The organism is Streptococcus sp. XMC (assembly GCF_021341835.1).
Classification (GTDB): domain Bacteria; phylum Bacillota; class Bacilli; order Lactobacillales; family Streptococcaceae; genus Streptococcus.
Genome location: NZ_JAJTNQ010000005.1, coordinates 1 through 56,097, shown reverse-complemented (window position 1 = coordinate 56,097; position 56,097 = coordinate 1). Strand labels below are relative to the sequence as shown.

At 43.3% G+C, this 56,097-nt stretch carries 61 protein-coding genes, 1 tRNA gene and 2 other annotated features (1 of these 64 only partly in view); of the genes, 12 read left to right on the top strand and 50 right to left on the bottom strand.

The annotated features are described in order from the left end of the window. From recN to LXO72_RS08665, 9 genes are all read right to left on the bottom strand, one after another. Nucleotides 1–1,134, bottom strand: the 5' portion of a protein-coding gene (recN, locus tag LXO72_RS08705) for a DNA repair protein RecN (RefSeq protein WP_233332163.1). Its footprint begins 531 nt before the window's first position; only the first 1,134 of its 1,665 coding nucleotides appear in the window; the start codon lies at nt 1,132–1,134; its stop codon lies beyond the left edge, outside the window. Nucleotides 1,135–1,141: 7 nt separating this feature from the next. Next, nucleotides 1,142–1,573 (bottom strand): arginine repressor, encoded by a 432-nt coding sequence (locus tag LXO72_RS08700; protein ID WP_233332161.1) that lies wholly within the window; start codon nt 1,571–1,573, stop codon nt 1,142–1,144. Then, on the bottom strand, nt 1,566–2,381 hold the full coding sequence (locus LXO72_RS08695) for a TlyA family RNA methyltransferase (RefSeq protein WP_233332160.1): 816 nt from the start codon (nt 2,379–2,381) through the stop codon (nt 1,566–1,568). The genes LXO72_RS08700 and LXO72_RS08695 overlap by 8 nt, the downstream gene beginning before the upstream one ends. After that, nucleotides 2,362–3,249 carry a polyprenyl synthetase family protein gene (locus LXO72_RS08690; protein WP_233332159.1) on the bottom strand — a complete coding sequence of 296 codons (888 nt, stop codon included), beginning with the start codon at nt 3,247–3,249 and terminating at the stop codon, nt 2,362–2,364. The genes LXO72_RS08695 and LXO72_RS08690 overlap by 20 nt, the downstream gene beginning before the upstream one ends. After that, on the bottom strand, nt 3,246–3,458 hold the full coding sequence (locus LXO72_RS08685) for an exodeoxyribonuclease VII small subunit (RefSeq protein ID WP_006596769.1): 213 nt from the start codon (nt 3,456–3,458) through the stop codon (nt 3,246–3,248). The genes LXO72_RS08690 and LXO72_RS08685 overlap by 4 nt, the downstream gene beginning before the upstream one ends. Further along, nucleotides 3,436–4,776 (bottom strand): exodeoxyribonuclease VII large subunit, encoded by a 1,341-nt coding sequence (gene xseA / locus LXO72_RS08680; protein WP_233332158.1) that lies wholly within the window; start codon nt 4,774–4,776, stop codon nt 3,436–3,438. The genes LXO72_RS08685 and xseA overlap by 23 nt, the downstream gene beginning before the upstream one ends. Nucleotides 4,777–4,887: 111 nt before the next feature. Then, nucleotides 4,888–5,742, bottom strand: coding sequence for an NAD(P)H-hydrate dehydratase (locus LXO72_RS08675; protein ID WP_233332152.1), 855 nt, complete (start codon nt 5,740–5,742; stop codon nt 4,888–4,890). 132 nt (nt 5,743–5,874) lie between these two features. Further along, nucleotides 5,875–6,729 (bottom strand): bifunctional methylenetetrahydrofolate dehydrogenase/methenyltetrahydrofolate cyclohydrolase, encoded by an 855-nt coding sequence (locus tag LXO72_RS08670; RefSeq protein WP_233332150.1) that lies wholly within the window; start codon nt 6,727–6,729, stop codon nt 5,875–5,877. 156 nt (nt 6,730–6,885) lie between these two features. Continuing rightward, nucleotides 6,886–7,116: a DUF1797 family protein gene (locus tag LXO72_RS08665; RefSeq protein WP_006596773.1), complete on the bottom strand. Its 231-nt coding sequence runs from the start codon at nt 7,114–7,116 to the stop codon at nt 6,886–6,888. A 229-nt stretch (nt 7,117–7,345) separates the two neighbouring features. Here LXO72_RS08665 and LXO72_RS08660 point away from each other — a divergent pair, with 229 nt between their 5' ends. The 3 genes from LXO72_RS08660 (at nt 7,346) to LXO72_RS08650 (ending at nt 10,692) form a co-directional block, all read left to right on the top strand. Further along, entirely contained in the window at nt 7,346–9,613 is a 2,268-nt protein-coding gene (locus tag LXO72_RS08660) for an ATP-dependent Clp protease ATP-binding subunit (protein ID WP_233332148.1), read from the top strand. A 259-nt stretch (nt 9,614–9,872) separates the two neighbouring features. Next, nucleotides 9,873–10,322, top strand: a complete 450-nt coding sequence (locus LXO72_RS08655) for an NUDIX hydrolase (protein WP_233332146.1) — start codon at nt 9,873–9,875, stop codon at nt 10,320–10,322. Between the two features lie 67 nt (nt 10,323–10,389). Beyond that, nucleotides 10,390–10,692, top strand: a complete 303-nt coding sequence (locus tag LXO72_RS08650; protein WP_006596776.1) for a DUF1827 family protein — start codon at nt 10,390–10,392, stop codon at nt 10,690–10,692. 80 nt (nt 10,693–10,772) lie between these two features. Here LXO72_RS08650 and LXO72_RS08645 read toward each other — a convergent pair whose 3' ends face one another. The 14 genes from LXO72_RS08645 to typA all read right to left on the bottom strand — a co-directional run bounded on the left by LXO72_RS08645 (nt 10,773) and on the right by typA (nt 26,300). After that, complete coding sequence (locus LXO72_RS08645) at nt 10,773–11,207, bottom strand: GNAT family N-acetyltransferase (RefSeq protein ID WP_233332145.1); 435 nt, start codon at nt 11,205–11,207, stop codon at nt 10,773–10,775. Between the two features lie 60 nt (nt 11,208–11,267). Next, on the bottom strand, nt 11,268–14,060 hold the full coding sequence (ileS, locus tag LXO72_RS08640; protein WP_233332139.1) for an isoleucine--tRNA ligase: 2,793 nt from the start codon (nt 14,058–14,060) through the stop codon (nt 11,268–11,270). A 52-nt stretch (nt 14,061–14,112) separates the two neighbouring features. Continuing rightward, nucleotides 14,113–14,329, bottom strand: a binding site (T-box leader). Next, entirely contained in the window at nt 14,320–15,189 is an 870-nt protein-coding gene (locus LXO72_RS08635) for a DivIVA domain-containing protein (protein WP_233332134.1), read from the bottom strand. (Overlaps the previous feature by 10 nt.) A gap of 9 nt (nt 15,190–15,198) precedes the next feature. Beyond that, nucleotides 15,199–15,987, bottom strand: a complete 789-nt coding sequence (locus LXO72_RS08630) for a YlmH family RNA-binding protein (RefSeq protein ID WP_233332132.1) — start codon at nt 15,985–15,987, stop codon at nt 15,199–15,201. Next, complete coding sequence (locus LXO72_RS08625) at nt 15,984–16,244, bottom strand: YggT family protein (protein WP_233332127.1); 261 nt, start codon at nt 16,242–16,244, stop codon at nt 15,984–15,986. The genes LXO72_RS08630 and LXO72_RS08625 overlap by 4 nt, the downstream gene beginning before the upstream one ends. 1 nt (nt 16,245) lies before the next feature. Further along, entirely contained in the window at nt 16,246–16,875 is a 630-nt protein-coding gene (gene sepF / locus LXO72_RS08620) for a cell division protein SepF (protein ID WP_048715778.1), read from the bottom strand. A gap of 9 nt (nt 16,876–16,884) precedes the next feature. Continuing rightward, a complete protein-coding gene (locus tag LXO72_RS08615; RefSeq protein WP_154858733.1) occupies nt 16,885–17,553 on the bottom strand; it encodes a YggS family pyridoxal phosphate-dependent enzyme in 669 nt (222 codons plus the stop codon). A 2-nt stretch (nt 17,554–17,555) separates the two neighbouring features. Further along, complete coding sequence (gene ftsZ / locus LXO72_RS08610; protein ID WP_233332125.1) at nt 17,556–18,833, bottom strand: cell division protein FtsZ; 1,278 nt, start codon at nt 18,831–18,833, stop codon at nt 17,556–17,558. A gap of 15 nt (nt 18,834–18,848) precedes the next feature. Beyond that, nucleotides 18,849–20,201 (bottom strand): cell division protein FtsA, encoded by a 1,353-nt coding sequence (ftsA, locus tag LXO72_RS08605; RefSeq protein WP_156676171.1) that lies wholly within the window; start codon nt 20,199–20,201, stop codon nt 18,849–18,851. 141 nt (nt 20,202–20,342) lie between these two features. Further along, the gene (locus tag LXO72_RS08600) at nt 20,343–21,560 is read right to left on the bottom strand and encodes a cell division protein FtsQ/DivIB (protein ID WP_233332122.1); all 1,218 of its coding nucleotides are present in this window, start codon (nt 21,558–21,560) and stop codon (nt 20,343–20,345) included. Continuing rightward, on the bottom strand, nt 21,557–22,627 hold the full coding sequence (locus tag LXO72_RS08595) for a UDP-N-acetylglucosamine--N-acetylmuramyl-(pentapeptide) pyrophosphoryl-undecaprenol N-acetylglucosamine transferase (RefSeq protein ID WP_233332117.1): 1,071 nt from the start codon (nt 22,625–22,627) through the stop codon (nt 21,557–21,559). The genes LXO72_RS08600 and LXO72_RS08595 overlap by 4 nt, the downstream gene beginning before the upstream one ends. A gap of 1 nt (nt 22,628) precedes the next feature. Continuing rightward, nucleotides 22,629–23,981, bottom strand: coding sequence for a UDP-N-acetylmuramoyl-L-alanine--D-glutamate ligase (murD, locus tag LXO72_RS08590; RefSeq protein ID WP_233332116.1), 1,353 nt, complete (start codon nt 23,979–23,981; stop codon nt 22,629–22,631). Between the two features lie 182 nt (nt 23,982–24,163). Beyond that, on the bottom strand, nt 24,164–24,430 hold the full coding sequence (locus tag LXO72_RS08585; protein WP_023026447.1) for a DUF3165 family protein: 267 nt from the start codon (nt 24,428–24,430) through the stop codon (nt 24,164–24,166). A 22-nt stretch (nt 24,431–24,452) separates the two neighbouring features. Then, the gene (gene typA, locus LXO72_RS08580; RefSeq protein WP_233332111.1) at nt 24,453–26,300 is read right to left on the bottom strand and encodes a translational GTPase TypA; all 1,848 of its coding nucleotides are present in this window, start codon (nt 26,298–26,300) and stop codon (nt 24,453–24,455) included. Nucleotides 26,301–26,537: 237 nt separating this feature from the next. On the opposite strand from typA, the gene LXO72_RS08575 reads away from it, so the two are divergent. Then, nucleotides 26,538–27,263, top strand: coding sequence for a pseudouridine synthase (locus LXO72_RS08575; RefSeq protein ID WP_233332109.1), 726 nt, complete (start codon nt 26,538–26,540; stop codon nt 27,261–27,263). 36 nt (nt 27,264–27,299) lie between these two features. Here the strand turns inward: LXO72_RS08575 and LXO72_RS08570 are convergent, their stop codons facing one another. The 3 genes from LXO72_RS08570 to LXO72_RS08560 all read right to left on the bottom strand — a co-directional run bounded on the left by LXO72_RS08570 (nt 27,300) and on the right by LXO72_RS08560 (nt 28,552). Beyond that, nucleotides 27,300–27,644 (bottom strand): rhodanese-like domain-containing protein, encoded by a 345-nt coding sequence (locus LXO72_RS08570; protein WP_125335604.1) that lies wholly within the window; start codon nt 27,642–27,644, stop codon nt 27,300–27,302. A 38-nt stretch (nt 27,645–27,682) separates the two neighbouring features. Beyond that, nucleotides 27,683–27,901, bottom strand: coding sequence for a YqgQ family protein (locus tag LXO72_RS08565; protein WP_006596794.1), 219 nt, complete (start codon nt 27,899–27,901; stop codon nt 27,683–27,685). 123 nt (nt 27,902–28,024) lie between these two features. Beyond that, complete coding sequence (locus LXO72_RS08560; RefSeq protein ID WP_006596795.1) at nt 28,025–28,552, bottom strand: Dps family protein; 528 nt, start codon at nt 28,550–28,552, stop codon at nt 28,025–28,027. A 153-nt stretch (nt 28,553–28,705) separates the two neighbouring features. On the opposite strand from LXO72_RS08560, the gene LXO72_RS08555 reads away from it, so the two are divergent. Next, nucleotides 28,706–29,365: a prepilin peptidase gene (locus tag LXO72_RS08555; RefSeq protein WP_233332108.1), complete on the top strand. Its 660-nt coding sequence runs from the start codon at nt 28,706–28,708 to the stop codon at nt 29,363–29,365. Between the two features lie 7 nt (nt 29,366–29,372). Here the strand turns inward: LXO72_RS08555 and trpB are convergent, their stop codons facing one another. From trpB to rsmD, 13 genes are all read right to left on the bottom strand, one after another. Continuing rightward, nucleotides 29,373–30,560 carry a tryptophan synthase subunit beta gene (trpB, locus tag LXO72_RS08550; RefSeq protein WP_233332107.1) on the bottom strand — a complete coding sequence of 396 codons (1,188 nt, stop codon included), beginning with the start codon at nt 30,558–30,560 and terminating at the stop codon, nt 29,373–29,375. A 120-nt stretch (nt 30,561–30,680) separates the two neighbouring features. Further along, nucleotides 30,681–30,916 (bottom strand) — a binding site (T-box leader). A gap of 77 nt (nt 30,917–30,993) precedes the next feature. Beyond that, entirely contained in the window at nt 30,994–31,527 is a 534-nt protein-coding gene (locus tag LXO72_RS08545) for a VanZ family protein (RefSeq protein WP_233332106.1), read from the bottom strand. After that, entirely contained in the window at nt 31,505–32,593 is a 1,089-nt protein-coding gene (rlmN, locus tag LXO72_RS08540) for a 23S rRNA (adenine(2503)-C(2))-methyltransferase RlmN (RefSeq protein WP_006596799.1), read from the bottom strand. Before rlmN ends, LXO72_RS08545 begins: the two co-directional genes overlap by 23 nt. Nucleotides 32,594–32,611: 18 nt before the next feature. Beyond that, the gene (locus tag LXO72_RS08535) at nt 32,612–33,190 is read right to left on the bottom strand and encodes a YutD family protein (RefSeq protein WP_125335204.1); all 579 of its coding nucleotides are present in this window, start codon (nt 33,188–33,190) and stop codon (nt 32,612–32,614) included. 221 nt (nt 33,191–33,411) lie between these two features. Further along, complete coding sequence (locus LXO72_RS08530; protein ID WP_233332104.1) at nt 33,412–35,124, bottom strand: cache domain-containing sensor histidine kinase; 1,713 nt, start codon at nt 35,122–35,124, stop codon at nt 33,412–33,414. After that, a complete protein-coding gene (locus LXO72_RS08525; protein ID WP_233332103.1) occupies nt 35,121–35,855 on the bottom strand; it encodes a response regulator transcription factor in 735 nt (244 codons plus the stop codon). Before LXO72_RS08525 ends, LXO72_RS08530 begins: the two co-directional genes overlap by 4 nt. 58 nt (nt 35,856–35,913) lie before the next feature. Next, complete coding sequence (gene msrB, locus LXO72_RS08520) at nt 35,914–37,035, bottom strand: peptide-methionine (R)-S-oxide reductase MsrB (RefSeq protein WP_233332101.1); 1,122 nt, start codon at nt 37,033–37,035, stop codon at nt 35,914–35,916. A 12-nt stretch (nt 37,036–37,047) separates the two neighbouring features. Next, nucleotides 37,048–37,608 (bottom strand): redoxin family protein, encoded by a 561-nt coding sequence (locus LXO72_RS08515; RefSeq protein ID WP_233332266.1) that lies wholly within the window; start codon nt 37,606–37,608, stop codon nt 37,048–37,050. A gap of 59 nt (nt 37,609–37,667) precedes the next feature. Next, a complete protein-coding gene (locus tag LXO72_RS08510; RefSeq protein WP_233332097.1) occupies nt 37,668–37,973 on the bottom strand; it encodes a hypothetical protein in 306 nt (101 codons plus the stop codon). Between the two features lie 26 nt (nt 37,974–37,999). Beyond that, entirely contained in the window at nt 38,000–38,710 is a 711-nt protein-coding gene (gene ccdA2, locus LXO72_RS08505) for a thiol-disulfide oxidoreductase-associated membrane protein CcdA2 (RefSeq protein WP_233332095.1), read from the bottom strand. 161 nt (nt 38,711–38,871) lie between these two features. After that, entirely contained in the window at nt 38,872–39,978 is a 1,107-nt protein-coding gene (locus tag LXO72_RS08500) for a SepM family pheromone-processing serine protease (RefSeq protein ID WP_267913799.1), read from the bottom strand. Between the two features lie 5 nt (nt 39,979–39,983). After that, nucleotides 39,984–40,457: a pantetheine-phosphate adenylyltransferase gene (gene coaD, locus LXO72_RS08495; RefSeq protein ID WP_233332089.1), complete on the bottom strand. Its 474-nt coding sequence runs from the start codon at nt 40,455–40,457 to the stop codon at nt 39,984–39,986. Continuing rightward, complete coding sequence (gene rsmD / locus LXO72_RS08490; RefSeq protein ID WP_233332086.1) at nt 40,447–40,986, bottom strand: 16S rRNA (guanine(966)-N(2))-methyltransferase RsmD; 540 nt, start codon at nt 40,984–40,986, stop codon at nt 40,447–40,449. The genes coaD and rsmD overlap by 11 nt, the downstream gene beginning before the upstream one ends. 182 nt (nt 40,987–41,168) lie before the next feature. On the opposite strand from rsmD, the gene LXO72_RS08485 reads away from it, so the two are divergent. The 4 genes from LXO72_RS08485 to LXO72_RS08470 are packed head-to-tail and all read left to right on the top strand — an operon-like array spanning nt 41,169 to nt 43,915. Continuing rightward, complete coding sequence (locus LXO72_RS08485) at nt 41,169–41,846, top strand: helix-turn-helix domain-containing protein (protein ID WP_233332081.1); 678 nt, start codon at nt 41,169–41,171, stop codon at nt 41,844–41,846. Nucleotides 41,847–41,848: 2 nt separating this feature from the next. Continuing rightward, a complete protein-coding gene (locus tag LXO72_RS08480) occupies nt 41,849–43,261 on the top strand; it encodes a Y-family DNA polymerase (protein WP_233332080.1) in 1,413 nt (470 codons plus the stop codon). Next, the gene (locus tag LXO72_RS08475) at nt 43,258–43,629 is read left to right on the top strand and encodes a hypothetical protein (protein WP_125374975.1); all 372 of its coding nucleotides are present in this window, start codon (nt 43,258–43,260) and stop codon (nt 43,627–43,629) included. The genes LXO72_RS08480 and LXO72_RS08475 overlap by 4 nt, the downstream gene beginning before the upstream one ends. Continuing rightward, complete coding sequence (locus tag LXO72_RS08470; RefSeq protein WP_123160002.1) at nt 43,610–43,915, top strand: DUF5960 family protein; 306 nt, start codon at nt 43,610–43,612, stop codon at nt 43,913–43,915. The genes LXO72_RS08475 and LXO72_RS08470 overlap by 20 nt, the downstream gene beginning before the upstream one ends. A 144-nt stretch (nt 43,916–44,059) precedes the next feature. Here LXO72_RS08470 and LXO72_RS08465 read toward each other — a convergent pair whose 3' ends face one another. The 10 genes from LXO72_RS08465 to rlmD all read right to left on the bottom strand — a co-directional run bounded on the left by LXO72_RS08465 (nt 44,060) and on the right by rlmD (nt 53,950). Continuing rightward, nucleotides 44,060–44,815: a DUF3883 domain-containing protein gene (locus LXO72_RS08465; protein WP_233332079.1), complete on the bottom strand. Its 756-nt coding sequence runs from the start codon at nt 44,813–44,815 to the stop codon at nt 44,060–44,062. A gap of 71 nt (nt 44,816–44,886) precedes the next feature. Next, complete coding sequence (locus tag LXO72_RS08460) at nt 44,887–47,538, bottom strand: valine--tRNA ligase (RefSeq protein WP_233332078.1); 2,652 nt, start codon at nt 47,536–47,538, stop codon at nt 44,887–44,889. Beyond that, entirely contained in the window at nt 47,531–48,604 is a 1,074-nt protein-coding gene (locus tag LXO72_RS08455) for a hypothetical protein (RefSeq protein ID WP_233332077.1), read from the bottom strand. The genes LXO72_RS08460 and LXO72_RS08455 overlap by 8 nt, the downstream gene beginning before the upstream one ends. Nucleotides 48,605–48,669: 65 nt before the next feature. Next, nucleotides 48,670–49,236, bottom strand: coding sequence for a GNAT family N-acetyltransferase (locus tag LXO72_RS08450; RefSeq protein WP_233332076.1), 567 nt, complete (start codon nt 49,234–49,236; stop codon nt 48,670–48,672). Further along, a complete protein-coding gene (locus LXO72_RS08445; protein ID WP_233332075.1) occupies nt 49,223–49,801 on the bottom strand; it encodes a flavin reductase family protein in 579 nt (192 codons plus the stop codon). Before LXO72_RS08445 ends, LXO72_RS08450 begins: the two co-directional genes overlap by 14 nt. Nucleotides 49,802–50,097: 296 nt before the next feature. Then, entirely contained in the window at nt 50,098–50,445 is a 348-nt protein-coding gene (locus LXO72_RS08440; protein ID WP_048715836.1) for a helix-hairpin-helix domain-containing protein, read from the bottom strand. Between the two features lie 181 nt (nt 50,446–50,626). Next, on the bottom strand, nt 50,627–50,881 hold the full coding sequence (locus tag LXO72_RS08435) for a DUF1912 family protein (RefSeq protein ID WP_006596820.1): 255 nt from the start codon (nt 50,879–50,881) through the stop codon (nt 50,627–50,629). A gap of 2 nt (nt 50,882–50,883) precedes the next feature. Next, the gene (locus LXO72_RS08430) at nt 50,884–52,230 is read right to left on the bottom strand and encodes a DUF438 domain-containing protein (RefSeq protein WP_233332074.1); all 1,347 of its coding nucleotides are present in this window, start codon (nt 52,228–52,230) and stop codon (nt 50,884–50,886) included. Continuing rightward, the gene (locus LXO72_RS08425; protein ID WP_006596822.1) at nt 52,230–52,463 is read right to left on the bottom strand and encodes a DUF1858 domain-containing protein; all 234 of its coding nucleotides are present in this window, start codon (nt 52,461–52,463) and stop codon (nt 52,230–52,232) included. The genes LXO72_RS08430 and LXO72_RS08425 overlap by 1 nt, the downstream gene beginning before the upstream one ends. Nucleotides 52,464–52,594: 131 nt before the next feature. Then, nucleotides 52,595–53,950: a 23S rRNA (uracil(1939)-C(5))-methyltransferase RlmD gene (gene rlmD, locus LXO72_RS08420; RefSeq protein WP_233332073.1), complete on the bottom strand. Its 1,356-nt coding sequence runs from the start codon at nt 53,948–53,950 to the stop codon at nt 52,595–52,597. A gap of 168 nt (nt 53,951–54,118) precedes the next feature. Here rlmD and recX point away from each other — a divergent pair, with 168 nt between their 5' ends. The 3 genes from recX to LXO72_RS08405 all read left to right on the top strand — a co-directional run bounded on the left by recX (nt 54,119) and on the right by LXO72_RS08405 (nt 55,933). Next, a complete protein-coding gene (recX, locus tag LXO72_RS08415) occupies nt 54,119–54,895 on the top strand; it encodes a recombination regulator RecX (RefSeq protein ID WP_233332072.1) in 777 nt (258 codons plus the stop codon). Nucleotides 54,896–54,982: 87 nt separating this feature from the next. Continuing rightward, nucleotides 54,983–55,516 (top strand): nucleoside tri-diphosphate phosphatase, encoded by a 534-nt coding sequence (ntdP, locus tag LXO72_RS08410; protein ID WP_154852127.1) that lies wholly within the window; start codon nt 54,983–54,985, stop codon nt 55,514–55,516. Nucleotides 55,517–55,615: 99 nt separating this feature from the next. Next, nucleotides 55,616–55,933, top strand: a complete 318-nt coding sequence (locus tag LXO72_RS08405) for a DUF960 domain-containing protein (RefSeq protein ID WP_048690403.1) — start codon at nt 55,616–55,618, stop codon at nt 55,931–55,933. 66 nt (nt 55,934–55,999) lie between these two features. Here the strand turns inward: LXO72_RS08405 and LXO72_RS08400 are convergent. Then, nucleotides 56,000–56,073: transfer RNA gene (locus LXO72_RS08400), tRNA-Pro, on the bottom strand. Between the last annotated feature and the right edge of the window lie 24 nt (nt 56,074–56,097).

Genomic DNA, 56,097 nt, shown 5'->3' with positions numbered 1-56,097 from the left:
TGCTTCCAGCTCTTGGGCCAAGGCATGACGCCCTTGACTCAATTCTTTAGCCAAGGCAACCAACTGTCCTTCCATAGACTTTAGTTCTTTTTCCAAGTCTTCAGAAGAGGTTCCCCCTCCTGTTAATAGGCTATATTCCTTGCTAATTTGCTCCAGGTAATCAAGGACATCCTTTACCTGACCACCGTACTTACGAGTAATTGAATGGATCAGGTCTAGTCGAGCTTCCACCTGCATCAAACGGTTACCATCAAAGTCCAAGCCATCTACCAGATCCTCCAAGCGCTTGGTCAAATCCTCCAGAGTATAGTAGGTCTCAGCCAGTTGATCAGACAAGGTCTTGTATTCTGCATCATACTCTTCGATGCTTTGCAGATCATTCATGGCCGACCGCACATTGCTAAGGCTGGAGAAGTCTTCCGCATCCAGCATGGCATAAGCATTGCTTAGAGTATCTGCAATCATCTTATGATTGAGCAGGCGTTGCCGTTCTTGCTCTAACTGGACATCTTCATCCAGGGACAGGGCTGCCGCCTCGATTTCCGAAATTTGGTATTCCAGCATCTCGATCCGAGCTTGGTTTTCCTGGTTATTTTTTTGGATCTGCAAGACCTGCTTGCGCAAGGACTTATAATTCTCAAAGGTCTCTCTATAGGCCTTCTTAGTCACAAAAAAAGTATCCTCCCCAAAGCTATCCAGCATAGCGATATGCAATGGCCCCCGCATCAGTTCTTCCTGATCGTGCTGGCCATGAATATCCACCAAATGCTGGCCAACGGCCTTGAGAACGGAGAGGTTGACCATCTGCCCATTGATCCGACTGACACTCCGACCATTCTGGAAAATTTCTCTGCGAATAATCAACTCCTCTGCCCATTCTAAGCCCTGCTCCTCAAATAACTGCTGAAGGGCAGGATTTTCGTCAATGGCAAAGAGGCCTTCAATCTCAGCCTTAGGAGCTCCGTGGCGGATAACATCGGTCGTCGCCCGGCTCCCCAGCATCATATTCATGGCATCGATAATAATGGATTTTCCTGCTCCAGTTTCACCGGTTAAAACCGTCATCCCTGTCTCAAAATTCAGAGCGATTTCCTCAATGATGGCAAAGTTCTTAATTGAAATTTCTAATAGCATCTCTCTCCTACCATTCCATCAATCGTTGTTCGATAAACTGAGCCTTTTCTTCCGAGCGGGCCACAATCAAAATACTATTGTCGTCTGAAATCATGCTAAAGATGATGTCATCAAAATCTTCTTGTAGATGCCGCTTGACTAGATAGGCTGTCCCTGGGACAAGCTTGAGGTTCAAAAAGCTCCCCATGCGTTCAAAGGTTTGAAGATTATTTTCTGCTAATTTTCCACTATGTTGGACGCGTGGCAATTCATAGACATAGGCTGAACCTTTTAAAGGCGTTTTAATAATCCCCAACTCTTTGATATCGCGGGAAACAGTCGCTTGTGTCGCAGAAATTCCAGCTTCTCTCAGATGTTCGACAATGGCATCCTGAGTACCCACTTTATTTTCTCGGATAAAGCGGCGTATTTTTTCTAATCGGTTTTGTTTACTATTCATGTTTAAAGTCAGTATGGGCTTTTTCGACAACTGCCGCAAACTCTTGCAGTTGAAGACGATCTTGCCCAGTATTTTTTTCTAGATAAAGTAAAAATTCAATATTGCCATGGCCCCCTTGGATCGGTGAATAATCCACTCCCAAGACGGAGAAGCCATGTTCTAACGCAAAGCCTTGAACCTGTTCCAGGACGGACAGATGGACCTTGGCATCCTTGATAATCCCATTTTTCCCAATCTGCTCCCGACCAGCTTCAAACTGGGGTTTGACAAGAGCAACCACCTGGCCTCCCTCTTGTAAAATCCCATGGAGGACTGGCAAGATGAGGTTGAGGGAAATAAAGCTAACATCAATGCTAGCAAATCTTGGGGTTTGCTCAAAATCCTCAGGCGTCGCATAGCGGAAGTTGAACTGCTCCATCGAGATGACACGAGGATCCTGACGAAGCTTCCATGCCAACTGATTGGTCCCAACATCCACTGCATAGACCAAGGCAGCCCCATTTTGGAGCATGACATCCGTAAAGCCCCCTGTAGAAGCTCCAATATCTAGTGTGACCTTATCCTGCAGGTCAATCTCAAAAAGATCCAAAGCCTTTTCTAACTTTAGACCACCGCGACTGACATATTTGAGTTTTTCACCCTTGAGTTTTAATTCTGTCGCTTCATCAATTTTTTCGCCTGGTTTATCGAAGCGCTCGCCATTATGGACCGCAACAACCAGACCAGCCATCACACCACGTTTGGCCTGCTCCCGGGTTTCAAAAAGTCCCTGCTTGTAGGCCAGTACGTCAACTCTTTCCTTCGCCATGAATTCTAAGTCTTTCTATAATCTTTTTGATTCCAGTCCCGTCGAAGTCTACCTGCTGTGAAATGCGATCGAGCAGGTCCTCACAGGCATCTAGCTCCCGGTCCAAATAATCCTGAGCTCCATCTAGACCGAGGAGGGCAGGATAGGTCGATTTTTCAGCCTGCAGGTCCTTCTGAGGGGTTTTCCCTAAGGAAGCAAAATCAGCAGTCACATCCAAAATATCATCCCGAATCTGGAAGGCCAAGCCTAAATGGAGGCCAATTTCCTCTAAGAGAGTCGCAACAGCTGGCTCAAGCCCTAAGAAGATCCCTGTTGCTTGGAATGGATAGGCGAGCAGTCGTCCCGTCTTATTGGCATGGATGACTTGCAACTGGTCCAAGGTCAAACTCGCCCCTTCTCCTTCCATATCCAAGACTTGGCCTGCCACCATCCCAGCTGTCCCTGAAGCATCCGATAACAGAGCAATCAGTTGCACCCTGATAGAAGCTGGAAGGTCTGCCTCTGCCACACAGCCAAAGGCATCTAAGAAGAGCGAGTCTCCTGCTAAGATAGCTAGGTCTTCCCCAAACTTTTTATGGTTGGTCAATTGACCACGACGATAATCATCATTATCCATGGCTGGTAAATCATCATGGATCAAGCTTCCCGTATGAATCATTTCAAGAGCGGCTGCCACCTGAAAATGAGCCTCAAGGATGGGAGCATGAAAGGCTTCCAGCAACTCCAATAAGAGCAAGGGTCGAATCCGTTTCCCACCTGCATGGACTGAATAAAGGATGGATTCTACCAAGCGGGGAGCGATTTGTTTAGCCTCGTAGAAGCCTTCTATCGCTTTTTCAACCCCTTGCAATTTTTCTTCTAGAATCATACTAGTTCCGTTTCTGAGCCATCTGCTTGCATCACCTTGACCAAGGTCTTTTCAGCCTGATCAAGTGTTTCTTGCAAGTCTTTTGATAGCTTCATTCCTTTCTGAAACTCTGAGATGGCCTCTTCGAGGGGCACTTGCCCACTCTCTAACTTTTGGACAATAGCTTCCAAATCAGCTAAATTTTCTTCAAATTTCTTTTCTTTCGACATGCTTTACCTCTACTTCTACTTGCCCATCCCGCATGACTAGCGTCAAGGCATCCTTTTCTTTGATTGTATCCACGCTATCCAAAACCTGATCTCCAACCTGTACCAAGGCGTAGCCTCTAGCCACAATGCGACTGGTATCCAACATCAAGAGAGCTTCCGATAGGCGCTTAGCATCTGCTGCTTTTGTCTGGTAGAGCTCCTTGATTTTCAAGGTCAGCAATCGCTCCATCTGGAGAATCTGGTCTCGATAACGCTCGAGCTGATGCTGTGGTGCTTGGGAGGCCAATCGATGACGGAGTTCTTGTAACTGGCGGCTATTTTTGGTAACCGACTCAGACACAGCCTGTTTCAATCGCAGCTGAATCTGATCCAGCTTTTGCAGATAAGAGTCATACAGCCGTTCTGGCTGACGGAAGATGACCGATTGGCTTAGTTTCTGCAGGCGTTCTCGATGATAGACCAGGCGGTTGCGCATAGCAGTTGCCATCCGCCCTTCCTGCTTCTGCAAATGATTGAGCAGGTCCAACTTGGTCACAGGCGTCGCTAGCTCCGCCGCAGCTGTAGGAGTGGCCGCCCGGCGATCTGCGACAAAGTCTGCCAGAGTTGTATCTGTCTCATGCCCCACACTGGAAATAATGGGAATTCTAGACTCAAAAATAGCCCGCACAACTGGCTCTTCATTAAAGGCCCATAGGTCCTCGATGGAGCCACCACCACGACCGATGATCAAGACATCGAGGTCCGTCCGATTATTGGCCTTCTGGATATTGGCGACAATTTCTTGGGCAGCTCCCTCTCCTTGTACCTTGGATGGAAAAAGGAGAATCTCCACGCCAGGAAAGCGTCGCGAAACAGTAGTAATAATATCGCGAATAACGGCCCCACTCTGACTGGTAATAACTCCGATTTTCTTGGAGAACTGGGGGATAGCCTGTTTGAACTTCTCTTGAAAAAGGCCTTCTTCCTGGAGTTTCTTTTTCAACTGCTCAAACTGAATAGCTAGAGCACCGACGCCATCTGGCTCCGCCTTTTCGATGACAATGGAATAACTGCCACTTGGCTCATAGAGTTGGATCCGACCGATGATATTGATCTTCATGCCTTCTTCCAGCTCAAAGCCGAAACTCTTATAAATCCCTGCCCAGACAGTCGCCTGGATCACAGCTTTTTCATCCTTTAAAGAAAAATACTGGTGATTGGGACGCTTACGGAAATTCGAGACCTGACCCGTCAAATAGACCCGCTCTAGATAGGGGTCCTTATCAAATTTTAACTTGAGGTATTTGGTCAGACTGGATACCGATAAATACTCTGACATAGTTCCCCTTTCACACGGAAAATTCTAGTATAAATTATACCAAAAATGAGCGGAAAAATCTGATTCTACCTACGGAAAAGCCCCAGATTTCATCATCTGAGACTTGATTTTTTATTGGCAGTTGGAAAGGCAAATTTTCCTCATCCATTTGGGAATTTCTTTACTAATCGCTGTCGGCAAAACCACGTAGGCTTTCTTGCTCAAGTCATCTGCAATAGCCGAATGAAGGTGAGTAGCTACCACCACGCGCTCATAGAGGGTAACTTGTGGAAATTGACCTGCAAACCCCGCAATCATCCCTGCCAAGGTATCGCCCATGCCACCTGTTGCTTGGTAAGGACCACCAACTGTTAGTTGGTAATAATCTGCTTGCCCTTGTTGCCAAATCTTAGTCTGGGGTCCCTTTTGGACCAGAATACTTGCTGGAGGAAGTTGGGATAGAGACTGCCTTGTTGCTTCTTCCCCTTGGTCTGCGATTGCTAGCCCGGACATGGCCTCCCATTCTTTTTGATGAGGAGTAAAGACCAGATGCGCTTGAGGAAGAGGCAAAGCTAAGCGCGTATAGAGGCTAATAGCTCCGCCATCTAGAATGAGCACTTGGTGAGGCTGAACCCTGTCAAAAACTAGCTCTACAAGGTGTGCTCCTAGCTCATTAGAATTGAGTCCTGGCCCCAACAAAATAACGCCTGCTTTTGCGATTTGCTCAGCCAATAACTCTTGGTCAGTCACAGCAAATGCCATAGCTTCAGGTAGCTGACTATGGAGAGCAGGGATATTCTCCTGGTCTGTCGCTACCGTGACGAGACCCGCTCCACTATGAACAGCTGCTATGGCAGCCATCATAATAGCTCCCCCGTAAGGATAGGTTCCTCCAATCAAGAGAAGACGACCATAGTCTCCCTTGTAGGAGTCTGACGGACGACTAACAATAACTTGTTGTAGCAATGTTTGGTCAACTCTTAACATAAGCTTTCCTTCTTTCTCTCTTTATTTTATCACGTTTAGACTAAAAAAAGGCAGGAAAGCAAGTTCCAACCTTCAAAATTTTTCTAATCATTCTACAGCTACAAACACTGTCCCGACTTCATCCAAGCTGGTTTATTTTTTCAAGGCCCGAACAGCTGCCTCATAGGTCTGAGACATGAGCATGGTAATCGTCATAGGACCAACGCCACCTGGTACTGGAGTGATGTAGCTCGCTAGAGGAGCTACCTGTTCATAGTCCACATCTCCACAGAGCTTCCCATTTTCGTCACGGTTCATACCGACATCAATAACGACAGCTCCCTCTTTAACAAAGTCAGCTGTAACAAAATTTGCACGACCGATTGCCACCACTAAGATATCGGCTTTTCTAGCAATTTTTGCCAAATGATGAGTCCGCGAATGGGTCAAGGTCACCGTTGCATTTTTTGCTAGAAGAAGCTGGGCCATTGGTTTTCCAACGATGTTGGAACGGCCAATGACGACTGCATTTTTCCCTTCGACATCAATATCGTATTCCCGGAACATTTCCATGATCCCAGCAGGAGTTGAGGGAACCATCACCGGATTACCTGCCCAAAGATGCCCCATATTGAGAGGGTGGAAGCCGTCGACATCCTTGTTGGGATCAATGGCTAGTAAGACAGCCTCATCATCGATATGTGCTGGTAGAGGCAACTGGACCAAAATACCATGCCAGAGTGGATCCTGATTGTAGCGGTCTATGAGGGCCAATAAGTCTTCTTGGGAAATACTCTCGGGCACTCGAACGACTTCACTTCGAAATCCTGCTGCCAAAGCTGACCGTTCTTTATTGCGGACATAGACCTGGCTAGCTGGGTTTTCTCCCACCAAAATCACCACCAAACCTGGGACCTGACCAGTCTCAGCCTTTAAGTGAGCGGTTTTTTCTGCTAATTCTCCCTGTAATTTTACTGCCAAGGCCTTCCCATCAATCACATGTGTCATCTCAATCTCTTTTCTATTCAATATCTTCTCTATTATATCAGATTTGTGAACCTGCTCCTAACACTTCTTGATTAGACAAGGTTATAAGAAGAAACTATAACTATTTTCTTCCAACAAAAAAGAGACTAGATGGTCTAGACTCTTGATTGATACTTCTTAGTACAACAATTCGTAGATTTCCATTGCGATTAAGTCAATGCTATCGAATGTATAGGTCTCACGCGCTTCTACATCACGAAGAGTAAATACTGATCCATTTTCTTCATCATAGTTGTAAGCTACTTCAGCAACTACAACTCCTTCACGTTCAAAATTACGTTTTAAGTTTCCACCGTCTTTCGTCATCGCTTCCAAACGGCTGATAATTCGTACCAAATGTGATTCCATTTTGATTCTCCTATTTACTTTCTACTCTTCTATTTTATCATAAAAGAAGGAGGAAATTCCAATAAAAATCAACTTTTCCACTATTTTCCTCTTTATTCCATGCCTAAAACCGGACTTCATACTAAATTCTTGCAAACTTTTAGAATACTGCTATAATGAAACTATAAAAGTTTGACTATTTCTGACCAATAGTTTTTACACTTTTTACCCTAGAGAAAGAGGTAAGAGAATGCTTTGTCAAAACTGTAAAATCAACGATTCAACCATTCATCTTTATACAAATGTGAATGGTCACCAACAACAAGTAGACCTTTGCCAGAACTGCTATCAAATTATGAAAACCGATCCTAACAATAGTCTCCTGGCAGGATTAAACCAACAAAATCGCGGAGGGCGGGATCCTTTTGAAGATTTCTTCAATCAACTGGGCAACTTCCAAGCTCCCCAAGAACCTCAAACGCCACCAACTCAATCTGGAGGGGGCTATGGTGGCGGAAATGGCTACGGTTCAAATGGGAACGGTCGTTCTTCAGGACCGAATAGAGCCCAAGCCAAACAACAACCAAAAGGCCTCTTAGAAGAGTTCGGAATCAATGTCACAGAAATTGCTCGTCGTGGCGATATCGATCCGGTCATTGGTCGTGATGAAGAGATTCTCCGTGTCATCGAAATTCTCAACCGTCGTACCAAAAACAACCCTGTCTTGATCGGTGAACCTGGTGTCGGGAAAACAGCTGTCGTAGAAGGGCTAGCCCAAAAGATTGTCGATGGGGATGTCCCTCATAAATTGCAAGGCAAGCAAGTTATTCGCTTAGACGTTGTTAGTCTTGTTCAAGGAACTGGGATCCGAGGCCAATTTGAAGAGCGCATGCAACAATTAATGGAGGAAATCCGTCGCCGTGAAGATGTGATTTTATTCATCGACGAAATTCATGAAATCGTCGGTGCTGGATCTGCTGGAGACGGCAACATGGATGCTGGAAATATCCTCAAACCAGCCCTCGCTCGTGGCGAATTGCAATTAGTCGGTGCGACAACACTTAATGAATACCGGATTATCGAGAAAGATGCGGCACTTGAACGCCGGATGCAACCCGTTAAGGTCGATGAGCCAACAGTTGAAGAAACTATCACCATCCTCAAAGGGATTCAAAAGAAATATGAGGACTACCACCACGTCCACTACACAGATGGTGCCATCGAAGCTGCAGCACTCCTCTCCAATCGCTATATCCAAGACCGCTTCTTGCCCGACAAGGCCATTGACCTCTTGGATGAAGCTGGCTCTAAGATGAATTTAACCCTCAATTTCGTCGATCCAAAGGTCATTGACCAACGCTTAATTGAAGCTGAAAATCTCAAAGCACAGGCGACGCGTGATGAAGATTTCGAAAAGGCTGCCTACTTCCGTGACCAAATCGCTAAGTACAAAGAAATGCAAGGGCAACAGGTCACTGACCAAGATACGCCAGTCATTAGCGAAAAGACCATCGAACACATCGTCGAACAAAAGACCAATATTCCAGTTGGAGATTTGAAAGAAAAAGAACAATCCCAATTGATCAACTTGGCAGCTGATTTGAAGGCTCATGTCATCGGCCAAGATGAGGCTGTTGAAAAAATTGCTAAGGCTATCCGTCGTAATCGGGTAGGACTTGGAACGCCCAACCGTCCAATCGGTAGCTTCCTCTTTGTTGGACCGACTGGCGTCGGAAAAACCGAGTTGTCCAAACAATTGGCTATCGAACTCTTCGGTTCTGCTGACAGTATGATTCGCTTTGATATGAGCGAATACATGGAGAAACATGCCGTTGCTAAACTGGTCGGCGCCCCTCCAGGATATGTTGGTTACGAAGAAGCTGGCCAGCTGACTGAAAAGGTGCGTCGCAACCCTTACTCTCTCATTCTCTTGGATGAGGTAGAAAAGGCCCATCCTGATGTCATGCATATGTTCCTCCAAGTCTTGGATGATGGTCGCTTGACAGATGGTCAAGGACGAACAGTAAGCTTCAAAGATACCATCATCATCATGACTTCCAATGCGGGAACTGGAAAAGCGGAGGCTAACGTCGGCTTTGGGGCAGCTCGTGAAGGACGTACCAATTCTATCCTAGGTGAACTGGGGAACTTCTTTAGTCCAGAATTCATGAACCGCTTTGACGGCATCATTGAATTCAAAGCCTTGTCTAAGGAAAACCTCCTCCAAATCGTCACTCTCATGTTAGACAATGTCAACCAACGCCTTGCCCACAATGATATCCACCTCGATGTTACCGATAAGGTCAAGGAAAAACTGGTTGACCTAGGCTACGATCCGAAAATGGGAGCTCGTCCTCTTCGTCGCACCATTCAAGACTATATTGAAGATGCCATTACAGATTACTACTTAGAAAATCCTAGCGAAAAAGATCTGAAGGCTGTCATGACCAGTAATGGAAAGATTTGCATTAAAGGAAAGAACAAACCTGCTAACGAGGTAGAAAAAGGAACTGAATAATCGCATTTAAAGTGGCTGGGACAAAAGTCCTAGCCACTCAATTGTCTTTGGATTGTCGAGCAAGACGCAGTGGTTGAGTGGGCTCTACTACACTGCTTTCATCAGCTTTTACAGCCCTACTCAACTGTGCGGAGGTGGGACGACGAAATCGAATTCTATCGAATTACCGATTTCTGTCCCACTCTCTTATTTTTATCTCCTACTGCTTTTTATGTTCATCTATGTTATAATGATAAAAAAATAAGAAGCGAGCTTTAATATGACTGTTGCAACTTTTGGAACAAAAGAAGAAAATGTTGACTATGTCAATCGTTATGGAGTCTATGCGGTGATTCCAAATCCAGCCAAGGATAAAATCATCCTAGTCCAAGCACCTAATGGAGCTTGGTTCCTACCAGGTGGTGAAATCGAGGTAGGAGAAGATCATTTCTTGGCACTAGAGCGCGAACTGATTGAAGAATTGGGCTTCACTTCGACGATCGGCGAGTATTATGGCCAAGCAGATGAGTACTTTTACTCCAGTCACCGCGACACCCACTACTATAACCCTGCTTATATCTATGAAGTAACTGACTTTGTAGAAGCTCAAAAACCTCTTGAGGATTTCAATAACATTGCTTGGTTCCCAATTGATGAAGCCATTGACAGGTTAAAAAGAGGAAGTCATAAGTGGGGAATCAAAATGTGGAAATCTGCCCAAAAATTGTAAGCGACTTCTTTCACAAAATAAAAAAAAGTGCTATAATAAATGGAGAAAGAGCTTAGGAGGATCTCACATGAAGCTTATGAATACAACAAATAGTCATGCTACTCTGGTCAAAAGTCAATTAGAAAGTACCGATGCTACCCTTGTTGAGGTCTATTCAGCTGGTAACACCGATGTTATCTTTACCAAAGCTCCTACTCATTACGAATTGCTGATTAGTAACAAACACCGTGCCATTCGTGAAACAGAAGTTGAAAAAATTCGTGAGTTCTTTTTAAAACGCAAGATTGATCTTCAAATCATTGACCAATCTGCTATTAAGACCCTCTACTCTGATAAACTAATTGAAATTTCTTTCCCAATTGCTAAGTAAGGTGCTTCTACCTTACTTTTTTCTTTGCTGTTTTTTTCAAAAATAATCCGTTCATCTCATTATCGAGATGAACGGATTATTTATTTCTGATAGATCATTTTTACGTGAGGGGTAGAAGCCAAGATAAAGGGCTCGCTCACCGTATGAAAACCTAGCTTTTCATACAAGCCAACCACCTGTTCTTGGGCCTCAATTTCAATGGTCTGCCCAGGAAATCTCTGTTCACACAGGTCCAAAATCTGCTCTACCATGTCTTTTCCCAGTCCTTGGCCACGACTATCTTTGGCTACAGCGACTCGACCAAAATGAATCGTAGCCCCTGTCTCAAAGATGCGTGCATAGGCATCTACGCGTCCTTCCTCATCTTGATGAAAAAGGTGAATAGCTCTAAGATCAATAGCGTCAAGATCATTGTAGATTCTTGTCTGTTCCACGACAAAGGTCTCCAAACGCAATTGAACGATCTCGTAAAACTCTTTCAGTTCTAGTTCTTTAAATTCTTTTTGGTACCACATCAGTTCCTCTTTATTGAAAAGTCGCAAGGAGACTTTCTCCCTGCGATTTTTCACATCTTATTATTTAGATTCAAATCCTTCTGCGACTGCGTCCGCAAAGTTCTCTTCGACGATGCTTGCACAGTGATCACAGATAGTTGCATGGTAGCTACGTTCTGCTGTACTTGGATCGATACGGCGGCAACGGTCACAAACCTCACCAGCTGCACGTTCAACAGTGAAGGCAACATCTTCGAAGGCCACTGCACCTTCTGGAGCTGGACCTTCTGCAATGGTCAATTCTGATACAATCAAGAGTTGAGCAACATTACTATCTACTGCCCCAAGAAGAGTCTTCACTACTTCGTTAGGATAAACTGTCAAATGAGCTTCAAGAGATTTACCGATCACTTTTTCATTACGTGCTTCTTCCAAAGCCTTTTGAGCTTGTCCACGGAAGTCCATAAAGGCTGACCAGGCATCCAAGATTTCCTCTTGATTCGCAAATGTTTGTGCTTCTGGCAATTCTGACAATTGAACAAAGTCTTCTGCTTCAAACTCAAGGTAGGACCAGATTTCTTCAGCAGTGTGAGGAAGAATTGGTGTCAAGAGTTTGGTGATTTTCACAAGGATGTCATAGAAGACAGTTTGCATTTGACGACGTTCGAGAGATTTGGCACCTTCGATGTAGACAACATCTTTGGCGAAATCAAGGTAGAAGGCTGACAGATCAACATTGATAAAGTTCACCAAAGCCTTATAAATCGTCAAGAATTCGAAGTTTGCATAAGCATCACGAATGGTCTTAACAAGTTGGTTAAAGCGGATGGTCATGTACTTATCAACAGAACGAAGTTCTTCGTAAGCGACTGCATCCTCAGCTGGGTTAAAGTCAGATGTGTTGGCAATCAAGAAACGAAGGGTGTTACGGATCTTACGGTAAGTTTCAGAAACTTGACTCAAGATATCCATAGAGATACGTACGTCGTTGCTTGAATCAACACTTGTTACCCAGAGACGCAAGATTTCCGCACCAAATTGTTTTTCGACATCGCTTGGAGCAATGGTGTTTCCAAGAGATTTAGACATCTTCTCACCTTTACCGTCCAAGGCAAAACCTTGCGACAAGATTTGTTTGTATGGTGCAACACCATGATTAGCCACAGATGTGATGAGAGATGAGTTGAACCAACCACGGTATTGGTCTGAACCTTCTAGGTAGAGGTCTGCTGGATATTTAAGTTCGGGGCGATTAACCACGACACCATTCCATGATGAACCTGAATCGAACCATACATCCATGATGTCTGTTTCTTTCTTGAACTCACCATTTGGTGAACCTGGATGGGTAAATCCTTCTGGCAAGAGGTCTTTGGCATCACGTTCCCACCAGATGATGGAACCATGTTCTTCAAAGAGTTGAGCTACATGCTCGATGGTTTCAGCTGTCATGATTGGTGTTCCGTCTTCTGCATAGAAGATTGGAAGTGGCACACCCCAAGCACGTTGACGAGAGATAACCCAGTCGCCACGGTCACGAATCATATTGTACAGACGGACTTTACCCCATTCTGAATGAAACTTGACTTTTTCAATTTCGTCCAAGATTTCTTGGCGGAATTTTGAGACAGAGGCAAACCATTGTGGCACGGCACGCCAGATGATTGGTTTTTTCGTACGCCAGTCAAATGGGTAAGAGTGAGAGATTTCTTCTTGAGCAAGAAGTAAATCACCAAGTTTTTCAATAACCGTTGGCACAACCTTGTCGTAGAATTGACCTTCAAACTCAGCACCAGCATTGGCCATCATGATCCCGCGTTCGTTAACAGTCACAGCAACTTCAAGACCATTGGCAACACCGACATTGTAGTCATCCTCACCAAAACCAGGGGCTGTATGGACGATACCAGTACCGGAATCTGTTGTAACGTGGTCACCAAGGATAACGAGTTCATCTACTGCTGTATCCCATGGGTGCTCTGTCACAATTTGGTTCAATTCTGAACCACGGTAAGTAGCTAAAACTTGAACGTCAGACCAACCGAATTTCTCAGACAAACTGTTCAATAATTCTGAAGCAACCACAAACTTACGAGATTCGCCAGCTGGTTGCACCAAGACGTAATCAATATCCGCACCAACAGTCAAACCACGAGAAGCCGTGATGGTGAATGGAGTTGTTGTCCAAACGACGATGTAAGTATCTGTATCAAGGACACCTTTACCATCTTTTACCTTGTTGGCATAGTAAAGGGACGTAGAAACCAAGTCATGGTATTCAATTTCCGCTTCAGCTAGGGCTGACTCTGATGACCATGACCAGTAAACTGGCTTAGCTCCACGGTAGATGTAGCCTTTGTTAGCCATCTCACCGAAGACACGGATTTGCGCTGCTTCATAGTCAGGCGTCAAAGTTACATATGGATTTTCCCAGTCACCTGAAACACCCAAGCGCTTAAAGTCTTCGCGTTGTTTATCTACTTGAGAAAGGGCATAGTCACGGCAAAGTTTCAAGTACTCAACCAAGTCCATTTCTTTGCGTTTAACACCTTGTTTTGCCAAGACTTGCTCGATTGGCAAACCATGAGTATCCCAACCTGGGATGTAAGGTGCATAAAAACCTGACATAGACTTAGAACGAACAATGATATCTTTTGAGATCTTGTTCATAGCATGTCCTACGTGGATGTTCCCGTTGGCATACGGAGGGCCATCATGCAAGGTGAAATGTGGTTTTCCTTGGTTCAATTCTTGACGACGTTGGTAAAGTTTTGCTTCTTCCCATTCCTTTTGCCAAACTGGCTCTTTTGTAGGCAGACCAGCCCGCATCGGGAACTCTGTCTTCCCTAAATTCAGTGTTTCTTTGAGTTTCATGGTGTCTCCTCTAAAAAAATAATTCTACAAAATAAAAGACCACGACCTCGCCAAAAAGGACGACAAGTCGTGGTACCACCTTCATTCAAGAAAGAGAGTACTCTCTTTCTCCTCTTTTGTCGTTAACGCTGACCAGCGTTAGTGGTTACTCATTTCACCACTAAGATTCGTAAAAGGATCAACCTTAACAAAGGAAGTGCAAGTCTTCCACCATCACCTGCTCGCTAAAACTATTTGATAAGGTCACTGTTTTTACAGATTATAAGATTGAAACAGATTCACGTTGTTCTTCCCCTTCTGGTGCATCAATATCAGCAACTTCTGGAGCATCAATGTCAGCAACTAGAGGAGTTTCTACAACAATTTCATCAATAGAATCTTGATCTACCTGATTTTTTTCTGCTTCTTCCAAAGCTTCTTGAACTTTTTCATTCAATCCTTCAAAAGCTTGAGTCGCAGACAATTCACGGTTTACAGCTTCAATATGTTTTTGCAATTCTTCAATTTCTGCGCGTGAGAATTGACGAGTCAAATCAATTGCTTCATCATCATAGTTATGATGAACTGTTTCTTCCAAAGCTTTTTCGACTACTTCACGGAAAGCTTCATCACTTGTTTGAATATACATAGCAGTTGGGCGAAGAATTTCATCCCATTCTGGTGTATCAATGATGCTCAATTGACTTTCGATAGTTGATTTCAAACGTTGGTGGAAGACACGCGTCTTATTCTTCAATTCTTCCGTTTCTACGGCAACTTTCTTGGCATTGTCTGTAGCATGACGAAGAATTTCATTTGCTTTTGCTTTTGCTTCTTCAACTAAATGGTGAGCATCTTGCTCCGCTTGACGAACGATGGTTTCTGAGCGTTCATTTGCCGCATGTTTCACACGTTCTGCTGTATCTTGAGCGATCAATACTGATTGACTCAAAGAGTCTTTCATTTCGTCAAAGTAGTTCAAGCGCTCTTCCAACGCACTAATTTTTGTTTCCAATTCATGATTTTCACGAACTAATTTTTCATAGTCTCGGTAGACCATGTCTTGAAACTCTTCAACTTCTTTAGCATCGTAGCCTCTAAATTTTACATAAAAGCGTTTATCTTTGATTTCTAAAGCTGTAAGTGCCATAGTTCCTCCTTATTTTCTACTGGAAAATACTTCAACCGTTAATTTGTATTTTCCACTTTTTGATAGGCCATTTTCTGATAGTATTTTAAATCGACCATACTTTCGAACACTAATTAAATCTGCTACTTGGATCATCCGACTAGGATTATCAATAGTGGCATAGTTTACCTTTACCTGGCCAGACTGAACCAATTGAACAGCTACAGACCGAGCAAGTTTAAAGGTAGAAGCTACTAGTTTATCAAGTCGAACACTAGTAACCAATAGGTCTTTGAGTTTGGATGGTTCGTCTACAGTGATAGGTTCTCGACAGTCAATCTCACGAATTTTCACAGATGCTTTTGCGATCTTCTTAAGATTCTCTTTGAAATAGGAGGAGAAACGTTCATCCACATAGATATGAATCTTCCCTTGTCCAATTAGAATATCTCCAAAAGACTTTCTTTCTACGCCTAATTGATGGAGAAGCGAACCCAAAACTTGAGAGTGACTTAACCGATAAAACTTATCCGGATAGAGAACTTCTAACAGACTCATTTCAAAATCAGATGCCTCTAACTCATAATAGCTAGGAGCCAGAATCACTCGTGCATATTCTGTAGGATAGATTTCTGCACTTGAAAACACCTGCAAACCATGGTGGGCACCAATTTGTCGTAAAATATCAACCTGATGTGGATTTAAAAAGGAAGTCAGTTCAAAACTATACTGTTGCTCCACCCGAGCTACTAATTCTAGAACTCGATCGATAAAGACGTGGTATTCTGGACTATAGTGTTGATAAAATCCCTTGGTCATATTAACTGCACCAAAAATTGAAGGACAAATCGTTCCACTACGGATAGAGCAAGTAAGGCAAACATGACTGTAAAGTCTAACCCACCAAATTGCAAAGGAATCTTTCTAAATAGGCTCAAAAATGGTTCGACGATCCGTTGAACCATTTTAGCTAAAGCCGATTCTGATGCATTTGGAAACCAACTAAGCAAAGCATAGATGATTAGTACTAGCTCAAAAACCTGAAAGAAATTTCTAACTAATTGTAGGACAAACATATTAACGATTTCGTTTCATATCAAAGTCGTATTCAGCAACTTCGACATCATTTGGAAGGCGAATATCTTCAATATTCACAACGACATTGATTGGTGTTAATAAGTACATAGTACTCGCAACACGACGTAGATTCCCGGCTAATACATAGCGAGCACCATCCAAATAATCCAAACATCTTCTTGCTTGAACTTCAGTCATGTATTGGAAGTCAATAAGAATACTTTCGTTTGCCAACAACAAGTCGACAATTTCAGTTGCTTCTTCGTATTTACGAGGATAGCGAACATCAATTGTAATCTTTTCATCTGCAGCAGAACGATTTCTTGCCAACTCTTGTTGACGTTGATGAAGTCGAGTAATATTTTCAGAAGATGATTTTTGAGATGAAGCTGATTCAACCACTGCTGTAGAAGCTACTTGTGGACGACTTGCTGCAACAGGAGTAGGTTTCTGCTCCTTAGCAGCTACCACAGCTTTTTGACGTGGTTTTGATGATGGTTGTACTGGTTTAGGGGATGCTACAGGTTGGCTAGCACCGACTGCTTGAGCAGGCGCTTCTTGCACATCGTACTCATCTCCATCTTCAGTAAAATAATCAATCAATCGATCAAATCTATCTTTAAATGACATAATTCTTTCCTATTTGAAAAATGAGGTCCCAATTCGCACAAAAGTCGCACCGTTAGCAATCGCCACATCATAATCACGACTCATTCCCATGCTTAACTCTGTAAAGGGCATATTTTTCAACTGTTTCTTTTGTAATTCTTTTTGAAGTTGGTGAGTTGCTGCAAATATGGCTTGCAACTCGTCCTGACTTGCCTCAAAAGGAGCCATCGTCATTAATCCAACAATTTGTAGGTTATCCAAGCCTTCTAGTTCAGGAAGAATCGCATCGAGCTCTTCAGGAGCAAATCCATGCTTGCTTTCCTCTCCAGAAATATTGACTTGTATAAAACATTTAATTGGGTGACTCGCCCTTTTTTGAATTTCTTGGGCAAGCTTCATAGAATCTAAAGCATGGAAGTAATCTACAAAGTTGATAACTTCTTTTACTTTACGACGTTGGAGACTACCGATCAAATGCCAGGTAAGTCCCTCATCTTTTAGAGCTTGGTATTTTTCTAGAAATTTATCAACACGGTTTTCACCGATATGACAGACTCCTGTATCAACCAAAGCCTTAGCTTGGTCGATACCGACATACTTAGTAACAGCAATCACATTGACCTGATCCGTGCGGTTTGCTGTTTCCATTGCTTGTGCAACCTGCGAGAATATTCGCTCTTTATTTTCAATCAGATTCATTCTTAACGATTACGGAAAAATGGTGGTGTTTCCAACTCATCATCTTCTGAAGAAGAATCTACATAGCGTTCAACTTGACGACCAGCACTAGTATCAGACTGACGTACAATGTTTTCACGACGAATGTCCCAATCTCCAAACGCAGATCCACGAGGTGTTTCTTGTTTGGCACGTGATTGAGGAGTAGGCATTTCGATTTCTTCCTTCAAATCGAACTCGCGATCGAATTGTGGAGTTTGTGGACGTTGTTCACGAGGTCCAGTTTGGTAATAACGTGCTGAACTTGGTGCATGAGATGCAATTCCACTAACTTTTTCAACTTTGTCCTGACGAACACCAGTTGCGACAACCGTTACGCGGATTTCATCTTTCATTGATTCATCAATAGATGTACCGAGCCAAATGTTTACGCCATGACCAGCTGCTTGGTTAACAATTTCAGAAGCTTCTTCTGCTTCAATCAAGGTCATATCCAAACCACCAGTAACGTTGACGATCACATCTTCAGCACCGTCAATGGTTGTTTCAAGGAGTGGTGAGTAGATAGCTTTACGAGCTGCTTCAATGACACGCTCTTCACCATTACCTACACCAATACCCATCAAGGCATTTCCTTTGTTTTCCATAACGGTCTTCACGTCAGCGAAGTCAAGGTTAATCAAGCCTGGGCTTGTGATCAAGTCAGTGATCCCTTGAACCCCTTGGCGAAGGACATTATCTGCTTCGCTCAATGCTTCAAGAAGTGGTGTTTTCTTATCTACAATTTCTAACAAGTTGTTGTTAGAAATGATCAACAAGGTATCCACATGCTCGCGAAGTTCATTGATCCCTTCGATTGCAAAGTTTCCGCGTTTTGTTCCTTCAAATCCGAAAGGACGAGTCACAACGGCTACTGTCAAAGCACCAACAGCTTTAGCAATACGAGCGATGACTGGTGCAGCACCTGTACCAGATCCTCCACCCATCCCTGCAGTGATGAAGACCATGTCTGCACCTTGCAAAGCTTCTGTCAATACTTCTTCACTTTCTTCTGCGGCTTTACGACCAACCTCAGGTTGACCTCCAGCACCCAAACCACGAGTCAACTTAGGACCCAATTGGATAACTGTTTCTGCTTTTGCACTTGAAAGTGCTTGTACATCTGTGTTTGCTGCGATGAATTCTACACCAGCAACTCCTTCGTCAATCATGCGGTTGATGGCATTACCGCCACCGCCACCGACACCGATTACTTTAATAACTGCACCTTGTGCCGCTGCTGTGTCAAATGAAAATGTCATAAATACTTACACTCCTTAATCAAACATATTACCGATTAAATTCTTCATTCGGTCTGTAAAGGTAGTTTTTTCTTCTTGTTTTTGCTCTTCAACTGGATGTTGTTGCTCGACGTTAACTACAGGCTCAATTTCTTCCGGTACATACGCTGGAACAACTGGTTGTTGTACTGGTCGTTCAAACTGAACTGGTTGCTGACGAAGACGTTGGTCTCCATGTACAGCAGCCTGAGCAAGAATATCTACATCTGTTAGATTTCCAGCATATTCAGACAAGCTAATCACGTGGGCAAAAGCTGGATTGCGAATACCAATTTGATTTGGAACATACAATTTCACATTTACACCAAAGACTTCTTGTGCCAAGTCTTCAATACCAGGGAGAATAGCGCCACCACCGATGATGACAATTCCTCCAGGCAAATCAAGCAAATGTCTTCTTTCAAGATCTTGTTTGATTTGGTCGAAGATGTGTTTGATCCGAGCTGAAATAATTTCTGCCAAATATTTTTCAGATACTTGGACAGGTTCTACTTCACCAATCACCTCAACGTGGAAGACTTCGTCGCCAACTGATGGAACATAAGCTTCTCCATAGTTGAACTTCAAGCCTTCTGCTAATTTTTGAGAAGTCTTCAACACTTTAGAAATATCTTTAGTAACGTAATCGCCACCTTCTTGATAGATATTTGTAAATTGAAGTTCTTGATTCCGAACAGAAGCTACTGTCGTTTGTCCTCCACCTAAATCAATGACGGTCGCACCAAACTCACGTTCTCCTTCGTTCAATACAGACTTAATCATTGCAAGTGGTGAAATAATGATGTTTTCAACTTGCAAACCAGCACGTTCAACTGTTTTCCGTAAATTATGGAGGACAGTTCTAGGACCAGTATACAAGAGACCACGCATTTCCAAACGGATTCCCATCATTCCACGTGGATCGCGGATTCCTTGGAAACCGTCAACTGTGAACTCTTCTGGAATAAAGGTAATGACTTCACGGTCTGGAGTCATACTCTTTGTCAAAGCAGATCTGACAACATTTTCAACATCTGCATCCGTAATTTCTTTTGAATCACTGGTTACAGGAATCATTCCTTGAGTTGCTTCAATTTGAAGAAGGTTCGCTGGCAACCCAACGTTCACAAGATTGATTGAAATTCCTGCTTTTTCTTCTGCTTGGCTTACTGCACTTTTAATCGCATTAGAAGCAGCCTCAATATCAACAATAATTCCATCTTTGACGCCAGCACTTTTCGCATTGCTGACTCCAATTACATTCATTTCTCCATTGACATGTTCTGCCACCAATACTTTTATTGAACTAGTACCGATATCTAAACCTGTAAAAAAGCCGTTTCTAGCCATTACACCAGTCCTCTCTCTTTTGTTTTCCTATACGTCAATTAATAGCTCCATTTTAGTTAGAACTATCCAAATTTCATTATAACACAAAAATGCCCATAGTGGGCATATTTTCTTTATTTATTTCAGATAATTTATGAGGGTTTACTCAGCGGGAACTTCTTCGTGTTGCTCGGTTACGACTGCACTCCCATCAGAATCTGTCGAGTTAGCGTTAGCTTCTTCTGTTTTGTTCCCCTCCCCTTCTTCTTTTTCTTTCTTTTCCTGAGCTAAAGTGGCCATTGTTTCTGCATTGTAACTATATATCCCTGCTTCCATGTCAATGACACTGTCATCTTCAATCAGCTTGCGAATTTGATGGTAATAAGGCAATTTACGCTTGATTTGAGATACTGGCACTAGGACTTTAGTGCCATCCTTCATGGTCAGCGTCACTAAATCCTTAGTCACCTTGCTCGGTGTCAAGTCCACTGACTCAATTTCATCGAGCACAGAAGATGGTATTTTCCCCAGTTGTTTGACGAATTGTCGGACCAATTCTCGATCAGAAAAACGAACGGCTAGATAAGCCTTAGGAAGCTGATCCGCAGCAACTGGCGTCTCTACCACTTCCCCATTCTCTAAAATGGGATAGTGATCTTCCTCCGTCACATAGTAACCAAAGACCTGGTATTCCTCCACCTGAACCTTAAACGTCGTAGGGAAGGCATAAGTCATCGAAATATCTTTGACCCATGGACTAGCTGCCTTCATATTGGCAAGATAGCGATCCCGATTTAAAAAGGTTGTCAAGGTATAATCCCGGTCTTGGATCTGACTCTTTTCAAACAACAAGGTCTGATCCGCATTTTTATTCCCTGAAAATTCGATGATTTTTTGCTTAGCTAAGGGCGTTAAAAGATAGGCAGAAAAGAGAGCAATCAGGGTACTGATCACCAAAACTGGAATAGCTCTGTAGATGTGACGTCTCGCAATTCGGCCTTCCTTTTTGGCCTTCTTCGCTAGTTCCTCTTGTTCGAACCTATCTTCCGAAGGCTCTGTTAGGTAGATGATTTTTTCTTCTTCATCCTCTTCGTCTATTTCGTCAGGAAGAGTTTCTTGCACTTCCTCCTCAGCTACATTAGCTACATTCTCATCTTCCTCTACTTCTGCAGACTCGCCATCTTGCCCATCTGCATCTGGATCTTCAGAGAGAGCGTTTTGATTCAGAAGTTCCTGTCTTTCCTTCTCTTCTTGTGCCTTCTTTTCTTTTTCTTCTTGCTCTTCTAATTGTTTTTTCTTTTGATACTCCTGGTTTCGTCTCTGCCATTCAGAGAGCTTAGTGACTTCCTTAGGAGTTTTTGGGTTCTTCTTATCCGTCATTTTTTCCTTTTATTAATTTCTTGATGGACTAGGTTATAAAACTCATCCAAGGAAAGCAATTCATTCGAAGCCTTCATCGCTTGATGATAGCTTTCTGCCCCTTGGAACAGTTTATCCATCGTTTCTTGCAACCGATCCATGCTCAAATCTGGCTCAGCGATGGTTTCTGCATAGCCTTTTTCCACAAAATATTGAGCATTTTCAATCTGATCTCCCCGACTAGCCTCTTTCCCTAGGGGAACGATGATATGGAGCTTATTCATGGCCAAGAGTTCAAAAATCGTATTTGCACCACCACGGGTCACTACTAGGTCTGCCTTTTGGAGCAAAGGAAGATAGTGATCCGTCACGTAATCCACGCGATAAAGATGAGGTGCTTGTTCATTCAAGGAAGAGTCCCCTGTCAAATTAATGACATTGTAGCTTGCCAACAAGGCTTCTCGATGGTTTGTGACAAACTCATTGAACACTCGCGCACCAGCAGACCCACCCACAAAGAGAAGGGTTGGCAACTGTGGATCAAATTGTGCAAATACTGCTTCCAATTCTACTGGGGTTGGAAGGGCTTCCTGATGAACCTTGGTCACAGCTCCTACATGTTGGGCTTTCACTAGGCTTTTCGGCTGCTCAAAGGTTGTGAACATTTTTGTCGCAAACTTATAAGCAATCTTATTGGCCAAGCCCATGGTACGGTCGGATTCGTGGACCAATACAGGAACGAAACAAAGTCGCGCAGCCACTACCGGAGGAACTGAAACGAAGCCTCCTTTAGAAAACAAAACCTGTGGCCGTACACGAAGCATGATCCAAATCGATTGGAGAATTCCCCAGAGGACCTTGAAGATATCCAACATATTTTGCCAAGAGAAATAACGGCGCAACTTGCCCGTCGCAATCGAATGGAAATGGATGTCCAAGCCAGACTTCAAAATCTCTTGGTGTTCAATCCCTTTCTTGTCTCCAATATAATGAACTTCCCAACCATCCTCGATGAAGCGAGGGATGAGGAGAAGGTTCAAGGTCACATGCCCAACTGTACCTCCCCCTGTAAATACTATTTTTTTCATATTAATTTTTCAACTCTTCTACTGTTTTAAGGAACTCATCGCCCCGTACTTCAAAATTCGCGTACATATCCCAGCTGGCATTAGCTGGACTAAGCAAGACGATATCGCCCGGCTCAGCTAATTCAAAGGCTTTGCGTGTTGCGTCTGCCACATCCGTCGCATCTAGATAGGACACACCCGCTTGATCCGCTGCTCGTTTCACCCGTTCAGCAGACTCTCCAAGGATGACCATCTTTTTAAGACCAGTAATATCTGGCACCAATTCGTCAAACTCATTGCCTCGGTCCAAGCCACCAGCGATTAAGATGACATGAGCGTTATCAAAGCCAGACAAGGCTTTTTGGGTTGCTAAGATGTTGGTAGACTTGCTATCATTGTAGAATTTCACCCCTTCAATCTCAGCTACATACTGCAAGCGGTGCTTCACCCCGCCAAAGGCTGATAAGGTTTCTTGGATAGTTTGATTGTCAATGCCACGAAGTTTGGCCACTGCAATGGTAGCTAAAGCATTTTCTACATTGTGGCTGCCTGGTACTCCGATTTGGTCTGCTCGCATAACGGCTTCACCTCGGAAGTAAAGGACACCATCCTCTAAATATGCTCCGTCCACCTTTTCTTGGGTTGAAAATGGAACCACAGTAGCCTCTGTTTGCTGCGCCAAGTCTTTGGCTAAATCTTGGTTAAAGTTTAGTACTACAAAATCCTTGGCAGTCATATTCTTTTGAATCGCCCATTTTGCAGCTACATAGCCTTCGAAAGATCCATGGTAATCCAAGTGGGTCGGCATCAAATTGGTAATGACTGCGATTTCTGGATGAAAGGCTTCAATCCCCATCAATTGGAAAGAAGATAATTCCATTACCAATGTGTCTTTCGCTGTCGCTGTTTGAGCGACTTGACTAGCTGGAAAACCAATATTTCCAGACAGGAGACCATTTTGTCCAGCGGCAGTTAATACCTCTCCAATCATGGTAGTGGTGGTTGTTTTTCCGTTTGAACCAGTGATTCCGATGATGGGCGCTTCTGAAATGAGGTAGGCCAATTCAACTTCGGTCAAAACAGGGATGCCTTTTTCAAGGGCCCGTTCAACCATGGGATTCGTGTAAGGAATTCCAGGATTCTTCACCATCACTGCAAAGTCTTCATCCAAGAGTTCCAGTGGATGTCCTCCTGTCACAACTTTGATTCCTTCTTCCAGCAAACTTTGGGCTGCAGGATTTTCTTCAAAGGCTTTGCCATCATTCACCGTTACGATAGCTCCTAGGCGATCGAGTAGTCGCGCTGCAGATTCTCCAGACTTAGCCAATCCTAAAACAAGGACTTTTTTATTTTTAAATGTTTCAATGACGTTCATAGCTTTTTTCTCTCCAATTTGTTCACCTTCTATTTTACCCTTTTTTAGACAAATTAAAAAGCCTTAAGACAGCAAAAGAAGCAACACGTATAAAAATGACCTCTTCAGCATCTGTCATAAAAAAAGAGTCGCCATGATTTTCTATCACAACAACTCTATTTTATGGAGACAAGCTCTCCAGTTTATTCTGATTTATCCAAACGTTTAGAAGACTTGGTCGGCAATCGCGAAATATCAACGAGGGCCAAGTAGCCTACAAAAGCGAGGAAGGCGCCCACAAAAAATTCTGAAGGCAATTGGAAAATTTGGAAAATCGCTAAGCAAAGGAGAATGACCAAAGAGACCAGTAAAACGACTAGGGTAACTACATTCAGAGTTCCTCTGATGCTCTTTGGAGCTGCAAAAAGGTAAAAAAGGAGGATCAAAATACCTATAATTAAATAAACCATTTTGTCACTCCTTTCTTATTTCTTATTCAGCTGCAGCTGATTTTTTCTTTTTGTTTGCTTTTTCGCGTTCTGCCTTATTCAAGATTTGTTTACGTAGACGGATTGATTCCGGTGTTACTTCCATGTATTCATCATCGTTCAAGAACTCAAGTGATTCTTCAAGCGTCAAGATACGAGGAGTTTTGATAACCGCTGTTTGGTCCTTGGTAGCGGAACGAACATTGGTCATTTGTTTAGCCTTGGTGATATTAACAGTCAAGTCATTTTCACGAGAGTTTTCACCGATGATCATTCCTTCGTAAACCTCAGTACCTGGGTTGACAAAGATAGTACCACGTTCTTCGATAGACATGATAGAGTAGGTTGTTGCCTTACCAGCATCGATAGAAACAAGGGCACCACGGTGACGACCGCCAATTTCACCTGGAATCAATGGCAAGTATTGGTCGAAGGTATGGTTCATGATACCGTAACCACGAGTCATTGACAAGAACTCAGTTGAGTATCCAATCAAACCACGCGCTGGAACAAGGAAGACCAAACGAGTTTGACCATTACCAGTTGAAATCATATCCAACATTTCACCCTTACGTTCAGAAAGACTTTGGATAACAGACCCTTGGTATTCTTCTGGAGTGTCGATTTGTACACGTTCAAATGGTTCGCATTTAACACCGTCGATTTCTTTTACGATAACCTCTGGACGAGATACTTGAAGTTCATATCCCTCACGACGCATTGTCTCGATAAGGATTGACAAGTGCAATTCTCCACGTCCTGAAACAGTCCATTTATCTGGTGAGTCCGTTGGATCTACACGAAGAGATACGTCTGTTTGCAACTCAGCTTGAAGGCGCTCTTCAACCTTACGAGAAGTCACCCATTTCCCTTCGCGACCAGCAAAAGGTGAGTTGTTAACCAAGAAGGTCATTTGAAGAGTTGGTTCATCGATGTGAAGAACTGGAAGAGCTTCAACTGCATCTGTTGGAGTAATGGTTTCCCCAACGAAGATGTCTTCCATACCTGATACGGCAATCAAGTCACCAGCCTTGGCTTCTTGGATTTCACGACGTTCCAAACCAAAGAAACCGAAGAGTTTTGTGACACGGAAGTTCTTGGTTGTTCCGTCAAGTTTAGAAAGGGTAACTTGGTCACCAACTTTTACGGTACCACGGAAGACACGTCCGATACCGATACGACCAACGAAGTCATTGTAGTCCAAGAGTGACACTTGGAATTGAAGGGGCTCATCTGAGTTATCAACTGGAGCTGGGATGTGGTCGATAATGGTGTCAAAGATTGGCGCCATGGTCTTTTCTTGATCTGCTGGATCATCTGACAAGGAAGATGTTCCGTTGATCGCTGACGCATAAACAACTGGGAAGTCAAGTTGGTCATCATCCGCACCAAGCTCGATGAAGAGTTCCAAGACTTCATCAACTACTTCTGCTGGACGAGCTGATGGCTTATCGATTTTGTTAACTACAACGATCGGCACAAGGTCTTGTTCCAAGGCTTTTTTCAATACGAAACGAGTCTGTGGCATGGTTCCTTCGTAGGCATCTACAACCAAAACAACACCGTCAACCATTTTCATGATACGTTCAACTTCTCCACCGAAGTCCGCGTGTCCTGGTGTGTCCATGATGTTGATACGAGTTCCGTTGTAGGCAACGGCTGTATTTTTCGCAAGGATGGTGATTCCACGCTCTTTTTCGATATCGTTTGAGTCCATTGCACGCTCTGCCAACTCTGTACGGGCGTCAAGAGTTTCAGATTGTTTCAACAATTCGTCAACGAGGGTTGTTTTACCGTGGTCGACGTGGGCGATAATCGCGATATTACGGATATCTTCTCTTAATTTTGTCATGATTTCCTCTATTGTATTCAAAAATTTATTTTCTAACTGAACGATTATACCACAATTTTAAGCAAATGGCATAACTCAGACAAGTGTAAATGTTTTCATGCTTTCTTTCGAAAATCTTCTTTCTCATTCCCACTCCTAACCACTCTATTCATGAAAATCTTTCACCTCTTTATCTCTTTTCTTCATTCTTTTTCCGAATACTTGTGATTCTCTCCATTTCATGCTATCCTGTCCTTTATGAGATTAGATCAATTACTGGCCCACTACCAAATTCCCCGCAAAGAAATCAAACAGAGCCTAGCCAAAAAGCAGATCCTAGTCGACGGACTTACTGCAACAAAATTATCCCAAAATGTCGATACAGGTCTCCAAGAAGTTCGCTGGAAGGATCGGATCCTTACCGACTGTTCCCATCACTATTTTCTTCTTCATAAACCCCAAGGACTAGTGACGGCTACCAAGGATGCCCAACATCCTACAGTGTTGGATCTACTCCGAGCAGAAGACCGGACCCCCAATACCTATCCTATCGGTCGACTGGATCGGGATACGACCGGCCTCCTCCTACTCACAGACAATGGACCTCTAGGTTTCCAACTCCTTCATCCCCAATACCATATTGAAAAAGAATACGCGGTAACAGTCAACGGTCCTCTTGAACCCGCTCATATAGAGGAATTTCAAGAAGGAATCACCTTCTTAGACGGGACAACATGCAAGCCCGCCAAACTAAAAATCCTTAACTCCAGTCCTAAAGAAAGCCAGGCCCTGGTCACCCTGTCTGAAGGGAAATTTCATCAGGTGAAAAAGATGTTTTTATCCATTGGGGTCAAAGTCACTACTTTAAAACGAGTTCGCTTTGGGCCTTTTACTTTAGAGGATGAGCTCAAAGAGGGGCATTATCGCCCCCTCACATCAGTTGAATGCGAAGCGATTCGCTCTTTTCTAGAAGAAACCCGCTAAAAAACTCCAGAAGCTTACACTTCTGGAGTTTTGATTTTAGTTCGTCTTGACTTTTCCATCCCAAGAATCCAAACCATAGGACAAGATATAGATATCTTTATAGCCCTGTTTTTTCAAGAAGAGAGCCGCATTGGTCACACGGGACCCACGACTGTTCTCATAGAGCAAGACTGGCTTATCTTTGCGAAGAGCTGCCAAACTCACTTTTAATTGATTAGATGGAATATTCCGAGCTCCTAAAATATGCTTAGCGTGGAACTCATTTGGATCACGCAAGTCCACTAATTGGCCTTTGCGGATCAATTCTTCAAACTCTGCATTGTCCACAATTTTTGCTGCCCGACGGATACGGAAGTAATTGTAGCCCATCCAGCCAAACATCCCTAAAACAATCAACCATACTAAAATATTTGTTAAACTCACTTTTCTTTTTCCTCTTCTAAATAGCGTAATTCCTGTGCGTGTTCTCTACGTAAGACGGCTTCTGCTTCTAGATAATCCAATTTTTCCATCAGCCCAGCGTCATAGATCCTTTTCAATTCAATCTTCATTAATTCGATGTCGTAAAGTCGTTTTCCGACATAAATAATGATTCCAAATTTTTTCAGAAATTGTTGAACATCATACAGGGTTTTCATGTGCCTATTCTATCAAATCTTTCAAGTATTTTCAAGATGGCACCTGTTTTATTTACTGGAAAGATCACTTCCAAACAAAAATGAGCCTCCCAAGCAAGGAAGGCTCATTTGTTTATTTTCAGATTACAAACCTGGTGCTTGACCCAATTCAGCGGCAATCATCCAGATATGTTTTTCCAATTCAGCTTTTGCACCAACAAAGATATCGTTGGTCACGTCATCTCCTTCGGCATCTGTGATATCCAAGGCTTTTTGATAAAGACTTACCAAGTAGCGGAAGATAGAAAGAACACGTCCCAAATTTTCTTCCATAGAGCGTTCGAATGAACCCTTTTCTTCTTGGATATTGCTGTGTTCCAAGAACTCAACCATGCTAGCGTATGGGGCACCACCCAAAGTAATCAAGCGTTCACTCACTTCATCAAGAGTCGCATCCAAGCTTTCCATATACTCATCCATTTTTGGATGCCATACGAGGAAACCACGGCCACGCATATACCAGTGCACTTGGTGCAAGGCAATATGAGCGACATAAAGATCTGCCACCACTTGGTTGAGAACCGCTTTTGTATCAGTTAAACTCTTGCTTACTTCACTGATTGTTGCAAATGTTGCTACGTCTTTTGCTGCTTCTTTTTTAATTGTTGTCATAACTAAATTCTCCTTTTTTAGAATTATTCTAATTTAGTTATATTATAATCCTTCTAATTGAGAAATGCAAGAGAAAATGCTTAAATAAGAAAAGTTAGAAAATTGTTTCAGTTCTAATCGTTATTCGTCATCTTTTTTACGAATTATATAAGTATGATTAACTTCTATTTTTTTACAGTCGGTGCCTGCATCGCCTCCTTTTTAGGGCTTGTGATCGACCGCTTTCCAGAAAGCTCCATCATCTGTCCGAGAAGCCACTGCAACCAATGTCAGCAGACCTTAAGACCTCTGGACCTGATTCCCATTCTCTCACAAGTACTTTTTCGATTCCGATGTCGCTACTGCCAGACTCCTCTTCCTTATTGGTATGCCCTTTTTGAAGGCTGGAGTGGCCTCCTTTTTTTGCTGTGCTATCAGGGCTTTCTTCCCATTCCTCATCTCCTGCTTCTGCTTGGCAGTTGCGTTTTGGCCATCTATGATTTGCGCTCCATGGAGTACCCTCTCCTTCTCTGGCTAATACTCCACGCTCTTTGCCTACTTTGCACCGGCCCTACCCTCTTAATGGGAGTTTTTCTCGTCTTAGGAATTCTATCTTGTCTTTACTCCATTGGCATTGGAGCAGGGGACTTTCTCTTACTGGCTACTTTTTCTTTGACCCTCTCAGCTACCCAAGTCCTCCTAGTCATGCAAGGGGCTTCCCTCATTGGTCTCCTGGTCTTTCTCTTTAAAAAAGAAAGAGACCGGATTCCCTTTGTTCCCTGTCTCTTTCTCAGTTATCACGCTTTACTGCTTTATACGATATTTTGCAGATAAATTCTTCTTATTTTGCAGTCTTCGCTTCTAGATAATCGGCAATAGCAGCTACGTCCTTGTCTCCACGTCCTGAAACATTGATGATGATAATCTTGTCTTTATCCAATTGTGGAGCGCGTTTAACCGCTTCTGCAATCGCATGGGAACTTTCAATAGCTGGGAGGATCCCTTCTGTCTTACTGAGAAGAAGAAGAGCTTGAACCGCTTCATCATCTGTCGCAGCTACATATTCGACACGACCAGAGTCTTTAAAGAAAGCATGCTCTGGACCAACCCCTGGGTAGTCCAAACCAGCAGAGATTGAGTACACTGGCGCTACTTTTCCATCTTCTCCAAAGACAGCATAGGTCTTCATGCCATCGACAACTCCAACAGTCCCCTTGGTCATGGTCGCTGCGTGCTGATCAGTATCCAAACCATGGCCTGCCGCTTCAACTCCGACCAATTTGACTTCTTCATCACCTACATATTGGGAGAAGGCACCAATGGCATTGGATCCCCCACCGACACAGGCAATGACATAATCCGGCAAACGCCCTTCTTTTTCCAAGATTTGGCGTTTAGATTCTTCACTAATCACCTTTTGGAATTCATGCACAATGGTTGGGTAAGGGTGAGGGCCAACAGCAGAACCCAAAACGTAAAAGGCATCAAGGTCCGCCATCCATGCTCCAAACGCAGCATCAACAGCGTCTTTCAAGGTATTCGTTCCTGTTTCAACCGCATGGACGGTTGCCCCCATCATTTCCATACGGAAGACATTGAGACGTTGACGCTCCACATCTTCTGCTCCCATGTAGACATCACAAGCCATACCGAACTTAGCTGCTGCGGCCGCTGTAGCCACACCGTGTTGACCGGCTCCTGTTTCGGCAATCACGCGCGCTTTGCCCATGCGTTTGGCCAAGAGGATTTGCCCCAAAACGTTATTCAATTTATGCGAACCTAGGTGATTCAGGTCTTCGCGCTTCAAATAAATTTTTGCCCCACCTAAATGCTCTGTCAAACTTTCCGCAAAGTAGAGCGGAGTTTCCCGTCCAGAATAATCTTTCAAATAATGTTTGTATTCTGCGATAAATTCTGGGTCATTTTTGTACTGTTCAAAAGTTGCCTCTAATTGATTCAGCAAGTTTTGAATGGGTTCTGGTACGAAAGATCCACCAAATTGTCCGAAATAGCCTTTTGTTTCTGTCATGATTGTGTCCTCTTTTCTATATTTTCAATCCTGTTTATGATTTTTTCTCTCGCCGGCCCTTTGAGCTGCAGTCTCACTGGATCCCTTTGAGATACAAAAAACCTCACACAGAAAAATCTGTGTGAGGACGATTCGATACCGCGGTGCCACCTCTATTGTAGGAAGCTATTCTTTCTCCTACATCTCTGACCTGTCTAGCAACAGGGTGCACGATAAGGTGTGCTCACCGAATTTTTATTGTTTCAAATTCATCATCATAAACGCATCAGCCCATTTCAAGATTCACCACTGCTTGTTCTCAATCACCACAAGCTCCCTGGAAGTGAGAAAAATCCCTACTTTTCTGATGTCTTGAAGCTATTATATCTTCCTGCCTACAGTTTGTCAACCCAAAATTTGAAATCGTATTCAATCGTTCGGATTTTAGTCCAAACTAAGATAGATTGTCCTTACCCATTGAAGCTTGCAGCCATTTAAAACACAGATAGGCCAGGTAGCCTCCCAGAGTATTGGTCCACAGATCATCTATCTCAAACACCCGATTGAAATCAAACAAGAGGTCTAACACAATCTGACTAAGCTCGATCCACACACTCATCCCTAGACTAAAGCAAAGGACGCGTTTCCGAGTACCTAGCCAAGGCCAGAGCCATAGCAGTTGAAAAACCAAAGGGAACAAGAAAAAGATATTGGCTATATTCTGTACAAGCACCTTGATCAGCTGGAGCAGACTAGTCACTTGACCTAGGTTGATGAGAGAATTAAAGGGAATCAGTAATACGACTACACGACCAAAATGTTGAATACCAGGTGTTTCCATCCCTGGTTCAGGTCGCTGGGGAAGAAAACACATGAGGCAGAGCAGGACAAAATAGAAGAAACTGCCACCTAGTAGCAGTTGTCTTCCTTTTTTTGTTAATTGCCCTTCTTCTATCAGCCAGTTGTTACGGTTGAGCTTCTTCAACAATGGCTTTCTCCCGGTCTCTCTTCATCGTATTAGAACGCAATTGTCCACAAGCAGCATCGATATCTGTTCCATGCTCTTGACGAACCACGCAGTTGACTCCGTTTTTCTTCAAGGTGTCATAGAAGGCCATCACGCGCTCTCTTGGACTCCGACTATATTGGTCATGCTCACTAACTGGGTTGTATGGGATCAAGTTGACATAAGATAGCTTCTTGATCTTTTTGAGGAGTTCTGCCAATTCCAAAGCTTGCTCGACACCATCATTGACTTCGTTAAGCATGATATACTCGAAGGTCACCCGACGGTTGGTCGTTTCGATATAGTACTCAATGGCCGCAAACAATTTCTCAATCGGGAAGGCCCGGTTGATTTTCATGATGCTGGAACGCAAGTCATTGTTTGGAGCATGAAGTGATACTGCCAAATTGACCTGAACCCCTTCATTAGCAAAATCACGAATCTTATGAGCCAAGCCAGATGTTGAAACAGTAATGTGGCGGGCACCGATAGCCAGCCCCTTGTCATCATTAACCGTGCGAACAAAGCTCAAGACGTTCTTGTAGTTGTCAAACGGCTCACCAATTCCCATCACAACGATGTGGCTGACACGTTCATCTTGTCCACGTTCGTCAAAGTATTTTTGAACCAACATGATCTGGGCAACGATTTCCCCACTGTTCAAGTCGCGTTGCTTCTTGATCAAACCAGATGCACAGAAGGTACAGCCGATGTTGCACCCTACCTGAGTGGTGACACAAACTGACAAGCCATAGTGTTGACGCATCAAAACTGTCTCGATCAACATGCCATCTGGCAATTCAAAGAGGTACTTGACGGTCCCATCTGCCGACTCTTGAACGATCCGTTGTTTCAAAGGATTAATCACGAACTGATCGTTCAAGGTTTCAATCAAGTCCTTCGATAGGTTGGTCATTTCTTCAAATGACTGGACGCGTTTCCGATAGAGCCATTCCCAGATTTGGGTTGCTCGAAATTTCTTTTCACCATTTTCTTCTGCCCACTCGATCAGTTCTTGTCGAGTCAAGCCATAAATTGAAGGTTTCATCTTATCTCTTTTCTCTCTTTACTTTTGACGGATGACAAAGTGGCGTTCTTGCTCACCCTGTGCATCTTTTTTTCTAGACCGCTGACGGTTCTTTTTCTTTGGTTGAGAAGTCTTTTGTTTTTGCTCTTGTTCACGTTCCCGTGACTGATTTTTGGAGCGATTCCGGCGATTTTGACGACCGCCACGCTTAGCAGAACGATTCCCCTCTTCCTGTTGTTTAGGAGAAGATTTCTTGTCAAAGGATGCTCGACGGGGTTCTGCATTTTCTAGGACAAAATAAGCACAGCCATAGCTACAGTATTCTAATAAATAATCTTCCAGACGGCTGATTTTCTCTGCATCTGTGACAGGGCGATCATCTTTATAGAAGCCACGTAGACGCAACTGTTCATTGCTCCAATCACCGACAATGTAATCAAATTTGGTCAAAACCTCTGAAAAACGCTGACCAAAGACCGTCGCATCAAAGGCATCATTTTGATTCTCAACCAGCTCAAATGTCAATTGTTCTGCTAGCACTTGACTGCCAACCAGACGAAATTCCGGTCCGGGATATTTATTGTAATTAAATAATTCAGGGGATATTTCTTTGCGCATAGCCTTCCTTTATTCATACCTTTAGTTGTAACACTTTATTTTATCATAAATCCCTATCTTTAGATAGAATTTCAACGGAAAAGAGAAAATCTGTAAAAAGTCTGACGATTTAATTTACCTTTTCTTGCTGTCACATTATAAAAAGCAGGCTTTTTTCAAAGCCTGCTCAGATGGAAGAAAAGTCTTCTATCTAACTAAAACAAAGAAGGCAATCTTTGTCTCTATACATGTTCATCAGATGATGAACGGGGCAAATAAAGAGTGATTTTCGTATAGCTATTGGCCTTAGAATCAATCTCCATATGATAGGCTTCGCCAAATTGAAGATGCAATCGTTGGTCCACATTTTTCAAGCCAACACCTCCTAAACGAAGAAGGGTTTGGGCTGTTGATTCTGATCGGACAAACCCTCGTCCATTGTCAAAAATCGATACGCAGGCATAGTCTCCACTGACTTCAGTTGTCACTCGAATGAGACCTGGCCGATCGATCTCTTTAATGCCATGGTAAATCGCATTTTCCACTAAGGGTTGAAGCACTAATTTGGGGAGCTGATAGTCGCCCAACCGTTCATCTTCTAGAATTTCATAATTGAGCTTTTCACCATAACGTTGCTTTTGAATGAAAAGATACTGGCGGACATGGTCGATTTCATCTCTCAGTAGGATTTGTTCCTGGCCTTGGTTGAGAGCCAGTCGAAAATATTGAGCCAGAGACTTAGTGATGTCGACCACGCGCCGACTATCATTAAACTCCGCCATCCAGACGATCGTATCCAAGGTATTGTAGAGGAAATGCGGATTAATCTGAGCCGAAAGTGCCCGCAACTCGTAACGCCGTGCGTTCTGCTCCTCTTCCTTAACCTGTTGCATAAGGTGATCGATTTGTTCCAACATGGTATTAAACGCTTGAGCGAGATCCACCAATTCTGGAGATCCTTTGGCTGCAGCTCTCACGTGAGCATCTCCTGCTCCAATCCTCAAAATGATGGTCTGAAGGTCTCGTAAGGGTTTGATCCACAAACGCAGAACAAAGCCGATCCCTATTAAACACATGATCAAAGCTAGTAATCCTAGGCCAATGAAAGAGTAAAGAAGCTGCGACTGAAGCATCTGAAGTCCTTCAAGTGAAGCCACTCCAATCAAGGTCCAATCACTATCTGGAATTGGAACCTGATAGATAAAATTCTGTCCTTCTTTAGCATAGCCATCTTTCACAGCAATATAGGGCTGCATGGCCTGCATTTCTTGGCTGGAGGAATAGACCGCTTTTTTAGGATGGTAGACAAACTCATGCTTTTGATTAATGATAAAACTAAAGCCTTGTTTCCCTAGTTGCAGGTGATCCAAGTAAGCCTGAAGGCTATCGTAGCCAATATCCAAGCGTACTACTCCGAGATTTTGGCCAGCCTGATCGACCACTTCTTGGGTAATAGAAACCACCCATTTTTCTTTTTCCGAAGTCAAGGATTCCTTTCGAGCTGGCGTCAAGACTGGCATGGCTCTTTCCTTAATCGCCTCCTGATACCAACTTTCATTCATCATATCTGAGGAAGTCTGCATGCTGATTTTGGTATCTGTCGCTACCAGACGCCCATCCTTGGTCACCAAGACCGCTGAGACCAAGTCCGGATCCGTTTCAATCATCGTTCTCATCAGGTGTTGAACCGTTTCTTGATTCGCATTCTTGTCTTGGGCAAATTGGCGAATAGCCTGTTCCTGGCTAAGAACCGTTGTCGTCTGCTTTAATTTTTTTAGATAGGAGGTGATAAACTGACTGCTTTGATCGATACTATTTCTTGTCGTCCGCTCCGTTAGCTGGCGGATCGTCCCTGAACTCGTTTGATAGTAAAGACTACCGATAAGACCAAAAAGTAAGAGAATGAAGAGAAAAAAGTAGAGGACCAGCTGAATCAGCAAGGGATATCGTTTCATTCATGCTCTCCTTTTTTGTACTGCCTTGGTGTCACCCCAACAACCTGCTTAAAGCGTTGAGAAAAATAGTTCATATCTTCAAAACCAACCTGATCGGCGATCTCATAAATCTTTAAATCCGTCGTGAGAAGTAAGAGTTGAGCCTTCTTCATTCGCTCTTGAATGAGGTAGTCTTGGAAAGGGAGTCCCAATTTTTTCTTGATCAATACACTTAGATAAGAGGGACTGAAACCAAGTTGATAGGCCAAATCTTTTAGGGTTAACTGAGAATCTGCCAAACGAGCATGAATGGCTTCTTCTAAGTCTGTTGAATAACCATGACTGACCAAATCTTCGACTTGCGCTTTCTTACGCTCTTGATCGAGTTTTCCCTTCACCTTTGCTAACATCTCTTCAATATCGTCTTTTGAAAAAGGCTTCAGCAAATAATCATCTGCACCTAACTTGATGGCTTTCCTTGCAAACTCAAAGTCATCATAACCTGTCAAAAAAATGATATGACAAGACGGAGACTGCTCTTTGACGAGATGGGCCAGATCCAAGCCATTCATTTGTGGCATATTGATATCGGTTAGAAGGATATCAGCTGGTTGATCTTGAAACTTCTCCCAGGCCTCACGGCCATTTTCTGCCTGGTTGATGACGGTCATTCCAAGCTGTTCATAATCCACTAAGGAAGTCAGTCCCTGCCGGATAAGCTCTTCATCTTCCACAATCATGATCGCATACATGTCTTTCACCTACTTGTCTTTGCTATGCTTATTATAGCAAATTGTGGTTCCAAATGTCTCAGACATAGTCCAATAAATAACCGTAGCCCTTTTCTTTCATTTCTGCTTTGGGGATGAATTTGATTGACAAGCTATTGATGCAGTAACGAAGGCCACCTTTTTCCTTGGGACCATCGGTAAAAACATGACCTAGATGGGAATTTCCCACACGGCTCCGAACTTCTGTCCGAGTCATATTGAAACTCTTATCCTCCTTATAGATCGCTACATCAGGACTAATAGGCCGACTGAAACTTGGCCAACCACAACCAGAATCAAATTTATCCTTAGAGGAGAAGAGGGGCTCACCAGTCACGACATCCACATAGATGCCCGCTTCAAACTTATCCCAATAGCGATTAGAAAAAGCACGCTCTGTATCATTCTCTTGCGTCACTGCATATTCTTCGGGCGATAACTTCTTCTTGATCTCTTCATCGCTCGGTTTTGGATAGCGACTAGCGTCAATAACTGGATAAGAAGCTTGATTCACATCAATGTGACAATAGCCATTCGGATGTTTCTGTAGATAGTCCTGATGGTAGTCTTCCGCCTTGATGAAATTGGTCAGTGGCTCTTTTTCCACTGCTAACGGTTTGTCGTATTTTTTTGCTACCTCTTCAAAGACTTGGTTAATAGTTGGAAGATCCTCTTGAGAGACATAATAGACACCTGTTCGGTATTGAGTCCCTTGATCATTTCCTTGACGATTCTTCGACGTTGGGTCGATAATCCGGAAATAATGCAGGAGCAATTCTTTCAGAGATACCTGCTTGACATTGTAAGTGATATGAACTGTTTCAGCATGGCCTGTTTGAGGGACTAATTCATACTTGGTGGTATCCCCTTTTCCATTGGCATAACCTGATTCGGCATCAATGACACCCGGAACACGGGAAAAATACTCTTCCACACCCCAGAAGCAACCACCAGCTAGATAGATTTCTCGTTGGTCTTCTGGATTGACTTTTTCTTCCTTCTTTTTGTTTGCTACTGGTGTCTGACTCATGGACGCTTTTTTGATCTGCTCAGTCGTCGCATCTGATGTATCCAAGGCCATGGATCCTTTGACAAGGAAAAAGATTCCAAAACAAAATAGCCCCACTAAAAGAATGGAAATGAGTTTCCATTTTGTTTCCATTTTATGTCCTCCTTACTTCATTTCTTTTAGAGTCTGGACGATGTCTTCCTTGCTCATATAACCGATATGGGTCTTAGCGAGAGTTCCATCGCTTGCAATAAAGAGTGCCGATGGATAAGAACGAATCCCATACTCTTTTAGCAGTTCCCCTTTACTATCTAGCAAGACTGGGAAATCCTTGTAATCCAAAGACTGGTACCAGTTTTTGAAATCTGCTTCTGATTTTTCACCATTAAAAGTTGGAGCTACAACGGATAAGACCACATAATCCTTACCCGCCTCTTCTTTTGCCAACTCATTGGTATCCTCTAATGTCGATAGGCAAATAGAGCACCAGGAAGCCCAAAATTTGAGGTAAACTTTCTTTCCCTTGTAATCGGATAAGCGGTAGGTCTTACCGTCTACTCCTTGCAGCTTAAACTCTTGAACCTTCTTTCCAGCTTGCTCTGAAGGTCCCGTTGTGGATGTCTGCTTAGTCTCACTTTTGTTGGATGATTCCATTCCTTGGTTAGAGCAAGCCCCCAAAAGTCCAGTACACAAGAATCCTGCAGCTACTAAAGCTAATTTCTTCATCATTATTACCTCTTTAAACAAGGAGAAAGTCATCCTCAGATGACCTCTCCCTTCTTTCATTAGTTGTCTGATTTCATATCAGATGATTCACTCTTTTCATCTTTCATTTCTGAATCGCTAGATTTCATCTCATCTTTTTTCATATCGTCCTTCATTTCAGAACTGCTGTCAGACATCATAGATGAATCTTTCATGTCTTCTTTTTTCATTTTATCATCGGACATGGATGAATCCTTCATATCGTCCTTCTTCATCATACTACTATCGTCCGTTTTTTTCATGTCTGAATCTGATTTCTGTCCAGAACAAGCTGCTAAAGTGACGATGCTAAGTGTAGCAATAGAAAGTGCAAGAATTTTTTTCATGATTTTTCTCCTTTAATCATTCAAGATTAGTGAAACAGGGATGCGAGGCTATTAAGATTTCCTAGCATCAGCAAGATGCCCATCAAGATGATGAGGGCACCACCAATTTTTTTCAAGGTTCCCATATGGGGCTTGAGTTTAGCAAAATGTTGTAGAACCCAGCTAGAAGCCAAGGCCAAAAGCAAGAAAGGCAGAGCCAAGCCTAATGTATAGACCAGCATCAGGAGAGCGCCTTGCAATGCACCATCTCCTCCAGAAGCTGCAATGGCTAAAACAGAGCTCAAAACTGGTCCGACACAAGGGGTCCAACCAAAACTGAAGGTGACCCCTATCAGAAAAGCATTGAAGAATTCATTGCGCTCCCGATTCTTTTTGAGTTGGATGGTCTTTTGTTTTTGGAGTTGTCTCAGATTGATTACGTCCATTTGGTGAATCCCTAATAGGATCACAATCCCTCCTAGCAGATAGCGAAACCATGGAGCATAAAGCACCTGGCCAAGGGCTCCTGCACCATATCCTAGAATCAGGAAAACAGTTGATAGACCTGCGATAAAACAAAGCGTCTTCACCAGACCATACCAAGAAATGTCTCTTCCAAAAATACGCACCGTTTTTTCATGCTCAGAATCCAATAGAATCCCTACATAGACTGGCATCAGTGGCAAAATACACGGGGAGAAAAAGGATAGAACTCCCGCTAAGAATACTGAAATGGAAAACAAACTGGTTTGAATCATTTCACTACCTCCCTTTCTTTCTGACACCAGTATAAAGAAAAAATCCCTCTAAAAATAGAGAGATTGATAAGCAAAAACTTGAATTTGATTAGAAGATGAATGTTCCCCTCTGCTAACACAATGTCATACGTTCAAGTACGAAATTTGTCAAACAAGCTACTTTAGTTCTTTTTCAAATAGTCAATAGCATCCTGTAAGGTTTTGACGGGGACAATTTTCATCTTGGTCTTAATTTTCTTAGCTGTTTCTACCGCTTCGTCGTAGTTGCTCTTGGCATTCGGATTGTTCTTTTTGACTTCTTCTGTCACTGGATTGTCAGGGGCAAAGAAGATTTCAGCACCAGCGCGATCTGCCGCCACGACTTTTTTATCCACTCCACCGATATCTCCGACAGTCCCATCATGGTTAATGGTCCCTGTCCCCGCGATATGGCGTCCCTGACGAAGGTCTGGATCCGCTACTTGGGTATAGATGGACAAACTAAACATCATCCCGGCACTTGGACCACCGATGCCAGCTGTCGCAAACTCAATCGGTACATCACTCTTCACTTCTGTCCGGTCAATCAAGCTAATCCCAATCCCATTCTTGCCATTGACCAACTTAATAATCTTTCCTTCAGCAGTCTTGGTCTGGCCATCTTCTGTGTAGGTCACTGAGACCTTGTCCCCAATTTTTTGGGAACCAACATACTCGATGAGCTCTTTTGAGCTCTTGAAGGTCTTGTCATTCACAGCCGTAACTGTGTCCGCAATATTTAAAACGCCTTTGAAGGTAGAGTCTTCTGCCACTTGCATGACATAGACACCTAAAAATTCCATCTCTGTCTCTTTTCCAGCCGTTTTTAATCCTTGGTATTTGGCAGTATTTTGAGAGGTTTCCATATAAAATTGATTGATCCGGAAAAATTCCTCACTGGAACTGCCACCTGTCATTTCTTTTTCAGAGTAGATATCTGTAAAAGGAGTCACCCAGGCATAGACTATATCCGAGAAGGTCGCTTGCTTGACGGCAACAGTGACAAAATCATACGAACCGGATGCTTCATCATTTTTCTGGTTGACACGCATGACTTGGCGAATATCTTCCGAACTCCCTGGCATTTCCAGATAGTAAGGCAGGGGAACAAAGAAAGCTAGCAAGGCCAAAATCAGAAGTAGGGTCCCAATAAGAGGCCAACGATAGGTTCTCCACACACTATCTTTTTTGCGCACAGGTTCAAATGGGCTTTCTGGTAGCTGAGCCCTTGATTTCTCAAATTCTTTCATTCGTTTTATTTCATCTCCTTTATAACACTCTCTGGGACATAGGCACTGACATCCTGCTGGAAGGTCAGTAGCTCGCGGATTCTCGTCGAGCTCAAGGCCTGGTACTGGGGCTGGGCACAGAGATAGATGGTCTCAAGCTCTGGAGCCAGCTGGTGATTGAAGTAGTCCATATTGCTTTCATAGAGGAAGTCCTGGCTATTGCGCAAGCCTCGGACCAAACTGGTCACCCCATACCGTCTAGACACCTCTACTGCCAACTCTGCCTCTGAGGTGATGACTCTTACATTGGGCAAATGAGCCACTGCTTCTGTCACCATGGCTTCTCTTTGCTCAATGGTAAAATAGCCCTTCTTCTCATGATTAAAGAAGATGCCGACATACAAGCGATCAAACAAGCGACTAGCCCGCTCTATCAAATTCAAGTGTCCCAAGGTCATTGGGTCAAATGAACCTGTAAATAATCCGATTTTATCTGACATAAACCGTCACCTTACTAATTCCGTAGATTTTTTCTTTCCAGATTCCTAGACAAGCAATCTCCTCAGGCAAGTCTACTGCCTTGTCTGTCTCACAGACGACCATGACTTCTTCTCCAAGTAAACCACGTTCAGCCAGGGCCTCAATATCGGCTACGATCTGCTCTTTTGCATAGGGAGGATCCAGGAAAATAAGATCAAAGGTCCCTTGCAATTGGCCGAGAGCTTGGTGAGCCTCCATCTTCAGCAATTGAAACTTGTGGCTTTCCTTGGTCATTTGGATATTGCTAGCAATAATCCCTTGGGCTCTGCGGTCCTTCTCGACCAAGACAGCCTGCTCCATCCCCCGAGACACCGCCTCGATAGACAGACCGCCTGACCCAGCATATAAATCCAAGACCCGCCCCCCATCAAAATAAGGACCAATCATATTAAACATGGCCCCTCTCACCTTATCTGAAGTAGGCCTCGTTGTCTTTCCTTCGAGCGTCTTAAGAGGACGCCCTCCATAGGTACCTGATACAATCTTCATAGAGATTATTATATCAAAATTTGGATAAAAGATACAAAAACACCCACCTCTCCCATCTGAGATCCGCTTAAGTTAAATCCCTCTCGCTGCTAAAGAAAAATCCTCTCACTTTTCTCTTGAAGTCCGAATTTTTTTTTGCTATACTATACGTAACTTTTAAAACGTTACATAGGAGAATGCAGATGTTTGATGCAAAAAAATTAAAAGACCGGCGACTTGAGCTAGGCCTAACCCAAGCCCAGGTCTACGAATCCTTAGAGATTAGTCGCAAGACCTACTCTAGTTGGGAGAATGGCTTAGCAGAGCCACACGATAAAAATCTCAGGAGGTTGGCCAAGCGCCTCTCCGTTAAAGAGGACTACTTTGTCGACAAGAGCTCAGCGCTTTTCACCTACCCTTTACTAACCCCACCCCATCAGAAAAAGGTCGATCTCTTTGCCAGCCAACTCTTAGCAGAGCAAGAAAAGGTGATCTCTTTGATCCCTTACCGTGTCCTCTCTATCGACTTGGCAGCTGGACATGGTCATACCTTTTATGACAATGAGACTGACTACGAGACCGTCTATTTCGACCAAGAGATCCAACACGACTTTGCCTCTTGGGTATCTGGAGATTCTATGGAACCAAGCTATCCAAACGGTTCCGTTGCCTTGATGAAACAGACCGGATTTGACTATGATGGAGCGGTCTACGCCCTCATGTGGAATGGGAAGACCTATATCAAAAAAGTCTATCGAGAAGAAGAGGGCCTCCGCCTAGAGTCCATCAACCCAGCCTATGATGACCTCTTTGCCCCCTACGAAGATGAACCAAAAATCGTCGGTATCGTGGTCGGCCACTTCCTCCCTCTGGAGGTCTAGACATGCTCTTTGATTATTCACGTGAGCCTCGGTCTGATATTGCTTTTGTGGATATGAAAAGTTTCTATGCCAGTTGTGAATGCGTCCGCCTCGGCCTCAATCCCTTGACTACTTCTCTTTGTGTTATGAGTCGGAGCGACAATTCTGCTGGCCTCATTTTAGCCAGTTCCCCCGTTTTCAAGCAGGTCTTTGGGAAGAAAAATGTCGGGCGGAGCTATGATCTGCCCTTTGATCTCAAGACGAGGAAATTCAATTACTACCTGGCCCGTAAGCAAGGCCTGCCGACGGATCCAGCCTTTGTCCACTATATCGAAAGTTGGGCCAAGCGCACCTTTATCGTGCCCCCTCGCATGAATGCCTATATCCAGGTCAACATGGAAATCCAGCAAGTCTTTCAAGAATTTGCTGCTCCAGATGACATCTACCCCTATTCCATCGACGAGGGTTTTATCGATTTGACCAGCTCTCTCAACTACTTTATCCCTGATCCTCAGCTAGACCGACGCTCCAAGCTGGATCTTCTTTCTGCTCGGATCCAAAAGCGTATTTGGCAGCAAACTGGGATCTACGCTACTGTCGGGATGAGCAATGCCAATCCCCTACTGGCCAAACTAGCTCTAGACAACGAGGCCAAGTACCAGAAAACCATGCGGGCCAACTGGTCTTACGAAGACGTCTCCAGTCGAGTCTGGCAGATAAAAAAATTGACTGATTTTTGGGGGATTGGCCAGCGAACAGAAAAACGCCTCAACAAGCTAGGCATTCACTCCATCTATGAATTAGCCCAGGCCAATCCAGACCAGCTCAAAAAAGAATTTGGCGTCATGGGCGTCCAGCTCTGGTTTCACGCCCATGGGATCGATGAAAGCAACGTCCATCGTCCCTATCGGCCAAAGTCTCACGGTCTAGGAAATTCGCAAATCCTTCCCCGTGACTACCACCGCCAAAGCGATATTGAACTGGTCTTTCGGGAGATGGCTGAGCAGGTCGCCATCCGCTTACGTCGGGAAAAGAAAAAGACACAACTGGTCTCCATCCATGCTAGCTACTCCAAACAGGAACAGCTCCCCTCCATCCACTGCCAGCGAAAGATTGAACCGACCAACTCTACCGCTCAATTATCCAAGGAAGTCATCCAGCTCTTTCGTTCCCACTACCAGGGAGGAGCCATCCGGCAGATCGGAGTCTTTTATGGGAAGCTCGTAGAGGAGAGCTTCCAGCTGATCTCCCTATTTGATGACCCTGAGCAAACCCAAAGAGAAGAAGCCCTCCAAGAGACCATTGACCACATCCGTGACCGGTTTGGCTTTGCTTCTCTACAGAAGGGATCTGCCCTATTAGAAAATTCGCGCGCTCTGGCTCGAAGCAAACTGACCGGAGGCCACTCTGCAGGAGGTCTAGATGGCTTAGCATGATTGATCGTTCTTATCTCCCCTATCAGTCGGCACGCGACTTCCAAGACCGGGGCATGGCCAAGTGGGCTGGCTTCTTCCTCTCTGAGCATTCGACGGCCTTACAAACAAACCAGCTCTCTCTCGAAGAGCTTCGCCTCCTCTCAAACCAAGAAATCCGTCACCTCCTCGAGCAAGCCTACCAGCAAGAGACCTCCCTCTCCCTCTCTACCCTCCAGGACAATCAAGTCGCCGTCTACTACGGCCAGGTCTATACCTTAAGCCCTTCCGAAGTCCTCATAAAAAATGGCCAGCACTACCACTCTCTCCTTCTTTCGACTATTTTTTCTATTGAACCAGGAGATTCTAGCTATGAAACCAGCCCTGAATAAACACGAACTCCAATTCGATTATTTTTCAGACAATTACCAGCAGTTCGAGCACGATTTTTACCGATTGGCAACGACTGCGACCCCCTTGGTCTTTTTAGAAGATGACCTGCTGAGATCCATGTCGACAGGCCAGCGCAACTATTTCAGACTCCACCATACCCAGAGTCGCGACCACCGTGACCACTACTTTCACTTTCGCGTCTCCACCCATCCCCAATCTCCACTGACACGGATTTATACCTACCTAGGCCACAGTCCTACCACAGAATACAAAGCAACCTCCTAGGAAAACTAGGAGGTTCTTTTATATAAACTTAGCCTATTATGTTTGGAATAGTAAAGATTTTCTCTGTTATTAGCAAGTTCCCAAGAGTCTAGAATATGATTAGATACTTAAAACATTTTGCAAATTATTTATGCTTTTGAACTACTAAAATAAGTCCTCTAAACTTCTATATTCTACGACTTCATTTTTTATGATACTCTTTTTGAATTCAAAATGATTCAAAGGATTATCGATTAATACTAACTTTGGAATGTCATCTAGATTGGTGACCAATGATAATATAAAATCTGATTGATATTCCTTAGCTTTCTCAAATTCTTTGGCAGTCAAACGAATACGCCCTTTAGGTTTTCGAATACCTTTAACTTCAGCAAGGTATGAATGTTCTTGAACATCTACTTGGAAATCATATCCATCACCGTAAAGACGGGCATCAGTCAATTGGCCATCTTTAAATTTTTCTTCCTTATCAAAATGGTAAATGAAATAGTTCTCTGCTTCCATTCCAGTTTCTTGTAGGCGTTTGAATTTCGTCCGAACAATTGGTTTTTCAATGATGGTTTTGCCTGTTTTCTTCCCTTCACTTGCAAGCAACATTTTGACTATTTCTGCGAAACTGTGAACATCCTCACTCCCAAACATCATGTCAATTAAATCTTTTCTAAAACGGTAGACTTCAGCTTTTTGCCACCAACCTTTTCGATTGTTATCAAAATAGGGGTCGAATAAATCCATTCTATTTTTGACTACACCAGTTGTTTCTGCAACGCCTAGAGAAACTATGTAACGATAAAACTCGGATTTACTAGAGCATTGAAATTCCTTTATAAAAGTATCATCAAACTTAGCAAGACCATAGCCAATCAAGTTTAACAATTCATAGTAAGGGTGTTTAGACATAACGTTCTCCATCAATAGATATTGATTTCATTATACCAAAAAAAACACGGCATTCCGCCGTGTTTCTGTGTTTATTTCACCAACTTCTTCATCTCATCAATACGCACAACGGTCGCGTCGTATTTAGCTTGGTAGTCGGCTTGTTTGTCGCGTTCTTTTTGGACGACTTCTGGTTTGGCATTGGCTACGAAACGTTCGTTAGAGAGCTTCTTACCGACCATATCCAGTTCTTTTTGCCATTTAGCCAGTTCCTTGTCGAGACGAGCCAGTTCTTCTTCGACATTGAGGAGGTCTGCCAGTGGCAAGTAGATTTCTGCTCCTGTGATGACGCTTGACATTGCGAGTTCAGGTGCAGGGATAGTTGATGCGATTTCCAAGTGTTCTGGATTTGTAAAGCGTTTGATGTAGTTGACATTGCTGTTAAAGAAGGCTTCCAAGTCGCTATCGCTAGTTTTAACAAGGATAGTGATAGGCTTGCTTGGTGCAACGTTTACTTCAGCACGCGCATTCCGAACAGCACGGATCAAGTCTTTGAGGCTTTCTACACCAGTGTGGGCAGCAAGGTCTTCAAAGGCTGGATTGACAGTTGGGTATTCCGCTGTAACGATAGAGCCTTCTGAGATTTGTCCAAAGATTTCCTCTGTCACGAATGGCATGATTGGGTGAAGGAGACGAAGGATCTTGTCCAAAGTGTAAAGGAGAACAGAACGTGTGATGACTTTCTCTTCTTCATTATCGCTGTAAAGGACTTCCTTGGTCAACTCAACGTACCAGTCCGCAAACTCGTCCCAGATGAAGTTGTAGATGATATGGCCAGCCACACCAAATTCAAACTTGTCAAAGTTTTCAGTAACTTTTCCGATCGTTTCGTTGAGGTTGTGGAGAATCCAGCGGTCTGTGACATTTCCAGCTTCTTTGTTTGCAACTTTTTCGACATTAGCCGTTGCTTGCTCAAGAGTCAAGCCTTCATTGTTCATGAGGATGTAGCGAGAGATGTTCCAGATTTTGTTAATGAAGTTCCATGAAGCATCCATTTTCTCGTAAGAGAAGCGGACGTCTTGGCCTGGTGCAGAACCGTTTGAAAGGAACCAACGAAGGGCATCGGCACCGTATTTCTCGATCACATCCATTGGGTCAATCCCGTTACCGAGAGATTTAGACATCTTGCGTCCTTGCTCATCACGGATAAGACCGTGGATAAGGACATTTTGGAATGGCTGACGGCCAGTGAATTCCAAAGATTGGAAGATCATACGAGATACCCAGAAGAAGATGATATCGTAACCTGTTACCAAGGTTGAAGTTGGGAAGTAACGTTTGAAGTCTGCTGAGTCGACATCAGGCCAGCCCATGGTTGAGAATGGCCAAAGGGCAGAGCTGAACCATGTATCCAAGACGTCTTCGTCCTGAGTCCAACCGTCACCTTCTGGTGCTTCCTCACCGACGTATATTTCACCCTCAGTATTGTACCAAGCAGGGATTTGGTGCCCCCACCAGAGCTGACGAGAGATCACCCAGTCATGGACATTTTCCATCCATTGGAGGAAGGTATCGTTGAAACGAGGTGGGTAGAATTCGACCTTGTCGTCTGTGTCTTGGTTGGCAATGGCATTCTTAGCCAATTGGTCCATCTTGACGAACCATTGCGTAGACAAGCGAGGTTCAACCACCACACCTGTACGCTCTGAGTGACCAACACTGTGGACGCGTTTTTCGATTTTGACGAGGGCACCGATTTCTTCCAACTTAGCAACGACTGCCTTACGAGCTTCAAAACGGTCCATGCCTGCAAATTCAAAGGCCAAGTCATTCATAGTTCCGTCATCGTTCATGACGTTAACTTGTGGCAAGTTATGGCGTTGACCAACCAAGAAGTCGTTTGGATCGTGGGCAGGTGTGATTTTCACGACACCCGTACCAAACTCAGGATCTGCGTGTTCGTCTCCAACGATTGGAATGAGTTTATTAGCGATTGGAAGGATGACATTTTTACCAATCAAGTCCTTGTAGCGTGGGTCTTCTGGATTGACCGCAACAGCTACGTCCCCAAACATGGTCTCAGGACGAGTTGTCGCAACTTCAAGGGCGCGTGAACCATCTTCTAGCATGTAGTTCATGTGGTAGAAGGCACCTTCGACATCCTTGTGGATCACCTCGATATCAGACAAGGCTGTGCGAGCAGCTGGGTCCCAGTTGATGATAAACTCACCACGGTAGATCCAGCCTTTTTTGTAAAGTTCCACAAAGACCTTGCGAACGGCTTTTGACAAACCTTCATCAAGAGTGAAACGCTCACGAGAGTAGTCTACAGAGAGCCCCATCTTGCCCCATTGTTCCTTGATGGTAGTGGCATATTCGTCTTTCCATTCCCAGACTTTCTCGAGGAATTTCTCACGACCAAGGTCATAGCGGGAAATGCCCTCACCACGCAAGCGCTCCTCAACCTTAGCCTGAGTGGCAATTCCAGCGTGGTCCATACCTGGAAGCCAAAGCGTATCAAAACCTTGCATGCGTTTTTGACGGATGATGATATCTTGCAAAGTTGTATCCCAAGCGTGACCCAGGTGGAGTTTCCCAGTTACGTTTGGTGGTGGAATGACGATTGAATAAGGCTTAGCCTTTTGATCGCCTGAAGGCTTGAAAACATCAGCATCAAGCCATTTTTGGTAACGACCAGCCTCAACCTCAGCTGGATTGTATTTAGGTGAAAGTTCTTTAGACATGTGTGTTCTCCTTGTTTGATGTGATTGATTCAAGTAATTTTAATTTATGTTCCTTGTTTTTTTCAGTATATCGTATATCGGTTTCTATTCTTTTTTTAATAAATTCTTTTTTAACTCTTTGTTTCCTCTCATGTAATTTTTTAAACTCTTTCTCACTTATACTACTTTTAAGTCTTTCTATTTTGCTTTCAAAATAAGAAATTTCGTCATATAATTGGTTTGACATTTGTATATCTTTTAATTGTCCAAATTCGACTAATTTAATTTTTGCAATGTACCATTCTTCTATGTTATCGTGCCGGGGAACAAAAATGAAACTTAAAATAATGATTAAAAAGATAACAATCACGAAAATAATAATAAGCTCACTCAAAGATATAAATTTATGATTGGCAAAAAAATATAGTAATTTACCTAAAAAATATGCATATGGAATTACATATGAGATAATAATCCATGAAGCCTGCTTTTTCATCGAAGTAACAGAGCTATAATTCCAAGAATCAATTATCCAATTTTGTATGAATAAAAGAGCGATTGATAGTAAATCAAAAAACATAATTAGAGATTGCCAATCTTTCCCCATCTTAATCGTATATGAAAATAAAGACACAAAAAGCAAAATAATTACAATATATTTAATAAAATTATAAATTAAATTAAGAGGTCTATAACTGATTTCTTTTTTACTATGTTCCCAATTATATTTTATAGATAACTCTAAATACTCAACAAGTTTGTGTATCTGCTTTTCCGAATAATCAAAATCATCAATTAAGTACCAGATATGGGCATCCCTCAAATAATATTCTTTTGAATACTTAAAAGTCATTCTATGTCCATAAGGATTTAATTGTGTTCTTAATTTACTAATCGCAGAATGTCGATTTCTTCCATCTAATAAATCAACTATGATTGCTTTCATGGAATTCCTCCACTCAGACCGCTCTTTGGTAATATAATCAAGTTGATTTCTCTTGCTGTTATTCAAAAATACCAAAATTGCACTCAAGACAGCACCAACACCTGCACCGCTCAGCAGAGTAATTATCTGACTTATATTCAATTATTCTCACCTCACTTCCAAACACTCATAACCACTCAACTGTTCGAAAATTTCGAACAGTTTAACTAGCAACTTCTAGTTTCCCACTCACTCTTCAGTAAGCCATATCTCAAATCATCACAGCGGTTGCCTTGAGCATCTTTGCGGTCTCGAATGCGAGCTTCAAGAGTAAAGCCTAATTTTTCCGCAACTCGTTGACTTTGATGGTTGTAACCAAAGCAAGACAATTCAATCTTGTGAAGACCCAATTCTTTAAAGCCTAAGTCAATCAAGGCACGCGCTGCTTCTGGTACATAGCCTCGTCCCCAATAGTCTGGGTGCAAGGTATAGCCAATCTCCAGCACATCGTCTTCGTGACGATGGTTGAAGTCGACAGAACCAATGATTGTATCCGTCCCTTTGACCACAATTCCATAGCCTGCTGGGAGATTTTCCTTTTCATTACGCTCAGGAAGGATATGCTCTAGGTAATAAATCTCATCTTCCAAGGTCTTGACGGGTGGGAAGCCTGCTGGGTAAGAGACCTCTGGAAGACTAGCGTAAGCATGGATGTCCTCTGCATCCGCCACTGTACGGACTCGTAAGACCAGACGCTCGGTTTCGATTCGTTCTGGCAGTTCAGCTCTTGTCATTCTTCTTCCTCCCTTTCTTGATAAAGCTTCCCATGGGATCGACTCGGTCATCTAGATAACGGTAAACGCGCTGATGGCCGTCCCCCATAAAGTAAGTCGGCGCAAAGCGGTCATTTTTAAAATGACCCTTGTCGTCCAAGAGCTCTGTATCAGCCAGTCGATTAAGAATTTTGGCAAAGATATGACAGATGCCATCTTCCTCGATAATCCGATCCACCTGGCAATCCAATACGACTGGACAGGCCTCCAAAATCGGAGCCTGAGTCCGTTCAGAAATCTCGAAATCAAGCTCCAAGTGTTCCAATTTCTCCCGATGGCTGATAAAACCAGCCTGCTCCATCTCAAGCATGAGATTTTCGTCAGGGATGTTCACGCTGAACTGTTGATAATGCTTAATCTGGTCAGCTGCATTTTCCTCAGCACCAACTCCAATGACCAGCCAATCTCCAAGGCTATAAGAGGAGCTGCAGGTCGTGATATTGTGCCCAAAGTTCTGGTCCTGATACCCCAAGATGAAAATCGGAAAACCATAGTAGAGTTTGCTGGTTTTAAAAGATTGTTTCATGACAAGCTCCTTCAACTAGGGCTAGGGGGGTAAAAGAAAAATCGCCCCTGCCATCTACATGACAGGGACGAATATGTTTATCCGCGGTACCACCCAATTTCGGGCAACGCCCGCAACTCTCGTCTTTTAAACAAAAAGACATTTTTATTTCAATTTTTCATCCATTAGCAACTAGTTTTGACACATTTGTAGACTTCTCAGCACCGCCACTTTCTGTAAAATGTGGGACTCAAAACACCTCTAACAGCTTCATTTTATCAAGTTTTCCTGGAAATAGCAAGAAATCACAAAAGCGATTATTTAAACTTGACACCAAGTTCTTGCAATTTTTTGATGGTAGCTGGGCCGATTCCTTTAAGGGCCAACAACTCTTTCTCTGTCCAGTTTGCGAAGTCCGCAACAGAGCGAATACCTTCATCATAGAATGTTTGCGCACGATCTAGTGCTACACCTTCCAAGCTTGCAGCAAATTCTTCTACTGAAGAAGCTGCTTGTTTCACTTCTTTCGCCACTGCTTTTGCTGCTTTCTCAACCTTCTTAGGCGCCTCTTTAACAGCTGCTCCTACAGTTGCGACAGCTTTTTTCAAAAGATGTCTATTTTGATGTTTGTATTGTTTCGCACGGTTAACGTTCTTCTTTGCCATTTTTCCTCCTACGTATCCAGTGATCAATCCCTAAGGCAACAAGGTTTCATCACCAATATTACTTTCGATAATTCGTTGACGTCTGTTCAACTTTTTTATTGTAACACAATCCCTCGAAAAATCAAGTCATTGCACTATTTTCAGCCAAATCCAGCCAGTAAAAGGCCTTCACAAAGAGCTTTTAATAAGTTCTCTCTCCAAACAAGCCATCTGGCAGATCGTGGAACCCTTTCCCCTCATGGTAGTTAGCAAACTTCCCTTGAAGGAATTGATAGGCATCCAAGCGACTCTCGTAGCGGATCATAGCTTCCTTGGCCCGCTCGTCCTGATCTTCTTCATAGACCTTCTTGCTTTCTGTCAGGGCCATCTCATTGATCATGACCTGGGTCTTGATCCAGGCCTCAAATTCTTTCATAAATTCTTTTTCGTAGCTCATTCTTACTCCAATCCTCTATAAAATTCACTATCAATCTCCCGATAAGGTTGGATATCCTGGACATATTCCAAGATACCTTGAAATTCTCCCGCTTCATCACGCACTGCCGCATAGGTGACATGGACAAATTTCCCACGCGATTCGGATTTGAACCACATTTCGTACTTGTCTTTTTTCCCTTCTCGAAGCCCCTGCATGATGGCTTTGACCTTCTCCAAGTATTTTGGCGGGTGACACAGCTCAACATTGCGTCCTACCTGCGACGGTGTCCGTTTGAAGATCATCTCCTCAAAGGGCGCTACATCATTGTAATACTGGAAGATATCATCTTTATTAACAAAGGTGATCTCCATCGGTAGATGGTTCAAAATCAAATTTGCCTGCTCCACCGATAAAAATCCATGGCCAAAAGCTTGTGGTTGCTGGCGGTCGAAGCTCTCTTTTTTTTTCTTAGGCGTGAAGGTAATGGTCAATTGTCCCTCAGGAGTCTCAATGACCTGACGGTGCTCATCTCCATCTGAAGAAGGAAGGGCCTCACCTGAACTTTCTGACTCTCTTGCTCCTTCTTCCTTGAAGTCCACACGTTTTGGCACCCATTTCTCACTCGGAATGATAATGGCATAACCATAGGCATCACTTTCTTCCGCGATGGAGAGCCAATCATCTTGAGTAAAGGCCTCCAGCAAAATCATCAAGAGGATCGATTCTTCCTTGAAGATCATAGCCTCAAACTCTTGCGCAAAGGCTTCAAAGCGCTCTTTGACTTCAGAAATACCAGAATCCGGTAGTTTCTTGGCCGCATCCATCGCTTTCGCAAAGAGTTCTCGAATCTGGTCATCCACTCCCCACATGACTTTAGGGGGGGAATCATGCCCATAGCGTTCCATAATGGGGAACATCAATTCTTCCTTGCGACGGTAATGCCGATCAAATTGACCCACCAGGCCTAGCTGACGCAAGAGGCCTTTGTGAATCTCCTGGATCATCTCAGGATCCTCCGTCGTCTCATAATTATCCAGCAAGCGACGGACCCGCATCATAGCGGCCCTAAGGGCTAAGTTCTCCTGTTTAAAGATCTGAACTGGATGGCCTGGATGGTCGGTATCTGCCACTTCGACCCCTTGTACAGCGTTCTTAAAGAGATTAGCGTGGACATCGCATAGCTCCATGACATCTTCAAAGGTGATACCTGTATCGGAGTTCATCAGTTCATGCTCCATGAGGGAAATCTCAATCGCAGACACCCCGCTAAAGGTCGCATCAAAGCGTTCCTGAACCGACTCAGGAGAAGCTCCATGATGAAGGTCTAATAAGATATCTCTTAAGACATGAATTCGTTCATCATTCATTAGTCTAGCCCCACTACTTCATAGCCATTGGCCTCTAGTGTTCGTACAATCTTCTCCATAGGAGTGCCTTCTAATTTTGATCCTTGTTTCAAGGAAACCTTGCGCCCAACTGTATTGCGCATGATCGGATTGGCTAAGGGTTTAAAGCCCAATTCCACCAACAAGTCCAATACTTCCGGATGTTGATCAATGACTTGAGCAACGGGAATCGATACATCAATTTTATTATCCATCTTTCACTCTCACATTCTTCTCTCATCTAAGCTCCTAGGAATCTAACGCTCCTCCTGGGAAAGCTCCTCAGCCCTCTGATTGGCCTTTTCATACATGATTTGCCAAATATCCATTGTTGATCCCTATTCGATTAAGCTTTCTTGACTAACTTCACCACAGCCTCTGTCCGTGCTGTATGGGGAAACATATCCACTGATTGGATGTAGACGACATCATACACCTTGGTCAAGTCCACGAGATCCCGCGCCAGGGTAGAAACATTACAAGAAACATAGACCATCTTTTGAGGGGCATAGCGCAACAAGGTGTCAATCAATTGCACCCCCAGTCCAGTCCGTGGTGGATCCACAATGACTGCATCTGCCCGATAGCCTTCCTTGTACCAACGAGGAATAATTTCCTCAGCCGTCCCAGCTTCATAGTGGGTATTATCAAACCCCATCTGCTTAGCATTGTACTTGGCATCCTCAATCGCTTCAGGGATAATGTCCATCCCCCGGACACTCTTGACCTTATCCGCAAAGGCAAAACCAATGGTCCCAACCCCGCAGTAGGCATCAATCAAATGATCCTCTGGTGATACATCTAAGGCCTTGACAGCTTCACTATAGAGGACTTCGGTCTGCTCAGGATTTAACTGATAAAAGGCCCGAGGAGACAAGGAAAATTCATAATCCAAGACCCCTTCTCGAATGGTCTCCTGTCCCCAAATAATCTGTGTCTTCTCTCCATAGATCTCGCTGGATTTGGAGGTATTCAGATTGACTGCCACCGTCACAATTTCAGGGTGTTTTTCTACTAGATCTTCCACCAAGTCTGTTAAATTAATCTGCCGACTCGTCACCACGATCATTTGGACCTGTCCAGTCTTACGAGCCCGGCGCACCATGATGGTTCGAACCCCCAATTGCTTCCGATCATCTGAAATGGGAATCTGGTAGTAGGTCAATAACTCCGCTACATGGTTAGCGATTTCCTGAATGACCGGATCCTGGACCAGACAGTCCCTTAATTCCACCAAATAATGGGAATTTTGGGCGTACAAACCAGTCTTGACCTCCCCCTTAAATTTACGCGTCTGAAATTGAAGTTTGGCCCGATAATACTGTGGTTTTTTCATCCCAAGCGTCGGACGGATCAGATAATTTTCATACCCCTTAGGAGCATATTTTTTCAAGGCCTGCTGCAGCAAGTCCGTTTTGAACTCCAACTGCTTGCTGTACTTCAGATGCATAATCTGGCAGCCCCCACAGGTCTCATAGATATCACAGGTTGGCGTTACCCGATACTTGGAAGCCTTGTTGACAGACAAGAGCTTGGCTTCTGCAAAGTTCTTTCTAATCGCAGTAATTTGGCAAAAGACATCTTCGCCCTTTAAAGCCCCAGGCACAAAGACTAAGGTCTTCTTGTAAAAGCCAATCCCTTCTCCATTAATTCCCATTCGCTTGATTTTCAAAGGAATTCTTTGTTTAACTTTTAGATTCATATGTCTATTATACCATGTAGTTTCTCATTCGTTTAGAATATGATAGAATTGAAAAGAAAACAAGGAATTACAGACCATTTCTCAATAAGAATACGAATAATATAGAGAGAAAGACTGATCATAACCCGAAATAAAACTGAAACGAAACTGAAACGAAACAGGAAGCCTATGAAAATCACCAAATTAGAAAAGAAAAAACGTCTCTACCTTCTAGAGCTGGATCAAGCCGAATCCCTCTACATTACAGAAGACACCATCGTCCGCTTCATGCTTTCACGAGATAAGGAAATTAGCCAGGAAGAACTCAAGGAAATCCAAACCTTTGCTCAGCTTTCCCACGCTAAGAATTTAGCCCTTTATCACCTTTCTTTTAAAGCCCGTACAGCTCGCGAAGTTCGCGACTACTTAGCTAAGCATGAAATCGACGAATCCACTATTGAAACCGTCATAAACACCTTAAAAGAAGACAAATGGATCGACGACTTGGCCTATACTCGGGCTATCTTTCAATCCAATCAACTCTCAGGTGACAAGGGACCTTATATCCTCAAGCAAAAGCTCATTCAAAAAGGAGTCTCTTCCCACTATATAGATCAGATCACCTCAGAATTTGATTTTTCCGAGGTAGCTCAACGAACTGCCCAAAAATTAGCCAAACAATACGCTAAAAAACTTCCACCAAGAGCCTTAAAAGATAAAATCACACAAAATCTTATCAATAAAGGCTTCAGTTATGAAATAGCCAAACAAGCATTTCACCAATTGGATATCGAGCCAGATGAAGAACAAACACTCGACCTGATTATGAAGGAACTGGAAAAGCAACATCAAAAATATTCTCGAAAATACGAGGGCTACGAACTCAAACAACGCCTCACTCAAGCACTAGCTCGCAAAGGCTACGACTACTCTGACATTTCTACAGCTCTTCGCGAATTCCTTTAAATAAAAATTCACATGAAAATCCCTTATTTTCATGAAAATATGATACAATATAGAGGATATACTTAGATTGTAGAAAGTTGGTAAGTTATGAAACTACCTAAAGAAGGCGACTTTATTACAATTCAAAGTTATAAACATGATGGAAGTCTCCACCGAACGTGGCGAGACACCATGGTACTAAAAACTACGGAAAACGCACTGATCGGCGTCAATGATCATACTCTCGTTACAGAGAGCGATGGTAGAAGATGGATTACAAGAGAGCCAGCAATCGTCTACTTTCATAAGAAGTATTGGTTCAATATCATCGCTATGATCCGCGATAATGAAGTGTCCTACTATTGTAATCTAGCCAGTCCATTTTATATGGATCAGGAGGCACTAAAGTATATTGATTATGATCTTGATGTCAAAGTCTTTCCTGGTGGTGAAAAGAAACTGTTGGACGTAGAAGAATACGAACAGCACAAACGTAAAATGAACTATTCAGATGACATTGACTTTATCCTAAAAGAAAATGTCAAAATCCTTGTAGATTGGATCAACAATCAATTAGGTCCTTTCTCTGAGGAATACATCAAAATTTGGTACAACCGTTATGTTGAACTGCGAAATAAATAAAGTTGAAAAGAGCGAAAGCTCTTTTTTTCGAACTTAATACTTGCAATATCCACCTAAAACAAGTACTATGTACTTAATAAAAAGAGGAAGGGAGATACTATGGCGTTTACGAATACTCGAGGTCGCTATGCTAGTTTTGGTGTAATGACCAGTTTACCAGATGATATTATTGATAGTTTCTGGTATGTCATTGACAACTACCTCAAACATGTCTATCCCTTAAACTCTGTTCTAAAATTTGAACTCATCAATCGAAAAGGAAAAACAACTTTACGATTCAGTCAAAAAGACTTCCCCTTAGAAATTGCAGTTGATTTCCTAATTCCCTTCGACCCCTATTATCCAAGACAAGTCAGAATTGTCGATAATAAAGGACGAGAAACCATCATGCTGATTGACGAATACCAATTATTATAAAAGAAAAAGGCCACACGGCCTTTTTTCGTTACCAAATAAAAAAGGTCATCAGACCTTTCTACTCTATCGGGAAGACAGGATTCGAACCTGCGACACCTTGGTCCCAAACCAAGTACTCTACCAAGCTGAGCTACTTCCCGAACTAAAGCTTACGCTTTATGCAC

What these genes read in the sequence shown, in the direction of transcription:
- LXO72_RS08700 (WP_233332161.1), bottom strand. Translation starts at nt 1,573, where the DNA reads ATGAATAGTAAACAAAACCGATTAGAAAAAATACGCCGCTTTATCCGA.
- LXO72_RS08695 (WP_233332160.1), bottom strand. Translation starts at nt 2,381, where the DNA reads ATGGCGAAGGAAAGAGTTGACGTACTGGCCTACAAGCAGGGACTTTTT.
- LXO72_RS08690 (WP_233332159.1), bottom strand. Translation starts at nt 3,249, where the DNA reads ATGATTCTAGAAGAAAAATTGCAAGGGGTTGAAAAAGCGATAGAAGGC.
- LXO72_RS08685 (WP_006596769.1), bottom strand. Translation starts at nt 3,458, where the DNA reads ATGTCGAAAGAAAAGAAATTTGAAGAAAATTTAGCTGATTTGGAAGCT.
- xseA (WP_233332158.1), bottom strand. Translation starts at nt 4,776, where the DNA reads ATGTCAGAGTATTTATCGGTATCCAGTCTGACCAAATACCTCAAGTTA.
- LXO72_RS08675 (WP_233332152.1), bottom strand. Translation starts at nt 5,742, where the DNA reads ATGTTAAGAGTTGACCAAACATTGCTACAACAAGTTATTGTTAGTCGT.
- LXO72_RS08670 (WP_233332150.1), bottom strand. Translation starts at nt 6,729, where the DNA reads ATGACACATGTGATTGATGGGAAGGCCTTGGCAGTAAAATTACAGGGA.
- LXO72_RS08665 (WP_006596773.1), bottom strand. Translation starts at nt 7,116, where the DNA reads ATGGAATCACATTTGGTACGAATTATCAGCCGTTTGGAAGCGATGACG.
- LXO72_RS08660 (WP_233332148.1), top strand. Translation starts at nt 7,346, where the DNA reads ATGCTTTGTCAAAACTGTAAAATCAACGATTCAACCATTCATCTTTAT.
- LXO72_RS08655 (WP_233332146.1), top strand. Translation starts at nt 9,873, where the DNA reads ATGACTGTTGCAACTTTTGGAACAAAAGAAGAAAATGTTGACTATGTC.
- LXO72_RS08650 (WP_006596776.1), top strand. Translation starts at nt 10,390, where the DNA reads ATGAAGCTTATGAATACAACAAATAGTCATGCTACTCTGGTCAAAAGT.
- LXO72_RS08645 (WP_233332145.1), bottom strand. Translation starts at nt 11,207, where the DNA reads ATGTGGTACCAAAAAGAATTTAAAGAACTAGAACTGAAAGAGTTTTAC.
- ileS (WP_233332139.1), bottom strand. Translation starts at nt 14,060, where the DNA reads ATGAAACTCAAAGAAACACTGAATTTAGGGAAGACAGAGTTCCCGATG.
- LXO72_RS08635 (WP_233332134.1), bottom strand. Translation starts at nt 15,189, where the DNA reads ATGGCACTTACAGCTTTAGAAATCAAAGATAAACGCTTTTATGTAAAA.
- LXO72_RS08630 (WP_233332132.1), bottom strand. Translation starts at nt 15,987, where the DNA reads ATGACCAAGGGATTTTATCAACACTATAGTCCAGAATACCACGTCTTT.
- LXO72_RS08625 (WP_233332127.1), bottom strand. Translation starts at nt 16,244, where the DNA reads ATGTTTGTCCTACAATTAGTTAGAAATTTCTTTCAGGTTTTTGAGCTA.
- sepF (WP_048715778.1), bottom strand. Translation starts at nt 16,875, where the DNA reads ATGTCATTTAAAGATAGATTTGATCGATTGATTGATTATTTTACTGAA.
- LXO72_RS08615 (WP_154858733.1), bottom strand. Translation starts at nt 17,553, where the DNA reads ATGAATCTGATTGAAAATAAAGAGCGAATATTCTCGCAGGTTGCACAA.
- ftsZ (WP_233332125.1), bottom strand. Translation starts at nt 18,833, where the DNA reads ATGACATTTTCATTTGACACAGCAGCGGCACAAGGTGCAGTTATTAAA.
- ftsA (WP_156676171.1), bottom strand. Translation starts at nt 20,201, where the DNA reads ATGGCTAGAAACGGCTTTTTTACAGGTTTAGATATCGGTACTAGTTCA.
- LXO72_RS08600 (WP_233332122.1), bottom strand. Translation starts at nt 21,560, where the DNA reads ATGACGGATAAGAAGAACCCAAAAACTCCTAAGGAAGTCACTAAGCTC.
- LXO72_RS08595 (WP_233332117.1), bottom strand. Translation starts at nt 22,627, where the DNA reads ATGAAAAAAATAGTATTTACAGGGGGAGGTACAGTTGGGCATGTGACC.
- murD (WP_233332116.1), bottom strand. Translation starts at nt 23,981, where the DNA reads ATGAACGTCATTGAAACATTTAAAAATAAAAAAGTCCTTGTTTTAGGA.
- LXO72_RS08585 (WP_023026447.1), bottom strand. Translation starts at nt 24,430, where the DNA reads ATGGTTTATTTAATTATAGGTATTTTGATCCTCCTTTTTTACCTTTTT.
- typA (WP_233332111.1), bottom strand. Translation starts at nt 26,300, where the DNA reads ATGACAAAATTAAGAGAAGATATCCGTAATATCGCGATTATCGCCCAC.
- LXO72_RS08575 (WP_233332109.1), top strand. Translation starts at nt 26,538, where the DNA reads ATGAGATTAGATCAATTACTGGCCCACTACCAAATTCCCCGCAAAGAA.
- LXO72_RS08570 (WP_125335604.1), bottom strand. Translation starts at nt 27,644, where the DNA reads ATGTTTGGCTGGATGGGCTACAATTACTTCCGTATCCGTCGGGCAGCA.
- LXO72_RS08565 (WP_006596794.1), bottom strand. Translation starts at nt 27,901, where the DNA reads ATGAAAACCCTGTATGATGTTCAACAATTTCTGAAAAAATTTGGAATC.
- LXO72_RS08560 (WP_006596795.1), bottom strand. Translation starts at nt 28,552, where the DNA reads ATGACAACAATTAAAAAAGAAGCAGCAAAAGACGTAGCAACATTTGCA.
- LXO72_RS08555 (WP_233332108.1), top strand. Translation starts at nt 28,706, where the DNA reads ATGATTAACTTCTATTTTTTTACAGTCGGTGCCTGCATCGCCTCCTTT.
- trpB (WP_233332107.1), bottom strand. Translation starts at nt 30,560, where the DNA reads ATGACAGAAACAAAAGGCTATTTCGGACAATTTGGTGGATCTTTCGTA.
- rlmN (WP_006596799.1), bottom strand. Translation starts at nt 32,593, where the DNA reads ATGAAACCTTCAATTTATGGCTTGACTCGACAAGAACTGATCGAGTGG.
- LXO72_RS08535 (WP_125335204.1), bottom strand. Translation starts at nt 33,190, where the DNA reads ATGCGCAAAGAAATATCCCCTGAATTATTTAATTACAATAAATATCCC.
- LXO72_RS08530 (WP_233332104.1), bottom strand. Translation starts at nt 35,124, where the DNA reads ATGAAACGATATCCCTTGCTGATTCAGCTGGTCCTCTACTTTTTTCTC.
- LXO72_RS08525 (WP_233332103.1), bottom strand. Translation starts at nt 35,855, where the DNA reads ATGTATGCGATCATGATTGTGGAAGATGAAGAGCTTATCCGGCAGGGA.
- msrB (WP_233332101.1), bottom strand. Translation starts at nt 37,035, where the DNA reads ATGGAAACAAAATGGAAACTCATTTCCATTCTTTTAGTGGGGCTATTT.
- LXO72_RS08515 (WP_233332266.1), bottom strand. Translation starts at nt 37,608, where the DNA reads ATGAAGAAATTAGCTTTAGTAGCTGCAGGATTCTTGTGTACTGGACTT.
- LXO72_RS08510 (WP_233332097.1), bottom strand. Translation starts at nt 37,973, where the DNA reads ATGAAAAAAATTCTTGCACTTTCTATTGCTACACTTAGCATCGTCACT.
- ccdA2 (WP_233332095.1), bottom strand. Translation starts at nt 38,710, where the DNA reads ATGATTCAAACCAGTTTGTTTTCCATTTCAGTATTCTTAGCGGGAGTT.
- LXO72_RS08500 (WP_267913799.1), bottom strand. Translation starts at nt 39,978, where the DNA reads ATGAAAGAATTTGAGAAATCAAGGGCTCAGCTACCAGAAAGCCCATTT.
- coaD (WP_233332089.1), bottom strand. Translation starts at nt 40,457, where the DNA reads ATGTCAGATAAAATCGGATTATTTACAGGTTCATTTGACCCAATGACC.
- rsmD (WP_233332086.1), bottom strand. Translation starts at nt 40,986, where the DNA reads ATGAAGATTGTATCAGGTACCTATGGAGGGCGTCCTCTTAAGACGCTC.
- LXO72_RS08485 (WP_233332081.1), top strand. Translation starts at nt 41,169, where the DNA reads ATGTTTGATGCAAAAAAATTAAAAGACCGGCGACTTGAGCTAGGCCTA.
- LXO72_RS08480 (WP_233332080.1), top strand. Translation starts at nt 41,849, where the DNA reads ATGCTCTTTGATTATTCACGTGAGCCTCGGTCTGATATTGCTTTTGTG.
- LXO72_RS08475 (WP_125374975.1), top strand. Translation starts at nt 43,258, where the DNA reads ATGATTGATCGTTCTTATCTCCCCTATCAGTCGGCACGCGACTTCCAA.
- LXO72_RS08470 (WP_123160002.1), top strand. Translation starts at nt 43,610, where the DNA reads ATGAAACCAGCCCTGAATAAACACGAACTCCAATTCGATTATTTTTCA.
- LXO72_RS08465 (WP_233332079.1), bottom strand. Translation starts at nt 44,815, where the DNA reads ATGTCTAAACACCCTTACTATGAATTGTTAAACTTGATTGGCTATGGT.
- LXO72_RS08460 (WP_233332078.1), bottom strand. Translation starts at nt 47,538, where the DNA reads ATGTCTAAAGAACTTTCACCTAAATACAATCCAGCTGAGGTTGAGGCT.
- LXO72_RS08450 (WP_233332076.1), bottom strand. Translation starts at nt 49,236, where the DNA reads ATGACAAGAGCTGAACTGCCAGAACGAATCGAAACCGAGCGTCTGGTC.
- LXO72_RS08445 (WP_233332075.1), bottom strand. Translation starts at nt 49,801, where the DNA reads ATGAAACAATCTTTTAAAACCAGCAAACTCTACTATGGTTTTCCGATT.
- LXO72_RS08440 (WP_048715836.1), bottom strand. Translation starts at nt 50,445, where the DNA reads ATGGCAAAGAAGAACGTTAACCGTGCGAAACAATACAAACATCAAAAT.
- LXO72_RS08435 (WP_006596820.1), bottom strand. Translation starts at nt 50,881, where the DNA reads ATGAGCTACGAAAAAGAATTTATGAAAGAATTTGAGGCCTGGATCAAG.
- LXO72_RS08430 (WP_233332074.1), bottom strand. Translation starts at nt 52,230, where the DNA reads ATGAATGATGAACGAATTCATGTCTTAAGAGATATCTTATTAGACCTT.
- LXO72_RS08425 (WP_006596822.1), bottom strand. Translation starts at nt 52,463, where the DNA reads ATGGATAATAAAATTGATGTATCGATTCCCGTTGCTCAAGTCATTGAT.
- rlmD (WP_233332073.1), bottom strand. Translation starts at nt 53,950, where the DNA reads ATGAATCTAAAAGTTAAACAAAGAATTCCTTTGAAAATCAAGCGAATG.
- recX (WP_233332072.1), top strand. Translation starts at nt 54,119, where the DNA reads ATGAAAATCACCAAATTAGAAAAGAAAAAACGTCTCTACCTTCTAGAG.
- ntdP (WP_154852127.1), top strand. Translation starts at nt 54,983, where the DNA reads ATGAAACTACCTAAAGAAGGCGACTTTATTACAATTCAAAGTTATAAA.
- LXO72_RS08405 (WP_048690403.1), top strand. Translation starts at nt 55,616, where the DNA reads ATGGCGTTTACGAATACTCGAGGTCGCTATGCTAGTTTTGGTGTAATG.